Annotated in this window: 44 protein-coding genes and 1 pseudogene; 30 read left to right on the top strand and 15 right to left on the bottom strand. The window is 62.6% G+C overall.

The genetic code is table 11. The features are described 5' to 3' along the window. From E8E95_RS12805 to ligD, 3 genes and pseudogenes are all read left to right on the top strand, one after another. Positions 1-489 carry a DUF4142 domain-containing protein gene (locus E8E95_RS12805; RefSeq protein WP_280350642.1) on the top strand — a complete coding sequence of 163 codons (489 nt, stop codon included), beginning with the start codon at positions 1-3 and terminating at the stop codon, positions 487-489. 30 nt (positions 490-519) lie between these two features. Next, positions 520-1,250: pseudogene (locus tag E8E95_RS12800) on the top strand (cation:proton antiporter). Positions 1,251-1,323: 73 nt separating this feature from the next. Then, positions 1,324-3,876: a DNA ligase D gene (ligD, locus tag E8E95_RS12795; protein WP_280350640.1), complete on the top strand. Its 2,553-nt coding sequence runs from the start codon at positions 1,324-1,326 to the stop codon at positions 3,874-3,876. Positions 3,877-3,972: 96 nt separating this feature from the next. Here the strand turns inward: ligD and E8E95_RS12790 are convergent, their stop codons facing one another. The 5 genes from E8E95_RS12790 to E8E95_RS12770 form a co-directional block, all read right to left on the bottom strand. Then, a complete protein-coding gene (locus tag E8E95_RS12790; RefSeq protein ID WP_280350638.1) occupies positions 3,973-4,524 on the bottom strand; it encodes an ATP-dependent Clp protease proteolytic subunit in 552 nt (183 codons plus the stop codon). A 67-nt stretch (positions 4,525-4,591) separates the two neighbouring features. Beyond that, positions 4,592-4,786, bottom strand: a complete 195-nt coding sequence (locus E8E95_RS12785) for a DUF2795 domain-containing protein (RefSeq protein ID WP_280350636.1) — start codon at positions 4,784-4,786, stop codon at positions 4,592-4,594. Between the two features lie 351 nt (positions 4,787-5,137). Continuing rightward, positions 5,138-5,638 carry a hypothetical protein gene (locus E8E95_RS12780; RefSeq protein WP_280350635.1) on the bottom strand — a complete coding sequence of 167 codons (501 nt, stop codon included), beginning with the start codon at positions 5,636-5,638 and terminating at the stop codon, positions 5,138-5,140. Continuing rightward, positions 5,635-7,614 (bottom strand): alkyl sulfatase dimerization domain-containing protein, encoded by a 1,980-nt coding sequence (locus E8E95_RS12775; RefSeq protein ID WP_280350633.1) that lies wholly within the window; start codon positions 7,612-7,614, stop codon positions 5,635-5,637. The genes E8E95_RS12780 and E8E95_RS12775 overlap by 4 nt, the downstream gene beginning before the upstream one ends. A 20-nt stretch (positions 7,615-7,634) precedes the next feature. Then, positions 7,635-9,221: a choline dehydrogenase gene (locus E8E95_RS12770; protein ID WP_280350631.1), complete on the bottom strand. Its 1,587-nt coding sequence runs from the start codon at positions 9,219-9,221 to the stop codon at positions 7,635-7,637. Positions 9,222-9,316: 95 nt separating this feature from the next. Between E8E95_RS12770 and E8E95_RS12765 the strand changes: the two genes are divergently transcribed. The 13 genes from E8E95_RS12765 to E8E95_RS12705 all read left to right on the top strand — a co-directional run bounded on the left by E8E95_RS12765 (position 9,317) and on the right by E8E95_RS12705 (position 27,106). Next, entirely contained in the window at positions 9,317-10,330 is a 1,014-nt protein-coding gene (locus tag E8E95_RS12765; RefSeq protein WP_280350629.1) for an AraC family transcriptional regulator, read from the top strand. A 588-nt stretch (positions 10,331-10,918) separates the two neighbouring features. Further along, positions 10,919-12,229 (top strand): UDP-glucose/GDP-mannose dehydrogenase family protein, encoded by a 1,311-nt coding sequence (locus E8E95_RS12760; RefSeq protein ID WP_280350627.1) that lies wholly within the window; start codon positions 10,919-10,921, stop codon positions 12,227-12,229. A 206-nt stretch (positions 12,230-12,435) separates the two neighbouring features. Next, a complete protein-coding gene (locus E8E95_RS12755) occupies positions 12,436-13,917 on the top strand; it encodes a glycosyltransferase family 2 protein (protein ID WP_280350625.1) in 1,482 nt (493 codons plus the stop codon). 27 nt (positions 13,918-13,944) lie between these two features. Then, positions 13,945-15,129 (top strand): HlyD family efflux transporter periplasmic adaptor subunit, encoded by a 1,185-nt coding sequence (locus tag E8E95_RS12750; RefSeq protein ID WP_280350623.1) that lies wholly within the window; start codon positions 13,945-13,947, stop codon positions 15,127-15,129. Further along, positions 15,122-16,489, top strand: coding sequence for an alginate biosynthesis TPR repeat lipoprotein AlgK (gene algK, locus E8E95_RS12745; RefSeq protein WP_280350621.1), 1,368 nt, complete (start codon positions 15,122-15,124; stop codon positions 16,487-16,489). Before E8E95_RS12750 ends, algK begins: the two co-directional genes overlap by 8 nt. A 54-nt stretch (positions 16,490-16,543) precedes the next feature. Then, positions 16,544-17,989, top strand: a complete 1,446-nt coding sequence (locus E8E95_RS12740; RefSeq protein WP_280350619.1) for an alginate export family protein — start codon at positions 16,544-16,546, stop codon at positions 17,987-17,989. Between the two features lie 14 nt (positions 17,990-18,003). Continuing rightward, on the top strand, positions 18,004-19,578 hold the full coding sequence (algG, locus tag E8E95_RS12735; protein WP_280350617.1) for a mannuronan 5-epimerase AlgG: 1,575 nt from the start codon (positions 18,004-18,006) through the stop codon (positions 19,576-19,578). 11 nt (positions 19,579-19,589) lie between these two features. Then, a complete protein-coding gene (locus E8E95_RS12730) occupies positions 19,590-21,011 on the top strand; it encodes an alginate O-acetyltransferase (RefSeq protein WP_280350615.1) in 1,422 nt (473 codons plus the stop codon). 10 nt (positions 21,012-21,021) lie between these two features. After that, entirely contained in the window at positions 21,022-22,128 is a 1,107-nt protein-coding gene (locus E8E95_RS12725; protein WP_280350613.1) for a mannuronate-specific alginate lyase, read from the top strand. A gap of 158 nt (positions 22,129-22,286) precedes the next feature. Next, positions 22,287-23,786: an MBOAT family protein gene (locus E8E95_RS12720; protein ID WP_280350611.1), complete on the top strand. Its 1,500-nt coding sequence runs from the start codon at positions 22,287-22,289 to the stop codon at positions 23,784-23,786. Between the two features lie 9 nt (positions 23,787-23,795). Further along, the gene (locus E8E95_RS12715) at positions 23,796-24,968 is read left to right on the top strand and encodes an alginate O-acetyltransferase (protein ID WP_280350609.1); all 1,173 of its coding nucleotides are present in this window, start codon (positions 23,796-23,798) and stop codon (positions 24,966-24,968) included. After that, the gene (locus tag E8E95_RS12710) at positions 24,965-25,612 is read left to right on the top strand and encodes an alginate O-acetyltransferase AlgF (RefSeq protein ID WP_280350607.1); all 648 of its coding nucleotides are present in this window, start codon (positions 24,965-24,967) and stop codon (positions 25,610-25,612) included. The genes E8E95_RS12715 and E8E95_RS12710 overlap by 4 nt, the downstream gene beginning before the upstream one ends. A 51-nt stretch (positions 25,613-25,663) precedes the next feature. Continuing rightward, positions 25,664-27,106, top strand: a complete 1,443-nt coding sequence (locus E8E95_RS12705; protein ID WP_280350605.1) for a mannose-1-phosphate guanylyltransferase/mannose-6-phosphate isomerase — start codon at positions 25,664-25,666, stop codon at positions 27,104-27,106. 127 nt (positions 27,107-27,233) lie between these two features. Here the strand turns inward: E8E95_RS12705 and E8E95_RS12700 are convergent, their stop codons facing one another. After that, a complete protein-coding gene (locus tag E8E95_RS12700; protein ID WP_280350603.1) occupies positions 27,234-27,542 on the bottom strand; it encodes a hypothetical protein in 309 nt (102 codons plus the stop codon). A gap of 511 nt (positions 27,543-28,053) precedes the next feature. On the opposite strand from E8E95_RS12700, the gene E8E95_RS12695 reads away from it, so the two are divergent. From E8E95_RS12695 to E8E95_RS12680, 4 genes are all read left to right on the top strand, one after another. Then, positions 28,054-28,779: an SOS response-associated peptidase gene (locus E8E95_RS12695; RefSeq protein WP_280350601.1), complete on the top strand. Its 726-nt coding sequence runs from the start codon at positions 28,054-28,056 to the stop codon at positions 28,777-28,779. A gap of 369 nt (positions 28,780-29,148) precedes the next feature. Next, positions 29,149-30,507: a glutamine synthetase family protein gene (locus E8E95_RS12690; protein ID WP_179058619.1), complete on the top strand. Its 1,359-nt coding sequence runs from the start codon at positions 29,149-29,151 to the stop codon at positions 30,505-30,507. Between the two features lie 43 nt (positions 30,508-30,550). Further along, positions 30,551-31,636 (top strand): polyamine ABC transporter substrate-binding protein, encoded by a 1,086-nt coding sequence (locus tag E8E95_RS12685; protein WP_280350599.1) that lies wholly within the window; start codon positions 30,551-30,553, stop codon positions 31,634-31,636. Positions 31,637-31,650: 14 nt separating this feature from the next. Continuing rightward, positions 31,651-32,946 (top strand): FAD-binding oxidoreductase, encoded by a 1,296-nt coding sequence (locus E8E95_RS12680; protein WP_280350597.1) that lies wholly within the window; start codon positions 31,651-31,653, stop codon positions 32,944-32,946. 114 nt (positions 32,947-33,060) lie between these two features. On the opposite strand, the gene E8E95_RS12675 is transcribed toward E8E95_RS12680, so the two are convergent. Then, positions 33,061-33,861, bottom strand: coding sequence for a helix-turn-helix domain-containing protein (locus E8E95_RS12675; RefSeq protein ID WP_280350595.1), 801 nt, complete (start codon positions 33,859-33,861; stop codon positions 33,061-33,063). Between the two features lie 251 nt (positions 33,862-34,112). Further along, positions 34,113-34,352: a hypothetical protein gene (locus E8E95_RS12670; RefSeq protein ID WP_280350593.1), complete on the bottom strand. Its 240-nt coding sequence runs from the start codon at positions 34,350-34,352 to the stop codon at positions 34,113-34,115. Between the two features lie 357 nt (positions 34,353-34,709). On the opposite strand from E8E95_RS12670, the gene E8E95_RS12665 reads away from it, so the two are divergent. The 3 genes from E8E95_RS12665 to E8E95_RS12655 all read left to right on the top strand — a co-directional run bounded on the left by E8E95_RS12665 (position 34,710) and on the right by E8E95_RS12655 (position 38,842). Continuing rightward, positions 34,710-36,302: an NAD(P)/FAD-dependent oxidoreductase gene (locus E8E95_RS12665; protein WP_280350591.1), complete on the top strand. Its 1,593-nt coding sequence runs from the start codon at positions 34,710-34,712 to the stop codon at positions 36,300-36,302. Positions 36,303-36,886: 584 nt separating this feature from the next. After that, complete coding sequence (locus E8E95_RS12660) at positions 36,887-37,735, top strand: TauD/TfdA family dioxygenase (protein ID WP_280350589.1); 849 nt, start codon at positions 36,887-36,889, stop codon at positions 37,733-37,735. A gap of 51 nt (positions 37,736-37,786) precedes the next feature. Further along, the gene (locus E8E95_RS12655; RefSeq protein WP_280350587.1) at positions 37,787-38,842 is read left to right on the top strand and encodes a 3-keto-5-aminohexanoate cleavage protein; all 1,056 of its coding nucleotides are present in this window, start codon (positions 37,787-37,789) and stop codon (positions 38,840-38,842) included. A gap of 234 nt (positions 38,843-39,076) precedes the next feature. On the opposite strand, the gene E8E95_RS12650 is transcribed toward E8E95_RS12655, so the two are convergent. From E8E95_RS12650 to E8E95_RS12640, 3 genes are all read right to left on the bottom strand, one after another. Further along, a complete protein-coding gene (locus E8E95_RS12650) occupies positions 39,077-40,300 on the bottom strand; it encodes an outer membrane protein transport protein (RefSeq protein ID WP_280350586.1) in 1,224 nt (407 codons plus the stop codon). Between the two features lie 303 nt (positions 40,301-40,603). Continuing rightward, positions 40,604-41,035 (bottom strand): glycine zipper domain-containing protein, encoded by a 432-nt coding sequence (locus tag E8E95_RS12645; RefSeq protein ID WP_280350583.1) that lies wholly within the window; start codon positions 41,033-41,035, stop codon positions 40,604-40,606. Between the two features lie 263 nt (positions 41,036-41,298). Beyond that, on the bottom strand, positions 41,299-42,129 hold the full coding sequence (locus tag E8E95_RS12640; RefSeq protein WP_280350581.1) for an alpha/beta hydrolase: 831 nt from the start codon (positions 42,127-42,129) through the stop codon (positions 41,299-41,301). Positions 42,130-42,307: 178 nt separating this feature from the next. Between E8E95_RS12640 and E8E95_RS12635 the strand changes: the two genes are divergently transcribed. After that, a complete protein-coding gene (locus E8E95_RS12635) occupies positions 42,308-42,754 on the top strand; it encodes a MerR family transcriptional regulator (RefSeq protein ID WP_280350579.1) in 447 nt (148 codons plus the stop codon). Positions 42,755-42,815: 61 nt separating this feature from the next. Here the strand turns inward: E8E95_RS12635 and E8E95_RS12630 are convergent, their stop codons facing one another. Continuing rightward, positions 42,816-43,823, bottom strand: a complete 1,008-nt coding sequence (locus tag E8E95_RS12630) for an acetoacetate decarboxylase (ADC) (RefSeq protein ID WP_280350764.1) — start codon at positions 43,821-43,823, stop codon at positions 42,816-42,818. Positions 43,824-44,004: 181 nt separating this feature from the next. Here E8E95_RS12630 and dapF point away from each other — a divergent pair, with 181 nt between their 5' ends. Continuing rightward, entirely contained in the window at positions 44,005-44,802 is a 798-nt protein-coding gene (gene dapF, locus E8E95_RS12625; RefSeq protein WP_280350577.1) for a diaminopimelate epimerase, read from the top strand. 21 nt (positions 44,803-44,823) lie between these two features. On the opposite strand, the gene E8E95_RS12620 is transcribed toward dapF, so the two are convergent. The 3 genes from E8E95_RS12620 to E8E95_RS12610 form a co-directional block, all read right to left on the bottom strand. Next, entirely contained in the window at positions 44,824-50,319 is a 5,496-nt protein-coding gene (locus E8E95_RS12620) for a trifunctional serine/threonine-protein kinase/ATP-binding protein/sensor histidine kinase (RefSeq protein WP_280350575.1), read from the bottom strand. Between the two features lie 315 nt (positions 50,320-50,634). Beyond that, a complete protein-coding gene (locus E8E95_RS12615; RefSeq protein WP_280350573.1) occupies positions 50,635-51,096 on the bottom strand; it encodes a RidA family protein in 462 nt (153 codons plus the stop codon). Positions 51,097-51,134: 38 nt separating this feature from the next. Further along, the gene (locus E8E95_RS12610; protein WP_280350571.1) at positions 51,135-52,169 is read right to left on the bottom strand and encodes a zinc-binding dehydrogenase; all 1,035 of its coding nucleotides are present in this window, start codon (positions 52,167-52,169) and stop codon (positions 51,135-51,137) included. Between the two features lie 199 nt (positions 52,170-52,368). On the opposite strand from E8E95_RS12610, the gene E8E95_RS12605 reads away from it, so the two are divergent. The 5 genes from E8E95_RS12605 to E8E95_RS12585 form a co-directional block, all read left to right on the top strand. Beyond that, positions 52,369-52,761, top strand: a complete 393-nt coding sequence (locus E8E95_RS12605; protein ID WP_179058607.1) for a helix-turn-helix domain-containing protein — start codon at positions 52,369-52,371, stop codon at positions 52,759-52,761. A gap of 184 nt (positions 52,762-52,945) precedes the next feature. Then, positions 52,946-53,947 (top strand): helix-turn-helix domain-containing protein, encoded by a 1,002-nt coding sequence (locus E8E95_RS12600; RefSeq protein WP_280350569.1) that lies wholly within the window; start codon positions 52,946-52,948, stop codon positions 53,945-53,947. Between the two features lie 126 nt (positions 53,948-54,073). Beyond that, the gene (locus E8E95_RS12595; protein WP_280350567.1) at positions 54,074-55,324 is read left to right on the top strand and encodes an acyl-CoA dehydrogenase; all 1,251 of its coding nucleotides are present in this window, start codon (positions 54,074-54,076) and stop codon (positions 55,322-55,324) included. Between the two features lie 64 nt (positions 55,325-55,388). Continuing rightward, a complete protein-coding gene (locus E8E95_RS12590; RefSeq protein ID WP_280350565.1) occupies positions 55,389-56,303 on the top strand; it encodes a transporter in 915 nt (304 codons plus the stop codon). Between the two features lie 94 nt (positions 56,304-56,397). Then, positions 56,398-57,671, top strand: a 1,274-nt coding sequence (locus E8E95_RS12585) for an aldehyde dehydrogenase family protein (protein ID WP_280350563.1), incomplete at its 3' end; no start/stop codon positions are given.

The following is a 57,671-nucleotide window of genomic DNA, read 5'->3' as shown; positions in this document are numbered from 1 at the left end:
ATGATTTCCCTACCTGACCTGGACATTGGCGAACCGTCCCCCCGCATCCTTACTGAAGTTGCCCCCGAATCCGGTGCCTTCTGCGCCTTGGCGCTCGCCGCTGGCGAAGTCGGCATGCAAGCCGCGGAAATCGCCTTGCAGAAAAGCCCCTCCGCCGATGTGCGCGCCTTCGCCATGGTCGCCATGGTGGAGCAATGCCGGGTCAGCGGTGCCCTGCAGTCCCTGGCCGGGCGCAAATGCCCGCAATTCCTCTGTGAGTCAGGCGCAGGCGCGGAGCTGGCCGAGTTGCAAAGTATCGAACCCGAACGCTTCGATGCCGCCTTCGCTACCAGCCAGGTCGCCGCCAACGAGGCGGTAGTGGCCTTGCTGGATTCGGCCGAGGATATCGATGACCTGGAACTGCAGGATTTCGCCCGCACCGCGCTGCCGGTCTTCGTGCACCGTCTGCAACAGGCCCAGGCCCTGGTGGCTGCCCACCCGCTTAGCTGACCGTCTCGTGCCAGGTGTAGCACATTCAGCATGACGTTCTTCCTGTGGATGCTGGTACTGGGCGGCATCCTGCTCATCGTGGGTCTCGCTTCCGCCTATGTCCGGCTCCTGCCGATCTTCACCTCCGCCATCTACCTGCTGTTCGGCCTGTTCATAGGCCCGGCGGGCCTCGGTCTGTGGAGGCAGGACCTGCTCACCGTCGGCCCCTGGCTGGAACACCTGGTGGAAGTGACGGTGCTGATCTCGCTGTTCCTCTCCGGACTCAGGCTACGCCTGCCCTTTCGCGCACCCGAATGGCGGCCGGCTGGGTTGCTGGCCGGGCCAGTACTGGTCGCAACCATCCTCGGCCTTGCCGTGTTCCTGCACTTCGCGCTGGATCTCAGTCCCGGACTCTCCCTGCTGCTGGCCGCCATTCTCCCCCCACTGACCCGGTGCTGGTCACCCTGCTCGGTGCCCTGCTCTACGCCCATTGGCGCTGGGAGGTGGTGATCGTCGCCATCGGTCTTTTCCTGGTGGTACGCCCCGCCGCCGTCATGCTGTTTATCCATGCGCCACGGATTCCGACGCCGCAGCGCCTGCTTATCGGCTGGTTCGGCATACGCGGCATAGGCAGTCTCTTCTACCTCTGCTTCGTCCTCAATGAAGGCCCCGCCGGGCTGGAACGGCGCCTGCTCAGCGACATGGTGCTCAGCGTGGTGGCCATGAGCATCCTGATTCACGGGGTGACCGTGCAGCCCCTGCTCCGTTATCACAAGGAATAGCTGCGCCTCGCCATTCGCGAATCAGCCTGAACCTTATGGAGGGCCTTGCCTCTCCTCAATCAGGAGGCCCGCCGTGACTGATGCTCTCGACGACTACAAGCGCAAGCGCGACTTCGATGCCACCCCGGAACCGGCCGGCCAGCCGCGCCGTGCGCGGGGGAAACGCAAAGCGCCCGCCGGTGCGCTGCAGTACTGCATCCAGAAGCATGACGCCACGCGCCTGCACTACGACTTCCGCCTGGAACTGGAAGGCACACTCAAGAGCTGGGCCGTGCCCAAGGGCCCCAGCCTGGACCCGCAGGCGAAGCGCCTCGCGATCCATGTCGAGGACCACCCACTGGATTACGCCGACTTCGAAGGTCATATCCCGGAAGGCCATTACGGTGCCGGCGACGTCATCGTGTGGGACCGGGGCATCTGGATTCCCCAGGACGACCCCGTCGCCAGTTATGCCAAGGGCAAGCTGAAGTTCGAACTGCGTGGCGAAAAACTCAGCGGTAGCTGGAACCTGGTGCGAACCCACATGCCGGGCAAGCAGGAGCAATGGTTCCTCATCAAGCACCGCGACGACGCGGCCCGTCCCGAGAGTGAGCTGGACATCACCGAAGCGCGTCCGGAGAGCGTCCTCAGCGAACGAACCCTGCTACCCAAGGAGAAAGGCAAGAAGGCACCCAGGCAGCCGCGCAAGGCGGCCGCAAGCAAACCGCCACGGGGAAAAGCCCTGGCAGGGAGCGTTGCGGCGTCACTACCCGAAACCATCAAGCCCCAGCTGGCCACCCTCGTAGACGGGCCGCCGGCCGGGGACTGGCGTTATGAAGTCAAGTTCGACGGCTACCGGCTGCTTGCCCGTATCAAGGATGGCGAGGTGCAGTTGCTCACCCGCAATGGCAAGGACTGGACTTCCAAGCTGCCACGCCAGGCCAAGGCCCTGGCGGGTTTGGCGCTGGACAGCGCGTGGCTGGATGGCGAGGCGATCGTCACCGACGAGGACGGCGCGCCGGACTTCCAGGCCTTGCAGAACGCCTTCGAGACGGCACGCAGCGAGGCCATCCTCTACTACGTCTTCGACTTGCTCTACCTCGACGGCAAGGACCTGCGCGGCGTACCCCTGGAACAACGGCGAGCAGTCCTGGAGAAGCTGCTGAAGAACAACGAGGATTCGCCGCTGCGCTATTCGGCCGATCTCGCCGAGGACCCCGAGTCCCTGTTGGAAAGCGCCTGCCGGATGAAACTGGAAGGACTGATCGGCAAGCGCGCGGGGAGCTTGTATGAATCCCGTCGCAGCCCGGACTGGATCAAGCTCAAGTGCAAGCAGCGCCAGGAATTCGTGATCGTCGGCCATACCGAACCCAAGGGCAGCCGCAGCCACTTCGGCGCACTGCTCCTGGCGCTGCACGATGAGGACAGCGGCGAGCTGCACTATGCCGGCAAGGTGGGCACTGGTTTCGATCAGGCAAGCCTTGCGCGGGTGCAGGCCCGGATGAAGCCCCTGGAAGTGAAGAAATCTCCCCTCGCCCATCCACCTACCGGTAGCGAGGTCCGGGGTGTTCACTGGCTGAAACCCGAGCTGCTGGCCGAAGTCGCCTTTGCCGAGATGACCCGCGAGGGGCTCGTGCGCCACGCGGTGTTCCATGGGCTGCGCAGCGACAAACCGGCCAGCGCGATTACCCGCGAGAAAGCCAGCCATATGGAACCCACGAAACCTGGCGGCAAAGCGAGGCCAGCGAAGCAACCCGCCCGAGAGACGGCTGGGAAGTTCCGCATCACCCATCCCGAGCGGATCATCGACGCCAGCATCGGCGCCACCAAGCTCGAACTCGCCGGGTACTACGCGGACATCGCCGAATGGCTGCTGCCCGAACTGCGGGACCGGCCCGTCGCCCTGGTGCGAGCACCCGACGGCATCGCGGGCGAGCACTTCTTCCAGAAGAGCGGTGAAAATCTCGGCATCGACGCCCTGGAAGTGCTGGAGAAATCTCGCGCAGGCCAGCCCGCCATGATCATCAACAGCATCGAGGCGCTGGTCGGCGCAGTGCAGATGGGCACGGTCGAGCTGCATACCTGGAACGCCACCAGTACCGACCTCGCCCATCCGGACCGCTTCATCCTTGATCTCGACCCGGACCCAGCGCTGCCGTGGAAAGCCATGGTCGAGGCGACCCAACTGGTACTTACCGTGCTGGATGAACTGGGACTCCGGGCGTTCCTCAAGACCAGCGGCGGCAAGGGCATGCACCTGGTGGTCCCGCTGAAACCCAAGGAAGATTGGGACCAGGTGAAGGCCTTCAGCCACGCCATTGCCACCCACATGGCTCGACACTTGCCGCAACGGTTCTCGGCCAAGTCCGGCCCGAAGAACCGCGTGGGCAAGATCTTCATCGACTACCTGCGTAACGGTCTGGGCGCGACGACTGTCGCCGCCTATTCGGCGCGGGCGCGCGAAGGGCTACCGGTTTCCGTGCCGGTGTTCTTCGAAGAGCTCGGTGGACTCAAGGGCGCCCATGACTGGACCATCCGCAACCTGCGCAAGCGTCTGGACGAAGCCGGCGAATCGCCCTGGGCGGACTTCGAGGCGAACCGCCAGACCATTACCAAAGCCATGCGCAAGCGGCTGGGGATGGTCTGAGCGGGTCAGGCTGGCCGAACGCCCTTCGGGCCAGCCTTCGGCTGTTCGCGAGCAAGCTCGCTCCTACCTATTCGGCTTCACGAGCGTGCAGAGCCATCAGGAATGCACGCACCAGCTCACTGCTTCCGGCGGCATGCCGATGCAATCGACCGCGTGGATCAGCCCGGCTGCGAGGGCGTCCTCCGCATTGAGAATCTTCGGTGACGCCGTCAGGCATTCCAGCACATTGATCGGAGTGGCGGCCCCACGGGTGCGCTCGTCGACGATGCTGGAGTAGAGCAGCAGGTCATAGTCGAGGCTCATCGCATATTCGGAAATGCGCGCGTGGTCGACCGCACCATTCAAGGTCCAGTGGAAGGGATGCAGGAGAAACTTGCTGTAATGGCAGGCCGTCCGGTACTCGCCGGCGAGGAAGATGATGTTTCCCATGGATTCGACCGTGCCGAGGTTGTGCGTCTTGACCGGCACTGGCAGCCCGATGAGGAAGTTGTACAGGGAGAAGCCATAGCTGCACTCCCCACCCATGGTCGCGATCTTGATGATCAGTTCGTCAGCGCCTTGCTGGATCGCCTGGGTACATTTGTCGATCAACTGGCCACAGGTGTACGAGTTGATCGGTGCCGTGAAATGCACGATATGAGTTTTCACGTCGCTCTCCTTGGCGGACCGCCTCCCGCGACTTCCCACCGCCACCGCGGGGATGGCGCAACGCCGGTCATTCGGCGGCGCAGTATCCTTGCATCACGTCCGCCATGCTCTGGTACTCCTGGTCCGGCAGGCTTTCCAATGCCTCCATCACCTTCGGGGGAACCCCCTGTTGCCGAGCGCACTCGATCATCCGCGCCCGGCCAGCGGGAAAGTGCATGCCCTTGAGAAAGGACGCCAAGTTGGTCGGGGGCTTCCTGGGCATATGCACCTCCTCAGATGGCGAGCAAGCGAAAGCGCGCTCGTTGGCATATGACTCCCCGGCCGTAGCGGCTACCGATCCTGGCAAAACGGGAAAGATGACCATGTGGCTGACACTCTCACTGAGTAACAATCACAGCCGGTGGTTTCATGTTTTTCCCAGTAATGGACGAACGGCCGCGTTATTCAAGCTCCGGGCGGGCGCTGATAGCGCCCTCAATTCGCAGCAACGTAGGATGGGTTGAGCTTGCGAAACCCATGCTGTTCGTTGAAGCCCATGGGTACATCCTGTAGGAGCGAGCTTGCTCGCGAAAAAAAAAGATCCCGCTCGGGCTGTTCGCGAGCAAGCTCGCTCCTACATGTTCGGCGTTGAGCCCGACGGCCAAGCCTGAAGGTCGCCTTCCAGATGCACCAGCCCGCGCTCCAGGGCCTGCGGCCCGTTCAGCTTGCGGTCCAGCAACGCCAGCAGTGCGCCCTCCCCGACTATTACCGCGTTCTCGCCTGGGGCTGGAGCGGACGTGTGCGGGGTAAGCCGCCAATGGCCATCGCGCAGCTCGAACCGTGTCCACAGTCCCGGCTCCACCAGCAACAGGCTGAAGTCTTCGCCGCTCGGCGGCAGCAGGCTGGCAACGCGATCCAGGGCCTTGAGGGCACGACGCATGCCGAAGCCGCCGGGCAGCGGCAAGGGCTTGGCGATCAGCTTGTCCTGATAGGCCTTGTTGACGGCAAGTGCCACCCCCAGCGACGCCGGGTGCGCCAGGCTCAGGTCCATTGCCATACCGTCATAACCGCAGGCCAGGCTGGCCGGGGCGACGCTGCATAGCAGCGCCGCCAGACCGATTGTCGCGAACCTCATGGCGTGACGATGTTGAACCAGAAGTTGAACGTGTCGAGCAGCCCCATGAACTCGCCAAAGGCCTGCTGGCGACCGTCGAACTTCAGTTCACCGGAGGCCACTTTCTGCTCCAGGGTCGCCTTGCCGAGCTGGATGTCTTCCAGGGTGCCCTTGCGCATGGTCAGGCCGACATCAGCCTTGTCGCTGGCCTTGGGCTCGTAGGTGAGTACACCGTTCTCCACGGTCAGGGCGTAGTGCTTGCCGAGGTCGGTGAAGTTGAAATTGAGTACCAGCTTCTTGCCCGCGGCGCGCTCGCCGTTCAGGCGTACGGCCAGGTAGTCGAAGAGCATTTCCGGGGTCATGGCCTGGATCACGTCCGGGCTGGCCGTGACGGTGTTGCCCAGGGTCGGCACGCCGTTGCGCAGTTCGTAGGCTCCCTGCAGGTAGACGGAGCGCCAGGGACCGGACTCGGCCTGGTAGCCCATCTGTTCGAAGGCATCGGCCAGCAAGTTCTTGGCGTCTGTATTGTCCGGTTCGGCGAACACGACCTGCTTCGCCGCCTCAGCCACCCAGCGGTACTCGCCCTTGGCGAAGTCGGCCCTGGCCTTCTTCAGCACCTCGGCCGAGCCGCCCATGTATTCGACGTACTTCTTCGCTGCCGGCTGCGGCGGCAGCTTGTCGAGGTTCACCGGGTTGCCGTCGTACCAGCCCATGTAGCGCTGATAGACCGCCTTGGAGTTGTGCTTGAGGGTGCCGTAGTAGCCACGTCCCGGCCAGAAGGATTCCAATTCCGGCGGCAGCTTGATCGCCTCGGCAATCTCTTCACTGGTCATGCCCTGGTTCATCATGCGCACGGTCTGGTCATGGATGTACTTGTAGATGGCGCGCTGCTTCTTCAGGTAGTCGTCGATCTGCGCGTTGCCCCAGACCGGCCAGTGGTGACTCTGGAACTTCACTTCAGCCTGATCGCCGTAGAGATCGATGGCTTCGCCGATGTATTTGGACCATTGCAGGGCATCGCGAACCTGGGCGCCGCGCAGGGTCACGATGTTGTGCATGGTGTTGGTGGTGTTCTCGGCCATCCACAGCGCCTTGAACTGCGGGAACCAGGTGTGCATTTCCACCGGAGCCTCGGTGCCCGGGGTCATCTGGAACACCATGCGGACGCCGTCGATGGTCACTTCCTGGCCGGTCTTCGAGACGAACTCGGTGGGCTGGATCAGGCTGGTGGTACCGGCCGAAACGGTCTGGCCGAGCCCTGCATTCACGCCGCCCTGAGCATTGCGCGGCAACAGCGCGCCGAACATGTACACCGCACGGCGGGCCATGGCGTTGCCGGCGATGACGTTTTCGCTGACCGCATGTTCAGAAAAACCGTCGGGCGCGACGATCCGCACCTTGCCGGCCTTCACGTCGGCCTCGTCGACTATCCCGCGCACCCCGCCGAAGTGGTCGATGTGGGAATGGCTGTAGACCACCCCGACCACGGGCTTCTTGCCCAGGTGCTCAGTGACCAGGTCGAGGGCGGCTTTCGCGGTTTCCTTGCTCAGCAGCGGGTCGAATACGATCCAGCCGGTGTCGCCCTGGATGAAGGTGATGTTGGAGACGTCATAGCCACGCACCTGGTAGATGCGGTCGGCCACCTTGAACAGGCCGTACTGCACGTTCAACTGGGCATTGCGCCAGAGGCTGGGGTTGACGGTGTCAGGTGCCGGGGTGTCCAGCGCGATGAATTTCTTGTAACTCTCCAGGTCCCAGACCACCTTGCCGCTGGCGTCCTTGATGGTCAGCGTCTCGGGCTTGGCGATGAACCCGCGCTCGGCATTGGCGAAGTCCTCGCGGTCGGCGAAGGGCAACTTGTCCAGCACAGCCTGGTTGACGGCACGCGTCGTTTCGGTGGCCGGTTTGGCGGGTACCGGAGCGGCCTGGGCAATTGCGCTGGCCAGCAGGGTGAAGCAAAGGCCTGCGGCCGCGAGACGTTGCAGGGGTCGGTGCATGAAATGCTTCCTCGTTGTTGTTATTGGGGACACGCGATCCATTCCGCCGCGCGCTCGGCGATCATGATGGTGGGTGCGTTGGTGTTGCCGCCGACCAGGGTCGGCATGATCGAAGCGTCCACGACCCGAAGGCCCTGGATGCCTTGCACACGCAACTGGCTATCCACCACCGCGTGCTCGTCGTTACCCATGCGGCAGGTGCCCACGGGGTGATAAATGGAGTCGGTGCGGCGGCGCAGCAACTCGATCAGTTGCTCGTCGCTGTGCAGGCCGTCGCTGAACTTGTCCCTGAGGCCGAAACGCGCCATGGGCGCCTGGGCAACGATCTCGCGGGCCATGCGATAGCCCTTGAGCAGGGTCTGCACGTCATCGTCGTCGCCGAGAAAATTCGGATCGATGCGCGGCGGGGCTGCCGGGTCGGCCGACTGCAGGCCGACGCTACCGATGCTCTTGGGCCGCAGCACGCAGACATGGCAGCTGAAGCCGTGGCCCCAGTGCATCTTGCGGTTGTGGTCGTCCAGCAGGCTCACCACCGAGTGCAGCTGGATGTCCGGCCGGATCAGGTCCTCGCGCGTCTTGAGGAAGCCACCGCCCTCGGCGAAGTTGCTGGCCAGCGGACCGCGCCTGCGCGCGAGGTACTGGGCCAGGGCCGAACCCATCTTCAGGCTGCCACCCAGGGAATAGCCCATCAGGGAGTTGTCAGTGCTCTGGTAGCCGAGAACCACGTCGGGGTGATCCTGCAGGTTCTGGCCCACGCCCGGCATTTCGTGTTGTACGGCAATGCCCAGGGGCTTGAGTTCGGATTCCGGGCCGATGCCCGAGAGCATCAGCAGCTGCGGACTGCCGAACGCACCGGCGCTGAGCAGCACCTCCCGGCGGGCCTTCAGCGACAGTGGGCTGCCTTTGAGGCGGACCTGTACGCCAGTTGCCTGCTTGCCCTTCAACAGGATGCGCTCGGCATGGGCGCCGGTCAGTACGGTGAGATTGCTGCGCTGGTCGCGGATGGGTTTGAGGAAGGCCGTAGCGGTGCTCCAGCGGCGGCCATCGCGGATGGTCACGTCGTACTGGCCGATGCCTTCCTGCTCGGCGCCATTGAAGTCGGCGTTGTAGCGATGCCCGGCTTTCTGCCCGGATTCGATGAAGGCCCGGGTGGCGGCATGGGCCTCGACCTGGCCGACGTAGAGCTCACCCTCCCCGCCATGGAAATCGCTCGCGCCGCGATGGTGCAGCTGGCTCTTGCGGAAGTACGGCAGCACCTCGGCAAAGGACCAGCCGGCATTGCCGAGGGCGGCCCATTCGTCGTAGTCGCTGTGATGACCACGGATGTAGATCATGCCGTTGATGGAGCTGCTGCCGCCGAGCACCTTGCCCCGTGGCTGGTAGCCACGACGATTGCCCAGGCCCGGCTGCGGCACGGTATCGAATGCCCAGTTGACGTGGCGGGTGGGCAGGATGGCGGCAACGCCGGCCGGCGCATGGATCAGCGGCGACCAGTCACGTGGGCCGGCTTCGAGCAAGCACACGGAAACGCTGGGGTCGGCACTCAGACGATTGGCCAGCACGCAGCCGGCCGAGCCGGCACCGACGATGATGTAGTCGAATTCCATGGTTTGCTCCGAAGTGGGGAGTAGCCATTGGATTTTTCGACGCTTCGGTCAGATAAGGATTGATCTTTCATGACAGTTAATTGATCTTTGGCGACATGGAGCCCTTCATCAGAACCACCTCGTTCGGCGGCTTTCGCGAACTCGTCAGCCAGCTCGGGCATGATCCTGCCCTCCTCCTCTCGCGTTTCCGCATCCGTCCGGAACTGCTCGACGACGAGGATGCCCGGGTGCCCTTCCGATCCCTCATCGACCTGCTGGAGTACTCGGCCGAGACGCTGGACTGCCCTGACTTCGGCCTGCGCATGGCCGAATACCAGAGCCTCGTCGTACTCGGTCCGATTGCGCTGATTGCCCGCAACGCCGTGACGGTTGGCCATGCCCTGGGGGAGATCATTCGTTTCATCGGCTACCACAGCTCCGGAATCCACCTCGACCTGGACCGCAGCGAGCCGGAGCCGCGCCTGGTCATCGAGCTGCGCATGCGCGGCCCGCAGCGGCAAATGGTGGAACTGGCCATGGGCGTTGCGCACAGCACCATGAAGCTGCTTTGCGGACCGACCTTCAGCGCCCGGGCGGTGCAGCTCTCCGGCAGCAGTTCACTGCCGCTGGCACGCTACCGTCGTTACTTCGGTTGCGAGGCCTATCTCGGCCAACCCTGCAATGCACTGGTGGTGACCGAGCGTCAGCTGGCCCAGCGCATCGAGAAGCATGACCCGGCGCTGCACCGCGCCCTCGTGCAGTACCTCAGCCAGGTGCATCTGCTGGGTTCATCGGACCTGCTGGAACACGTCCGCCGACTGGTGCTTCGCTTGCTGCCAACCCAGCAGTGCCGCCTTCCCCTGGTGGCCGAGCAACTCGGCCTGCATGAGCGCACGCTGCAACGGCAACTGGCCGAACTGGATTGCCGCTTCGAGGACCTGGTGGAGGAGATCCGTCGGGAACGCGCCGACTTCTACCTGACGGAGCGCGACATTCCCCTGTCGCAGGTCGCCGGCATGCTCGGTTACAGCGAACAGAGCGTGTTCAACCGTGCCTGCCGCCGCTGGTTCGACGTGACACCCAGCGCTCGTCGACGCGAGCTTTTAGCCCAACGGCGCACAACCGCTTAAAAGATTTCTTGAACTTTTCAGGAGCACTGCAAGTTGTATCAATAAAGATACAGCTAGCAAAAAAGGCTCCTATTCCACGCGTGCCCAACATATAAAACGCAGCTTGATACTGAAGCGACCGGAGAGTCGCTTGAATAATGGCGCCAAAAGAACTTATAACACTTGCTGCCAATAATATTTCCATGGCGCCGCCGCCCCAGCAATCATCCACTAAAACCATGGAATCCCTCGCTTTTTGGGGTGCTCCCGTTCCTTTCTTACGGCACTAGAGCCGATAGCGATTTGTTTTAAGAACAACGACACGCGGCCTGAACTTTGCCGCTCTCACGTCACTCACACATCTATAATTCGACCCGCCCTCACCCTAAGGAGGAAATGCCTTACGCGTTCACCAGAAGAGCGATATCAAGAGCAATGAGTAATATGGCGGAGGCTCGTTTCTCGACCGCTGTTACTTACCTCACTGATTAGCCTGAAAACATTGTGCGCATGAACTTTTAGAGAAGTGCGCCGGCTAGGCTTTGGTTTGAACTTTGTTCGGCGCGAGATGCTTGATTTTAATGACAAGTAGAACAAGGAGAAGAGGAAATGCGACTGAGCATTTTTGGACTCGGGTATGTAGGGGCGGTATGTGCCGGCTGTTTGGCATCACGGGGCCATCAAGTAATAGGTGTAGATGTTTCTTCCGCAAAAGTGGAGCTGATCAACGAGGGAAAGTCACCCATCGTCGAACCGGGGCTGCAAGAGCTTCTGCAACAGGGCACCCAGAACGGTAATTTGCGCGGCACCGTCGACGTATTCGAAGCAATTTCCTCCAGCGACGTCTCCCTCATCTGCGTTGGCACGCCCAGCAAGAAGAATGGCGATCTGTCGCTCAATTACATCGAAGGCGTCTGCCGCGAGATCGGTTTCGCCATCCGCGACAAGGCCGAGTTCCACACGATAGTGGTGCGCAGCACCGTGCTGCCCGGAACGGTCAGGAATGTGGTCATCCCGATCATCGAGGATTGCTCCGGCAAGCAGGCCGGCGTTGATTTCGGTATTGCGGTCAATCCCGAGTTCCTCCGTGAAAGCACTGCGATCCAGGATTACAACTTCCCCCCGATGACGGTGATCGGCGAGCTGGACCGCCATTCCGGCGACGTGCTGGAGTCCCTCTACAAGGAGCTCGACGCGCCCATCGTGCGCAAGAGCATCGATGTCGCGGAGCTGATCAAGTACACCTGCAACGTGTGGCACGCGACCAAGGTCACCTTTGCCAACGAGATCGGCAACATCGCCAAGGCGGTGGGTGTCGACGGCCGTGAAGTGATGGACGTGGTCTGCCGGGACCAGCGACTCAACCTTTCCAGGTACTACATGCGTCCGGGCTTCGCCTTCGGCGGCTCCTGCCTGCCCAAGGACGTGCGCGCCCTCTCCTACCGCGCTGGGCAGCTGGACGTCGAGTCGCCACTCATCGGCGCACTGATGCACAGCAATGGCGTGCAGGTGCGGCATGCCTTCGATCTGATCGCCGCACACGACAAGCGCAAGGTCGCCCTGCTCGGCCTGAGTTTCAAGGCGGGCACCGACGACCTGCGCGAGAGCCCATTGGTGGAGCTCGCCGAAATGTTGATTGGCAAGGGCTTCGACTTGCGCATCTACGACGCCAATGTCGAGTACGCACGGGTCCACGGCGCGAACAAGGACTACATCGAGTCGAAGATTCCCCATGTGTCCTCATTGCTCGACAGCGACCTGGATCGGGTCATCGAGCACGCACAGATCATCGTGCTCGGCAATGGCGACGAACGCTTCCGCAGACTTGCCCAGGACGTTCCCGAGGGCAAGAACATCGTCGATCTGGTGGGCTTCATGGAGCACACCAGCAACGAGAGCAGCGAAGGCATCTGTTGGTGATGACATGACGGGGCGGTGCACGCAGCTGGCCATGCCTGTGCACCGCCCCGTCGAGGAATTCGGATCTGCTGGCAGCGCCGAGGTGGACCGCAACACCCGGTGCCGTGCCTGCAGATCGTAGTCGACCGGTTGAACAGTGCGGAGGCCAGAACCCGTAGGCGACGCGACCGTTCGCCTTGTCTGAACCCGCTCATGGACACGGACAAATGGAGAGGCTTACACAGGGTTTCATCAATACCGCAGGCTGGCTGTTTTACCTCAGCCTTCTAATGGGGCTTGCCCTGGCCGTTCCGCAAACCCTGTTCGACCCCCTTTCCCGGGACTTCGTCCTGCTGCTCGGGGCTGTCGGCATCTGGCGTTACTCCATGGGTTTCGTGCATTTCGTGCGCGGAACCTTGTTCCTCTACGTTTTCTTTCCGCGCTACCGGCACCAGGCGAAACGGCTCATGGCCAACGACAGCCCGCCACATGTGTGCGTGCTGGTCACCAGTTTCCGCATCGATGCCCTTACCACCGCCCAGGTCTACCGCTCCGTCATAGAGGAAGCCATCGCCTATGGCCACCCGACGACGCTGATCTGTTCCATCGTCGAACTGTCGGATGAGATGCTGATTCGCAGCCTCTGGACTCACTACGCGCCGCCGAGCACCGTCAACCTGCACTTCGTGCGTATCGCCGGCACCGGAAAGCGTGATGGCCTGGCCAATGGCTTCCGCGCCATTTCCCGGCACCTGCCGGACGATGAGGCGGTGGTGATGGTGGTGGACGGTGACAGCGTCCTCGAACCCGGCGTATTCGCCAAGACCGTGCCGTACTTCCGCCTGTTCCCCAAGGTCGGTGGGCTCACCACCAATGAATTCTGCGAGGTCCGCGGCGGCTACTTCATGAGCCAGTGGCACAAGCTGCGCTTCGCCCAGCGCCACCTCAACATGTGCTCGATGGCCCTGTCCCGGCGCGTGCTGACCATGACCGGGCGGATGTCGGCGTTCCGCGCTTCCGTGGTGACCAATCCCGAGTTCATCGCCGATGTCGAGAATGATCATCTCGAACACTGGCGCCTGGGACGCTTCCGCTTCCTCACCGGCGACGACAAGTCCAGCTGGTTCAGCCTGATGCGGCTGGGCTACGAGACCTTCTATGTGCCGGATGCCGCCATCAACACGGTTGAGCACCCGCCGGAAAAAAGCTTCTTCAAGTCCACCCGCAAACTGATGTTCCGCTGGTACGGCAACAACCTGCGGCAGAACTCGCGGGCGATGGCGCTCGGCCCACGAAAACTCGGCTGGTTCGCCAGTGTCGTGCTGCTCGATCAGCGCATTTCGATGTGGACCTGCCTGCTCGGCCTGACGGTGGCGATCATCGCCAGCCTCAAGTACAGCATCGTCTACCTGCTGATCTACCTGCTCTGGATCGGCATGACGCGACTCATCCTGGCCGTTCTGCTGTCGGTCACCGGCCATCACATCGGCCCTGCCTACCCCCTGCTCCTTTATTACAACCAGGTGGTCGGCGCGGTCGTGAAGATCTACGTGTTCTTCCACCTCGACCGCCAGTCCTGGACGCGCCAGCAAACCACGCTGAACCGCGATCTGGGGAGCTTCCAGAACTGGTTCAACACCTGGTCATCACGGTCCATGACCTTTTCGGCCGCCAGTCTGTTCGTCGCCACCCTGCTGCTGGTGGTTTGAACCATCCCATGGGATAGGAAGACCTTAATGAACACAGCCCTCAACGTCGTACATGAATCGGAAATCCAGCGACAGCATGCCCGGGTGCGCATACCCGCGAGGATTCGCTTCGCTTTCAGGAATCGCCCGAAGGAAGAGCATGCCCTGCTGGAGCTTTCCGCGGGCGGATTCAGCTTCTTGCCGACGAAACCGACACTGAAGGTCGGTGATCACCAGCACGGAATGCTGGTGTTCAGCATCGACAACCTGGGCCTTACCATGCCGGTGGAGTTCCAGGTGCGCTCCATTGCCGCCGACAGCGGCCGGGTCGGCTGCCAGTTCCACAACCTCGACCCACGGGACATCACTACCCTGCGTCACCTGATCACCGCCCACCTGTCCGGGGAGTTGGTGAGCGTCGGCGAGATATTGACCACCCTGCAGCGCAACAATTTCAGCCCGGCCCGCGGCGACAAGGGCCGCAAGAGCCTGGGCATGCTCGGGCGGACGAAGGCGCTGATCCTCAGCCTGGCCGTGCTAACCATCGGTGTGGCGGCGTTCGGCTTCATCGGCAAGTCCCTTTACGAGCTGTACTTCATCACCCATGCCCTCTCCGCCAAGGTCAGCGTGCCCAGCGTCCAGGTGACCATGCCGCGCGAGGGTGTGGTGCAGAGCCTGATCGGCGAGAACCAGATGGTGAGCAAAGGGGCGCCCATCGCCACCTTCAACACCTCGATGCTGGAACTGCTCAAGGGCCAGTTGAACAACAATGTCCAGCCGGCGCGTATCGAAGAGCTGTTGCGCCAAACGATGAAGGGAACACTGACCAGCCCCTGCAACTGCACCCTCGTACGCCAACTGGTGGCTGACGGGCAGTACGCCAGCAAGGGGGATGTGGTCTTCGAACTCGCGCCGCGCGGCAGTGTCGCCAGCGTCGAGGCGCTCTTCCCCTACGCCAAGCTGAATTCGGTCGCACCCGGCAGCCGCATCAGTTTCACGGTGGCCGGGGAAGCGCAGCCGCGTACCGGCCGAGTGACCAGCAGCAACCTGAACCCTACCCGTGGCAATGACCTCACCGCCGACATCCGTGTACGCATCGAGCCTGACGAGCCGCTGGACAACGGCCTCGTCGGCAGGCCGGTGGAAGTGAGTGCCAGCCGTGGTCCCTCATTCGCCTGGTTGATGGACGAAGTTCGCTCCTCCAGGCTCGTTGGAGAACTCAGCCGTGACTAGTTCACACGCAATCTGGCTGCTACTCGGCGCCCTCAGTCTGGCCGGCTGCACCGGGCTTCCCGACCAACGCCTGGCCCAGGAGGCGATGGCACGGGGAGATACCGGCACTGCCCTGCAGAACTATCAGCAGCTCGCCGATCTCGGCTATGTCGACGCCCAGGTCGGGCTCGCCGACATCCAGCTGCAATCCGGCGACCCGGCGCAACTGCGTGCCGCCGAGGCCACCTATCGGCAGGCCGCCGCCAATTCGCCCCGTGCCGCTGCGCGACTGGGGCGCTTGCTGGCCAGCAAGCCAGGTTCCACGGAAGCCGAACAGCGCGAGGCCGAAACCCTGCTGAAGGACGCCATGGCCGCGGGCGAGCGCAATACCGTGCTGCCGCTGACAGTGCTCTACGTCCAGCATCCGCAGACCTTCCCCGAGGTCAACATGCAGCAGCAGATCAGCCAGTGGCGCGCCGATGGCCAGCCACAGGCGGAAATGGCACAGGTCCTGCTTTACCGGGCACAGGGGACCTACGACCAGCACCTGGATGATATCGAACGTATCTGCGAGGCCAACTTGGCGGTCGAGGATGCCTGCTACGTGGAACTGGCAACGGTTTACCAGAAGCGCGGGCAGCCGGAGAAACAGAAGGCACTGATCGCCAGGCTGCAAGCGGCATACCGCAGCGGCCAGGTTCCGCCCCAACGGCTCGACGCGGTCGCGCGGGTGATGACCGACCCAACGCTCGGCCCGCCGGACATGGAATCGGCCAAGGCCTTGCTCGAACCCATCGCGCCGACCTACCCCGAAGCCTGGGTGAGCCTGGCCCGGTTGATGTACGAGGCTCCGGAAGCCGCCGATGTCGATCAGATGCTGGATTACCTCGAACGCGGTCGCGCAGCGGGCTCGCCGCGCGCCGAACTGCTGCTCGGCAAGCTCTATTACGAGGGCAAGCTGGTGCCGCAGGACGCAGCCAAGGCCGAGCAGCACCTGCTCAAGGCCGCTCCCAGCGAACCCAGCGCCGACTATTACCTTGGCCAGATCTACCGGCGCGGCTTCCTCGGTGAGGTCGAACCGGACAAGGCGCTGGATCACCTGCTTCGCGCCGCCCGCAGCGGGCATGCCAACGCCGATTACGCGCTGGCGCAGATGTTCAGCCAGGGCCGTGGCGTGCAGACCGACCTGGTCAACGCCTATGTCTTCAGCCAGCTCGCGGTGCAGGCCGGCAGGGCCGAGGCGCCAGAATTAGCGGCCCAGGTGGGGCAGCAGCTTTCACCGATCCAGAGAACTGACGCACAGAAGAAACTGCAAGAAGAACAGCAGTTTCGGGGCGCTGGCACTATGCTACGAGCTGCTGCAGATGGGGAGATGTACTGACAGCCAGGCGGCCGTCGGGAGTTTCTCCGACCTTCGTCCCTACTGGAACAGACCATGAAACTAGAAAAATGGATTCGCGTTGGCCTGGCACTTCCGCTGATTCACGGCGCATCAGCGTGGGCGGAAGCACCCGAAAAACCATTTGGAGTCGATATTAAGGTCACCGCCCAGTCGGAAGACGACCGGGATCTGGGAACCCGCAACGGCGGCGATGTCAGCGGCATCGGTATCGACGTTCGACCCTGGCTGTTCTTCCAGCGGGGCGACTGGAGCGCCTACGCCATGGCCCAGGCGGTCGCGGCTACCGACACCATCGAAACGGACACCCTGCAGAGCACCGACCTCGAGGAAGACACCGGTGGCGGCAACAACGACCGCCAGGCCGACGACAGCTACCTGGCCATGCGCGAGTTCTGGATCGGCTATGGCGGCCTTACCGCCTACCCCGGCGAGGAAATGCGTTTCGGCCGCCAGCGCCTGCGCAATGACGACAGCCTCTGGCGCGATACCAACATCGAGGCCCTGAACTGGACCTTCGATACCACCCTGCTCCGCGCGCACCTGGGCCTGGCTGAGCGCTTCTCCGAGTACCGCACCGATATCGACGAGCTGGCGCCGGAAGACGAAGACCGCCTGCACATCTACGGCGACATCGCCACGCAATGGACGCCGGGCCACTGGGTGGGCCTCAACGTCCACCACAGCCGTGACGACGGCGACCTGCCGAGCCCCGGCGAAGTCGTCGACGACCTGGACAAGGACACCACCGGCGACCTGACCTGGGTCGGCCTGCAAGCCAATAGCGATGCCTTCAACTGGCGTAACGAGAATGCGATCAACTACTGGGCCAGCCTGATCTGGCTGGATGGCGACCGCGACCAGTTGCTGACCACCGCCGGTCCCGGCGGCCAGCCCATCGCCAGCGGCAAGCAGAGCGCCGACGTCAGCGCCTGGGGCACCGACCTCGGCGTGCGTTTCCGCCTCGATCCGAACTGGCAGGCCGGCGTTGCCTATGCACTCGGCAGTGGCGGCGGTGATGACGGCGACGAGAACTTCCAGCAGACCGGTCTGGAAAGCAACCGCAACAGCTTCACCGGCACGCGTTCGCGGGTGCACCGCTTCGGCGAGGCGTTCCGTGGTGAGCTGAGCAACCTGCAGGTCGCAACCCTGTTCGGTTCCTGGCAGCTGCGCGACGAGTACGACGCGAGCCTGGTCTACCACCGCTTCTGGCGTGACGATGGCGACCAGCCGGTGGGTGACAGCGGCATCAACGCGGCGCTGACCTCGGACGACAAGGACATCGGCCAGGAGGTCGACCTGGTGCTGACCAAGTACTTCAAGGAAGGCCTGTTGCCGGAATCCATGAGCCAGGCGATCGACGAACCCTCGGCGCTGGTGCGTTTCCGTGGCGGTCTGTTCTTCGCGGGCGATGCCTACGATGGCAGCAACGTCGATTCCAGCATGCACAGGGCCTTCGTGGATGTGATCTGGCGCTTCTGATGGGAGGGTGATGAATGAACAGCCGGTGGCGCGATATCTGCTCCCTGGCCTTACCCCTGCTGGTCGGCTCACTTCTGACCAGCATCGTGATGGCCGCGTCACCGAGCTCTTCCCCCACGAAGAAGACCGCCGCGGCCGCCCCACCGGCCCGAACCTACACCGTCACCAGTTCGCCCGCGGAGCGGCTGACGCTCAGCGCGCCCAAGCTTCCTGACCTTTCCGGTTACACCGCCAGCGCTGTCCAGGACAAGATCAAGCGCGACAAGCCTGGGCGAATTGGCGTGCGCCGCATGCTCCGGCAGCCCGTCCTCAAGCAGTTCGTCGGTGGCAACAACCGCCTCGCCGAATGGGTCCGGCGCCAGGGCGGCATGCCCCAGGCGATCTTCATCGAAGGCGGTTACGTCGACCTGGCGACCCTGGCCAAGAAACTCCCCAAGCAGTATTTCCGCGCCACCGGAGAAGACACCTACCTCGCGCGCCTGCCCATAGTCGTGTCGCGCGGCGCCACCCTGCACATCAACGGTACGACCCTGCGCCTGTCCCAGGACCGCGGCGCATTCCTGGTCAACGACGGCAAACTGTTTGTGACCGACAGCACCCTCATCGGCTGGAATGAAAAGGCCAACGCTGCATCGGTGTTTCGCAAGGACAAGGAGTTCCGCCCGTTCGTGCTGTCCTGGGGCGGTACCGAGACCTACATCGTCAAGAGCCGCTTCAGCAACCTGGGCTACAACGGCGATAAATCCTATGGCCTGAGCATTTCCCAGTACACGCCCTCGATGCGCAAGCGCATGGGCCGCACCGCGCCGAGCGCCTGGCTGCTGGACTCGGAATTCAGCGACATGTGGTACGGCTTCTATTGCTTCGAAGCCGACGACGTCGTGATCAAGGGCAACACCTACCGCGACAACCTGGCCTACGGCATCGACCCGCACGACCGCTCCCATCGCCTGATCATTGCCCACAACAGCATCTCTGGCACTCGCAAGAAACACGGGCTGATCACCTCCCGGGAGGTCAACGACAGCTGGATCTTCAACAACCAGATCTTCGACAACAAGGTCTCCGGCATCGTCCTCGACCGCGACAGCACCAACAACGTCCTGGCGTACAACGAGGTGTTTCAGAATCAGGCTGACGGCATAACCCTCTACGAGAGCTCGAACAACCTCCTGTGGGGCAACAAGGTGGTCGGCAATACGCGCCACGGTATCCGTCTGCGCAACAGCGTGAACATCCGCCTGTACGAGAACCTCGTCCTCGGCAATGGCCTGAGCGGCGTGTACGGGCATATCAGGGATCTCACCGACCAGCACCGCGACCTCAAGCTCGACCCTTACGAAACCAAGGTGTCGTTGGTCGTGGTCGGCGGCCAGCTTGCCGGTAACGGCAGCGGCCCGTTGGCGGTGGATACGCCGCTGTCCCTGGAGCTGTACCGGGTGGACATGTCGATACCGGGCAAGACTTCGGGCATCACCTTCAGCGGCATTCTCGGCGAACGCCAGGAAGAAATCCTCGACCTGCTGGTGCGCCAGCAGAAAGCCGTCCGGATCGACCTGGTAGACAGTGGGACCAAACTTCAACCCTGAGGTTGAGCACCATGAACGCAAGCCAATCGATGCACCTGCCACTGGCGCTTCTGCTGCTCGCCACAGCCGGCACGGTTCAGGCCGAGGGCCCGGTCTACCAAGCAGCGCCCTGCTGCAGCCTCTGCCCGGCGGCGCACGACGCCAGCCGCTACACCACCAACTACCAGAAGAACTTCGTCACCCTGGTGGAAGCCCAGGGCGACTGGCTGTTCCGCACCCGCGAAGACCTGCGTACCGAGTTCCAGACCACATCCACCGGCTACCGGCGCCTGCAGCAGCTGCACGATGCCTTCCAGCGCAAGGGCATCGAACTGGTTCTGGTCTATCAACCGACCCGTGGCCTGATCAATCGCAACAAGCTCGACCCGGCGGAGATGGCCAGCTTCAACTACCAGCGCGCGCTGACCAACTACCGCGCCATGCTCGGCCGCTTCCGAGAAATGGGCTACAACGTCCCCGACCTTTCTGTGCTGGCCAATGAGCAGGAAGAGCATGCCTTCTTCTTCCGCGGCGACCAGCACTGGACGCCCTATGGCGCACAGCGCACCGCCAAGCTGGTGGCCGAGACGGTGAAGCAGATGCCCGCCTACAAGGGCATTCCCAAGCGGGAATTCGCCAGCAAGGTGGTCGGGCGCATGGGCAAGAAAGGCACGCTGCACAACGTCGCCTCCCAGCTCTGCGGGGGCAGTTATGCCATCGAGTACATGGACCAGTTCGCCACTGAACCCAAGGACGCAAGCGACGGTGAAGCGCTGTTCAGCGAGGCCGGCGATCCGCAGATCTACCTGATCGGTACCAGCCAGAGCGCCCAGAACTACAACTTCGGCGGTTTCCTCTCCGAGTACCTGAGCGCCGACATCTACAACGCCGCCGTACCGGGCGGCGGCTTCGAAGGCGCCCTGCTGCAATTGCTGGGCAGCAAGGAGTTCCGCGAAAACCCGCCGAAAATCATCATCTGGGAATTCTCCCCGCTCTACCGTCTCGACCAGGAAAGTACCTATCGGCAACTGTTCGCGATGCTCGACAACGGCTGCGTCGGCAAGCCGGCTGTGCTCTCGGCGAAGACCAAGCTGCGGCCGGGCACCAACGAGGTCCTGGTCAATGGCGGCGGTGGCCTGAAGAACGTGCGCAATGCGCAGTATCAGGTGGATGTGCGCTACGCCGATCCCACGGTGAAAACCATGCAAGCGACGCTCTGGCACCTCAACGGCCGGCGCGAAACCCTCAAGCTCGACAAGCCGAAGACCATCGACACCGATGGCCGCTTCGCCTTCGAGCTGCGCACCGATTCGGACTGGGCCGACATGATCCTGCTGTCCCTGGAGCTGCAGGGCCCGCCGGCAGGCAGCCCGCCCCAGGATGTAGAAGTGAAGGTCTGCCAGCGCAACCGCAATGCCGGTCCGGCCCAACACACCGCCCAGACCGAGCCGTGAGGACCCGATGATGCGCGCAGCCGGCCTGTTCCTTCTCCTTCCGCTCCTGCTTGCACCGGCAGCGACGCTGGGCGCCGGCCTGGTGCCGCCGCCCGGTTACTACGCGGCCATCGAGAAGGAGAGGAAAGTCGAGCCGCGCAAGTGCGATCAGCCCACGCCGCCGCCCTACACCAGCGCCCTGGTGTTCCGCAGCAAGTACGAGGGCTCGAACAAGGCCCGCGCAACCCTTAACCGCGACGCCGAGAAGGATTTCCGCGAGAAGACCAAGGCCATCAACGACCTCGAACGCGGGGTCAACAAGCAGGTGATGCGCTACATGCGCGACGCCAAGCCCGAGAGCCTGCAATGCACCCTGCAGTGGCTCGGTGACTGGTCCCGCGCTGGCGCCCTGCTCTCCACCGACTTCAACCATACCGGCAAGTCCATGCGCAAATGGGCGCTGGGCAGCATGTCCTCGGCCTGGTTGCGGCTGAAATTCTCCCGCTCACGTCCACTGGCGCCTTACACCCGGCAGAGCCAGGAGATCGAGGCCTGGTTCGCCCGACTGGCCGAGCAGACGGTGAAGGACTGGAGCAACCTGCCGCTCAAGGAGATCAACAATCACTCCTACTGGGCCGCCTGGTCGGTCATGGCCAGCGCCGTGGCGACTGACCGCCGCGACCTGTTCGACTGGTCGGTGAAACAGTTCCAGGTTGCCGCCGGCCAGGTCGACGCCGATGGTTTCCTGCCCAACGAACTCCGGCGGCAGAAACGCGCCCTCGCCTACCACAACTACAGCCTGCCGCCGCTGGCGATGGTCGCGGCGTTCGCCCAGGCCAATGGCGTCGATCTGCGCGATGACCACAATGCCGCGCTGCGCCGGCTTGCCGAGCGGGTGATGCAGGGCGTCGAAGACCCCGAGGTGTTTGCGGACAAGACCGGCACCGGCCAGTCCGTTGGCGAGCTCAAGGAGAACGGCAAGTTCACCTGGCTGGAGCCCTACTGCACGCTCTATCGCTGCAGCGACGAAACCCTCAAATGGAAACACTCCATGCAGCCGCTCATGAATTTCCGCCTCGGCGGTGACCTGACGCGGCTGTTCGACCCGAAAGCGGTGGAGAAGTCGAAAAACGGTTGACCGTCACGGGGCTGCGCATGGCGGGCGCGGTGAAGGACGTGGCAGAGACAGGCGGTAACCCGATCGCAACCCAAGAAGCGACGGGCGCGACACCTTGAACCAGGGGAGAAACGGGTGGGCCGCTTGGCCCTGACAGTTCTTCAATGGAGGAAACGCGGATGGTGTTTTCATCCAACGTATTCCTGTTCCTGTTCCTGCCGACCTTCCTCGGCTTGTACTACCTGAGCGGGCCGCGTTTTCACAACCTGCTGCTGCTGATCGCCAGTTATCTCTTCTACGCCTGGTGGCGAGTCGACTTCCTGGCGCTGTTCGCGGCGGTCACGATCTTCAATTACTGGATCGGCCTGCGTATCGGCGCGGCCGGCGTACGCACGAAACCCGCGCGGCACTGGCTGACCCTCGGCGTCGTGGTGGACCTCTGCGTCCTCGGCTACTTCAAGTACGCCAACTTCGGCGTCGACAGCCTCAACGCCATCATCACCTCCCTGGGGATGGCGCCCTTCGTGCTCACCCACATCCTCCTGCCCATCGGCATCTCGTTCTACATCTTCGAATCCATCAGCTACATCATCGACGTGTACCGGGGCGACACGCCGGCCACCCACCGTCTCATCGACTTCGCGGCCTTCGTGGCCATCTTCCCGCACCTGATCGCCGGCCCCGTGCTGCGCTTCCGCGACCTTGCCGGCCAGTTCCACCATCGCACCCACAGCCTCGACAAATTCGCCGAGGGCTGTACGCGCTTCATGCAGGGTTTCATCAAGAAGGTTTTCATCGCCGACACGTTGGCGCCGCTGGTCAGCCACTGCTTCGCCCTGGAAAACCCCAGTGCGGCCGACGCCTGGCTCGGCGCCCTGGCCTACACCGCGCAGCTGTACTTCGACTTCTCCGGCTACAGCGACATGGCCATCGGACTTGGCCTGATGATGGGCTTCCGCTTCCTGGAGAACTTCAAGCAGCCCTATATCAGCCAGTCGATCACCGAGTTCTGGCGGCGCTGGCACATCAGCCTGTCGACCTGGCTTCGCGATTACCTGTACGTCAGCCTGGGCGGCAATCGCGGCACCACCTTCCAGACCTACCGCAACCTGGTCCTGACCATGCTGCTGGGCGGCCTCTGGCACGGCGCGAACTTCACCTTCGTGATCTGGGGCGCCTGGCATGGCACCTGGCTGGCCATCGAGCGCGCCCTGGGCGTCGACGCCGCGCCCCGGCGTTTCAACCCGCTGAAATGGATCTTCACCTTCCTGCTGGTGATCCTCGGCTGGGTCCTGTTCCGTGCCGAGAATCTCCACGTCGCCGGACGCATGTACCAGGCGATGTTCGGTTTCAGTGGCTGGCAGTTGTCGGAGCTCGGCCGGGTCGGCTTCACCGACCTGCAACTGGTGACCCTGCTGATCGCCTACGCAAGCCTGGCGCTGTTCGGGCTGCACGATTTCTATACCCGGCCGCTGGCCCACGGCGCGCCGAAGGTCGCCGCCGAGACCGCCGCGGACGAAGCGCCGCCAGTGCCGCCCATGCCGAGACGCGCCCTGGGTGAACGGGCGCTGGCCTGGGTCGGCGCAGTGCAGCGCCCGCTCCTGCTCCTGCTGTTCTGCGCCTCGGTCCTCAAGCTCTCGGCGCAGAGCTACTCACCCTTCCTTTACTTCCAGTTCTGAGGCAGAGCCATGATCCGTTTGTCCCGCAATGCCTACATCGCCCTCTTCCTCGCCGTCCTCCTGGTCCTGGGCGCCTGGTCGGTGCGCGGGCTGCTGGACCTGCGACTGCCGGCCAACGCCTCCCTGCATGACGGCAAGATGGCCAAGGCGGTAGAGGACCACTACGAAGCCGAATTCCCGCTGAAGCGCCTGGGTACCAACCTGTGGGCGGCCCTGGACTACAGCCTGTTCGGCGAAGGCCGCCCAGGGGTGGTGCTGGGCCGGCACGATTGGTTGTTCAGCGATGAAGAATTCAACCCGCTGCCCCGTGGCGAACAGCAAATCGAGGCCAACCTCAGCCTGATTCGGGGTATCGACCGGCGCCTCGACGAAAGCGGCGTGAAGCTGCTGCTGGTGATAGTGCCGGCGAAAGCCCGCCTGTATCCGGAATACCTCGACGAAGAACAGCCCGCCCAGCAGCAGCTCGGGCTGTATCGCCGACTGCACGCGGCCGCGCAACACGCCGATATCCTCGCCCCCGACCTGCTGGCCAGCCTGCTGCGAGAAAAGGACAAGGGGCTGCTGTTCCTGCGTACCGACACCCACTGGACGCCCCAGGGTGCCGAGCTGGTCGCCCGGGAGGTGGCGCGGGCCGTACAACGCAAGGCACCGCTGACGGGTGATCGTCAGCGGTTCACCACGGAACAGGCCGCGAACAAGTCCTATCTGGGCGATCTGGCGCGTTTCCTGCCGCTCGATCCGCTGTTCACTGCCCTGTTGCCAGCACCCGACCAGTTCAAGCCGCGCACCACCCACGCGCTCGATGCGAATCCAGATGCCTCGGCGGCGCTGTTCGCCGATGTCCAGGTGCCGGTGGCCCTGGTCGGCACCAGCTACAGCGCCAACCCCGAATGGAACTTCCCCGGTGCCCTGCGCCAGGCCCTGGGCAGCGACATCCTCGATTTCGCGGAAAGCGGGCAAGGACCGCTGCCGCCGATGCTCGAGTACCTGCAAACCGACGCGTTCAAGGACGCCCCACCGCAGTGGGTGATCTGGGAGTTCCCGGAGCGCTACCTGCCGATGTCCCCCGACCTGAGCCAGTTCGAAAGGGAATGGATCGCCCAGCTGGTCTCCGCCGGTTCGACCGGCCCCCACCAGACCGTTACCGCCGACTCCATATCCCCCGGGAGAAACCAACCATGAAGCCGCACAACCATCCTCGACTTATCGCCTCCGGTGCCCTGTTGTTCGCCAGCCTCTGCTGCTGGCAGGTACAGGCTGACGACGCCGCCCTCTATGGTCCCGCCGCACCCAAGGGATCGACCTTCGTGCGGCTGTACAACGCCAGCAACCAGGAAGTCAGTGCCCAGGTGGGCACCGCCAGCCTTGAAGACGTCGGCCCCCTGGCCAGCACCGACTTCAGCTTCATGCCCGGCGGCAACTACAGCGCCAAGGTCGGCAGCCAGAATATGTCGCTCCAGCTCGGCGCGGATCGCTATTACACCCTGGTCAACCTGCCCAGCGGCCAGCCCCGCCTGGTGGAGGAAAAACCGTTCCGCAACAAGCAGAAGGCCCTGCTCAGGGTGCAGAACCTCACCGATACGCCACTCAGCGTGAAAACCGCCGACGGCAAGACCGCAGTGGTCGAGAACGTGGCGCCGCAAAGCGCCGGCGACCGCGAAATCAACCCGGTCAAGGTCAACCTCGCGCTGTTCGCCGGGAATCAGAAGGTCAGCGACCTGAAACCGGTCGCGCTCACGCGCGGTGAAGTGGTGTGCCTGTACGTCACCGGCAGCTCCGGAAAGCTCGCCCCCGTGTGGGTCAAGCGACCGCTCTCCAACAACTGAAAGGTCATAGCCCAGCGCGGCATTTTGCAACTCACCAGCAGGAGATGAACCATGATTCCCATTGTGCTTTCCGGTGGTAGCGGCTCAAGGCTCTGGCCGCTGTCCCGCCGACAGTTTCCCAAGCAGTTTCTCGCCCTTACCGGCGAGCACACGCTGTTCCAGCAGACCCTCCTGCGCCTGACATTCGATGGCATGCAAGCGCCCATCCTGGTGTGCAACAAGGACCACCGCTTCATTGTCCAGGAACAGCTCGACGAGATAGAGATCACGCCCCATGCGGTCGTGCTCGAACCCTTCGGCCGCAATACCGCGCCGGCCGTGGCCATGGCCGCCATGCAACTGATCAGCGAGGGGCGCGACGATCTGCTGCTGGTCCTGCCTTCGGACCATGTCCTGGAAGACCTGGAAGCCTTCCGCGAGGCGCTGGTACTCGCCACCAGCGCCGCCGAGCAAGGCGAGCTGGTGCTGTTCGGCGTACCGGCAACCCGGCCGGAAACCGGCTACGGCTACATTCGCTCCGAACAGGACCCGGCACTGCCCGAAGGAATCTGCCGGGTCGCCCAGTTCGTGGAAAAACCCAACGCCGAGCGCGCCCGGGAGTTCGTCGAGTCCGGCGACTACTTCTGGAACAGCGGCATGTTCCTGTTCCGCGCCAGTCGCTACCTGGAAGAGCTGAAGCGACACGAATCCGACATCCACGACACCTGCCGGTTGGCCCTGGAACGCAGCAAATGCCATGAGGACCATATCGACGTCGACGAAGCCACCTTCGCCTGCTGCCCCGACAACTCCATTGACTACGCCGTGATGGAAAAGACCGCACGCGCCTGCGTGGTGCCCCTGGATGCCGGCTGGAGCGATGTCGGCTGCTGGGCATCGATCTGGGACGTCCACGACAAGGACGCCGACGGCAACGTGATCAAGGGTGACGTGGTGGTGCAGGACAGCCACAACTGCCTGGTGCACGGCAACGGCAAGCTGGTCTCGATCATCGGCATGGAGGACGTGGTGGTGGTGGAAACCAAGGACGCCATCATGGTCGCCAACAAGAATCACGTGCAGAAGGTCAAGCAGTTGGTCGAGAAGCTCAAGGCCGAAGGCCGCAGCGAAGTCGAAAACCACTGCCAGGTCTATCGACCCTGGGGCTACTACGACTCGGTGGACACCGGCGGACGCTTCCAGGTGAAGCACATCACCGTGAAACCCGGCGGCCGGCTATCGCTGCAGATGCACCACCACCGCGCCGAGCACTGGATAGTGGTATCCGGCACCGCAGAGGTGACCTGTGACGACAAGGTCTTCCTGCTCACCGAGAACCAGTCCACCGACATTCCCATCACGTCGGTCCACCGCCTCTCCAACCCCGGCAAGATTCCGCTGGTGCTGATCGAGGTGCAGACCGGCAGCTACCTTGGCGAGGACGACATTACGCGCCTGGACGACGTCTACGGCCGCGAAGAGCACGAGACGGTCGGGATCACGCCCCACCGTTGACGAGATTTGTCGGGGCGGGGCCGAACCCGTAGGAGCGAGCTTGCTCGCGAAAGTCCGAGCGCGATCTTTCGCGAGCAAGCTCGCTCCTACACAAGAACCGCCCGAGTATCGCGGGACCAACCACCGTTTACGCCTGCGGCTTGCCTTTGCGATCAGCGCACAGGGCAATGACGAAATTTCGCAGCTCGTCGCGCTCCACGATGCCCAGTTCGCCTCGCTGGTAGGCAGCGTCGATCAGACCAATGCAATAGCCGTCGTACTCTTCGCACTGGTCGGCCGCCGAGAAGGCCAGATTGGCCACGGCCGCATAGAAAGGTTTGATCGCGCCCGAATCCAGGCCATCGATCATTTCCCGCAGAGGAACCGGAATCAGTGCGGCCCCGGCGACGGCCCGGTCTTCTGCAATCTCACGGGTCCAGGAGTAACGATCAGTCATGGGGCCTCCAGGTGCGGTTCGGTGCGCTAAAGGAGATGGTAGACCAGGCCGACAGGCTCAACAGCGTGGTGCAGGATGCGGGCCGAGCGGAGCGCGCCCCTTCCCCCGAAATATTCCCTGAACGCTTTCGCCCTGCCGCTCTCTATTTCATCGGAGCCCCTGGCCCGCTCCTCCAGGGTAGGCGGACTGTGGCGGAGCCTCAGTCTGCGGCTCCGTCGGCCGCCTCACCGACTCGCAGCGGTGAGGCGGCCATTCCTTCCGAATCGAGTCCTTCAGGACGCGCGCATTTCAGCCTTTCCGCCGTCGGTCACCTACAAACATGCAGGTATACATACGGACCTAAGCTTGCGCTTATGCCCTTGCACACCGGGCATTGCCAACAGCCTGGGCGTCGGCCCCGCCAAGGCTGGAGGAATCACCTTGCTGATTACTTTGCCGCGGTGCTGCTCGCAACCGCGGTTTTTTTGTGGCCCTGCGCAGTACCCAGGAGGTTGGTTTCGGAGGGATTGCCATGTGCGAACGCTATGTCACCCCGACGCAACGCGCCATCGAAGACTTCTGGCACGTCAGCCCCCTCGATGCCCGCATCTGGATGCCCAGCTTCAACGCAACCCCGACCACCCAGGTTCCCATGCTCCGTCTGGACGATCAGGCCGGTTTGGAAGTGGTTGCTGCCCGTTGGGGCCTGGTGCCTGAATGGTGGAGCCAGGAGAATCCTCCGCTCATGACCTTCAGCGCGCGCAGCGAAGATGCCTGGATCAAACCCTTCTGGCACGACAGCATACGTAGCTACCGCTGCTTGATGCCGGCGACAGGCTGGTTCGCCTGGAGTGAGCACGAACAGACGCGTTTCCGGGGCTGCCAATGGGTCAAGCAGCCGTACTATCTGCACGCCGCAGAACGCAACCTGCTGGCCATGGCTGGACTCTGGGCAAGCTGGATCGGACCACGCGGTTACGCGGTACTGTCATGCGCCGTGCTGACCAAGGAGTCGTCGGCACCGATCTCCCATATCCATCCCCGGATGCCAATCATCCTCGAGCCTGAGCAATGGCAACTCTGGTTATCGTCCACGGCCACCGTCGAGCAAGTGAACTGTGCAATTGCACACAGTCGCGAGGTCTTTGACTCGTATCCGGTGCCGACGGCGGTGGACAACACCAACAATGACTACCCGGAGCTCATCGTTCCGCTCAGGCGATCAGAGGTTCTGGAACCGCCCATCAGTCAGTCGTGAGTGCCACCCTCCCCTTGCCCTGCGCTCCCTGCTTCTTATCCGGCGGTCACGGTCAATCCCGTGGCCCCCGTCCCCGTAGGTTGGCGCTGAGCGCAGCGAAACCCAACAAGAAGCAGGCGCAGGCGACTGGCTCACGTGTCGGTTCGCACCTTCAGTCTGTGAGCGGGAGCCCATATCGAATATCAGCGCAGGAAAATGAATCTGCCCGTTTTCCCGTGGCAACAAGGGAGCGTTGCCACACGCTCGGTCATGTGTGCGGAAAGTGGATAGAACGAGGGCGCCTGTGCAAACGAAACTGGCGCCGCGGTCTTGCAGCAGCATGCTGCAGGCGCGTCCTCAATCCGAAACCATGAACTTTCCGAGGCTTGTATGACCACCCCTGCCGAGCAACTGGAGCAACGGCTGAAACAACAGAAAATCACCGAAGTCGAATGCGTGGTCAGCGACCTGACCGGCATCGCTCGCGGCAAGATTTCCCCCACCAACAAGTTCCTCGGCGAAGGGGGCATGCGACTCCCGGAAAGCGTCCTGCTGCAGACGGTCACCGGTGATTTCGTTGATGACGACGTCTATTACGACCTACTGGACGAAGCCGACATCGACATGGTCTGCCGCCCCGATCCCGACGCCGTCTTCCTCGTGCCCTGGGCGCTCGAACCGACCGCGATGGTCATCCACGACACCGTCGACAAGTACGGCAACCCGATCGAGTTGTCGCCGCGCAACGTGCTCAAGCGCGTCCTGAAGCTGTATGCCGATAAGGGTTGGAGCCCGGTCGTAGCGCCGGAGATGGAGTTCTATCTGACCAAGCGCAGCAGCGACCCGGATTTCCCCCTCGAGGCTCCCGTGGGCCGATCGGGGCGCCCGGAAAGCGGCCGCCAGAGTTTCTCCATCGATGCCACCAACGAGTTCGACCCGCTGTTCGAGGACGTCTACGACTGGTGCGAAGCACAGGGCCTGGATCTGGATACGCTGATCCATGAAGACGGCCCGGCGCAGATGGAGATCAATTTCCGTCACGGCAACGCGCTGAGCCTGGCTGACCAAATCACCGTGTTCAAGCGCACCATGCGCGAAGCCGCGCTCAAGCATGATGTGAGCGCAACCTTCATGGCGAAGCCAATCACCGATGAACCGGGCAGCGCGATGCACATTCACCAGAGCGTGCTGGATGTCGCCACCGGCAAGAACATCTTCGTCAACGCGGATGGTTCCAAGAGCGAGCTGTTCCTCCACTTTATCGGCGGCCTGCAGAAGTACATTCCGAAGGTGCTGCCCATGTTCGCGCCGAACGTGAACTCCTTCCGCCGCTTCCTGCCGGACACCTCGGCTCCGGTGAATGTCGAGTGGGGCGAAGAAAACCGTACCGTCGGGCTGCGCGTTCCGCCCGCCTCGCCTGAGGCGACGCGGGTCGAGAACCGCCTGCCCGGCGCAGATGCCAACCCCTACCTCGCGCTGGCCGCCAGCTTGCTCTGCGGGTACCTGGGCATGGTCGAGAAGAGTGCGCCCAGCACGCCGGTGCAAGGACGTGGCTATGAGCGCCGCAACCTGCGCCTGCCGATTACCATCGAGGACGCGTTGGCCCAGATGGAAGACTGCGATGTGCTAGTGGAATACCTGGGCCGCAAGTTCGTGCAGGGCTACGTTGCCGTGAAGCGCACCGAACACGAGAACTACAAACGGGTGATCAGCTCCTGGGAGCGCGAGTTCCTGCTGCTGAGCGTCTAGCTCGCCCCCATTCCGTCATCACAACAAAAATACGGGAGTCGATATGAGACTGCTGCGCTACCTTGCGCCCTTTGCCCTGGCCACGATGGCCCAGGTCGCCCACGCTGAGCCGACGATCAGCGTCTACAACTGGACTGATTACATAGCCCCCGACACCCTGGGCGAGTTCCAGAAAACCACCGGCATCAAGCCGATCTATGACGTCTTCGACTCCAATGAAACGCTAGAAGGCAAACTGCTGGCGGGCCGTTCGGGTTACGACGTGGTGGTGCCGTCCAATCACTTTCTCACCCGCCAGGTGCAGGCCGGGGTCTTCCTCGAACTCGACCGCAGCAAGCTGCCGAACTGGAAGCACCTGGACCCGAAGCTGCTCAAGCTGCTGGAACAGAACGATCCGGGTAACCGCCATTCGGTGCCGTACCTCTGGGGCACCAACGGCATCGGCTACAACGTCGAGAAGGTCAAGCAGGTGCTGGGCGTCGACCACATCGACTCCTGGTCGGTGTTGTTCGAGCCAGAGAACCTGAAGAAGCTGCACGCGTGCGGCGTCGCCTTCATGGACTCCCCCGACGAGATGATCCCCTCGGTGCTCAACTACCTGGGCCTGGACCCCAACAGCACCAACCCGGCCGATTACCCGAAAGCCGAGGCCAAGCTCGCGGCGGTGCGCCCCTACGTCACCTACTTCCACTCGTCCAAGTACATCTCGGATCTGGCCAATGGCGACATCTGCGTGGCCTTCGGCTACTCCGGCGACGTGTTCCAGGCGGCGGCGCGGGCGAAGGAAGCCAAGAACGGCATCGAGATCGCCTACAGCATTCCCAAGGAAGGCGCGAACCTCTGGTTCGACCTGATGGCCATTCCGTCGGACGCGAAGAACCCGGATCAGGCGCTGGCGTTCATCAACTACATCCTGGAGCCCAAGGTGATCGCCGGCATCAGCGAGTACGTCGGCTACCCCAGCGCCAACGCTGACGCCAAGGCGCTGCTCGACCCGGAGATGCAGAACAACCCCGAGGTCTATCCGAGCCAGGCCGTGCTCGACAAGCTGTACATCGCCAAGGCGCCGCCGCCCAAGATCATGCGCCTGATGACTCGCAGCTGGAGCAAGATCAAGTTCAACCAATGAATCGAGAACGAGCCATGACTCACATCGCGGAGCATGCTGCGTCCTATTACGCCGCAACCGCCCGAGACAAACAGCTGTATCCCACGCTCGCGGGGGACGTTCGCGCGGACGTTTGCGTAGTCGGCGGTGGGCTCACAGGCGTCAATACTGCACTGGAGCTGGTCCAGCGTGGCCACTCTGTCGTGCTGCTGGAAGCCCGGCGCATCGGCTGGGGCGCAAGTGGGCGCAACGGCGGCCAACTGATACGTGGAATCGGCCACGACGTCAGTGGCTTCGCCAAGTACGTGGGCGAGGAAGGGGTCCGCTACCTGGAGCGTGCGGGCCTCGACTCGGTGACCCTGGTGGCGGAGCGCATCCGCGACCTGAACATCGAGTGCGACCTGCGCTGGGGCTTCTGCGAGCTGGCCAACACCCCCGCCCAGTTCGCCGCCATGGCCGAGGAGCAAGAGGAACTGAATGCGCTGGGCTATCCGCATCAGACCCGGCTTGTGAGCCCAGGCCAGATGCGGGAGGTGGTGGCAAGCGATTGCTACGCTGGCGGCCTGGTCGACATGGGCTCAGGTCACCTGCATCCGCTGGACCTGGTGAAGGGGGAAGCGCGCGCGGCCGAGGCCTTCGGCGCACAGATCTTCGAGCAGAGCCCGGTGCTGCGCATCGAGCACGGCAAGACCGCGATCGTCCACTGCGCGCAGGGACGCGTGCTGGCGGACAACCTGGTGCTCGGCTGCAATGCGCACCTGGACGATCTGGAACCCAGGCTGACCGGCAAGGTACTGCCCGCTGGCAGCTACGTGGTCGCCACTGAGCCATTGTCGGAGGAACTGGCGGCACAGCTGATCCCGCAGAACATGGCGCTGTGCGACCAGAAGGTGGGGCTGGACTACTACCGTCTGACGGCCGATCGGCGCCTGCTCTTCGGAGGGGCCTGCCACTACTCGGGTCGTGACCCGAAGGACATCGGCGCCTACATGCGGCCGAAGGTGCTCAAGGTGTTCCCGCAGCTTGCGCAGGTGCGGATCGACTACCAGTGGGGCGGCATGATCGGGATCACCGCCAATCGCTTCCCTCAGGTAGGACGGCTCAAGGCGCATCCGAACGTGTTCTTCGCCCAGGGCTATTCCGGTCACGGACTGAACGTGACGCACTGGTCGGCCAAGCTCTTGGCGGAGGCCATCCATGCCGGTCAAAGCAAGGGCCTGGACCTGTTCAGTGCGGTGCCGCATCTCACCTTCCCCGGAGGCAAGCTGCTGCGTTCCCCGCTGCTGGCGCTGGGCATGGCTTGGTACCGGATACGGGAGTTACTGGGCTGATAGATCGGCTTTGTAGGATGGGTGGAGCCTGGGCGATACCCCTGCTTCGGCGATCGCGATTGATGGGTATCGCTTCGCTCCATGCCATCCTACGGTTCTACGCCAAGGCCACGATCAGGCGCGGTAGCCCTGCTTGACGGTGGTCTTGGGGTACTCGCCGAAGAGGGCGTGGTAGGACTGGGAGAAGCGGCCCAGGTGCCAGAATGACCATTTCATGGCCACCTCGGCCACGGTGACGCCCGATTCGGCGGCCCCCAGCAGATCGCGGCGAGCAGCGTTCAGTCGTCGATTTCTAAGCCACACGATGGGTGGGATGCCGGCATAACGCAGGAAGGATTGCTGAAGGCTGCGCGGCGACACGCCCGCTCTCGCGGCCAACTCGGTCATTCCGAAGTTCTCTTCTGGACAATCGTCGACCACTTCCTTGACCCGTTGAACGACTCGCTTGGCCTGGACGGTAGAGCGCGACCGGCGCCCGTCACCGATCGGTGCTTCGCAGAGCAGGTAGAAACAGTCGGAGACGATGGTCTGCGCAACACCTGGGGCATCCATATGGCGTTGGCCGTCGAATGCGCCAGTGAGCATATCGCTGAGCGACGCTGCGACTGACCTGCAGTTATCGGATCGAAGAGGCGTGAGCACCAGGTCGGCGAACGCATCAAGCGGCTGGCCCCATTGCGCCGCCTGCTTGATCACCACCGCCACCTCGCGGTAGTTCTCCGGCGTGACCCAGGCGTTGCGAGTCTCGCCATCGAGCAGGTAGAGCGTGTTCTCCGACATGTCGAAGCTGAAGACCAGGGCGTCTGGCGGAGCGTGGAACTCCTGCTCCACACGAAGGTTCATCTGCTCCTCGTAAAGCTCGATCCCCTCGACCTCGGCATGCAGAATCCGGCCCGAGAATCGCCCGGCAGACATCTGCGTGTACTGCTGCTCCCAACCAGGAATGGCTATCCGCTGCTGATCTACTTCTTGTGCTTCGACAACCCTGATTACCATACCCAGGCCTGCTGGTTTTTTAGGCCCGGAAGGCTATCAATCGCCATGAGCCCCGTGCAAGTCGGGAAACGCACGGCCGCCGCTGTCCCCTACAAGTGCTCGGCCGGGTGGTGCAGTTCGCCAATGACCACTCGGGGGCCGTCATGGTTCTTTCCTCTCCGTGACAGCCCTCACATCTCTTGGAGACCTTCCCGAATTCCCCAGATGATTTTGCTGGCGGCCTCATCGAGCAAATCTGGCGTGGTGAGGTCATTAGCGTTAAAGCCTGTGATCACCCAGCCTTCATCATTCCCAAACGGTTTCGCAACAACCGTCAGGTCGCCTGTAGCCTCCACAGAACATTGAATCAGGCAAAAAGGGAGCACTTTGCAAAGCTTCGCTTGCAACATGTGTGCTATGCCCTGGTGCATACGCAGCTCCTCAGGTGGCGCCGCTCGCAGTCGACAACCCATACGGCATACCGGTATAGACACCTGCCCCGGATGTGCTTCCCCCGCTCATCGACAAGTGGCCTTTATCTACGAACGCTGCAACCCGCCGACGTTCGTCTATCTATTTAATCGAACGCAGCCTTCTCTATTTAGAATTTGCCCGCCTTTTTGGGCTCATCTAGCCTTCGGGCTCCTTAGCGCCGCGCGTTATCGAATAAGACTGACCGTCCGGCGTGGCCTGGCTGAAGTCACGCCGATACTCGCGAAGTGTTACGGCCCCGCCCCAACGTAGTTGTTCTATGCAGTCCGAATACCAATAACAACGGAGATTCATAGATGGCTCGTACACCTTTGCTCAGCCGCTTGCAGGCGCTTAGTCACCTTGCCGGCAGCACCCCTGACACCACGGATTTCCACCAGGCACTAGCGTTGCAGCGTTCGCGCCGTGAGGTGCTGAAGGCCGCCGGAATTGCTGGCGTGGTACTGGCCGGCGCCGGCCTTCCGAATTTCTCCAAGGCAGCACCGAGCGGCGGCTCGGGCAGTATCAATGTGGCGGTGATCGGCGCCGGGTTGGCCGGCCTGAGCTGCGCTTATGAGCTGAAGAAAAGCGGTGTCAGCGCGACCGTCTTCGAGGCGTCCACCCGGCTGGGCGGGCGTTGCTTCAGCAACCGCAGCACCTTCCCCGGGCAAATCGCCGAGAACGGCGGCGAGCTGATCGATGGCTACCACGTGGAAACCCTGAAGCTGGCCAAGGAGCTGGGCCTGCCGGTGGATGACCTGCTGGCCTACGACAAGGCCCAAGGCGGCGAGGATATCTACTTCTTCGAGGGCCAGCGGTACAGCGTAGAAGAGGCCTTTGCCGACTTCCAAACGATCCAGGCGCAGCTCGCCAGCGAGGTCAAGGCCGCACCTTTCCCGACCTTGTGGAACAGCTATACCGCGCGCGGCCTGGTGCTGGACAAGATGAGCATCACCGAGTGGATCAATCACTACGTGCCCGGCGGCATCACCTCGCGCCTCGGCCGCTTGCTGGATGTCGCCTACGAGATCGAATACGGCGCGGCGTGCAGAGAGCAAAGCGCGCTCAACCTGATTTATCTGCTTGGCTACTCCAGCAAACGGAAATTGGAAATGTTCGGCGAGTCCGATGAGCGCTACCACATCCGTGGCGGCAACGACCAATTGGTCAGTGGCATGGCCAGCCGCCTCAGCGATGGCCAGATCAACCTCGGCCATGAGCTGACGCGTATCAGCCTCAATCCCGACGCTACCTACAGCCTCGACTTCAACACCAGCAAGGGCCCGCGACAAGTGATCGCCCAGCGGGTTGTGATGGCCATTCCCTTCAGCATCCTGCGCAGCAGCGTGGACTACTCCGCGGCCGGCTTCGACGCGCGCAAACGCCTGGCCATTGGCAGCATGCCAATGGGCAACAGCAGCAAGTTCCAGCTGCAGTTCCGCCAGCGCATCTGGCGCCAGCAGAACAGCAATGGCTCCAGCTACTCGGACACCGGATATCAGGACACCTGGGAGGTCACCCGTGGCCAGGCGGGCAGCGAAGGCGTACTGAACAACTTCACCGGCGGCGCGACTGCGGTCGCAATGAACAATGCTTCGCTGGACATCAAGGCGGCGCAATTCCTCGGCCAGTTGGAGCGAGTGCTGCCGGGCATCACCAACGAATGGAATGGCCGGGCGATCCTCAATTACTGGCCAGGCTACCGTTGGACGAAGGGTGCATACGGCTACTACGCGCCAGGTAACTACACGGCCTTTGTCGGCTATGAAGGCACTCGACAAGGTAACTGCCACTTCTGCGGCGAGCACACCTCGATTGAATCCCAGGGCTACCTCAACGGCGCGGTGGAAACCGGCCAACGCTGCGCCACAGAGATCCTGGCGGACATCAAGGCCATGCAGGTCGCCTGAGTTGATCGCCCGTTTGGTGAAGGAGGCCTGCCGACGATTGCGTCCCTGATGACTGTGCCGGAAGCGAGATGAGACTCCACCCATGAGCCTTTCAATCTGTTCAGGTGGCTTGGCGTCTCGCTTCCGCCATGTCTGGCCCTCCGCCCACCCGTGTCGGCTTCTGCACCGTTCTCTATTCTTCCGTGGCGGCCTCTCACAGCTCCCGGAGTCCTTCCCGAACCTCCCAAAAGATTAGCCAGACGGCCTGGTTGAGCGCGTTATTGGTGAGGACCGTTTGTGCGAAAGCCAGTGATCACCAAGCCGTCATTTCGCTCAAACGGTTTCGCGACAACTGACAGCTCCCCCGCCGAGCTGGCCAAAGGCGACCGTCTCCCTCCCCCCGCAAAAACTGACCCAGATCAATGGCACTCAAGATCCTGCATCGGCGGCAGGGGACCTGACATGAACTGCGAAGAACCTGTCGCCAAATGAATGGTCGCCTTCCCCCCCTCCATCCCTAGATTCCTCCTCGCGGTCTGAGTTAAGGGCCCCGCTTCCCAGTAGCTCGCCCGACCGAACAAAAATCGCCAGAGGAGAACAACAAGATGCGCGTAGAACAACTTACTTGCAGTATCGGGGCCGAGCTTATCGGCGTGAACCTAGCGGATGCGGCCTACGATGACGGTCTTTTCGCCGAAATCCGCCAGCTTCTGCTCCAGCACAAGGTGCTGTTCCTGCGTGATCAGGACATCAGCCGTGCCGAGCACGTGGCCTTCGCCCGCCGCTTCGGCGAGCTGGAAGATCACCCAGTGGCTGGCAGCGATCCGGCGAATCCTGGCCTGGTCCGTATCTACAAGGACCCGGACCAGCCCAACGACCGCTACGAGAACGCCTGGCACACCGACGCCACCTGGCGCGATGCGCCGCCCATGGGCTGCGTGCTGCGCTGCGTGGAAGGTCCGTCGGTAGGCGGTGACACCATGTGGGCGAACATGGCACTGGCCTACGAGAAGCTGCCCCAGGACGTGAAGCGGCGCATCGAGGGTCTGCGCGCCCGCCACAGCATCGAGGCGAGCTTCGGTGCGGCCATGCCCATGGAGAAGCGCCTGGCGCTGAAGGCGATGTACCCGGACCCCGAGCACCCGGTGGTGCGCACCCACCCGGAAACCGGCGAGAAGGTGCTGTTCGTGAATGCCTTCGCCACCCACTTCACCAACTTCCACACGCCTGAGCGCGTGCGCTACGGCCAGGACTACAGCATGGGTGGCAGCGACCTGATGCGCTATCTGGTCAGCCAGGCCTACAACCCGGAATACCAGGTCCGCTGGCGCTGGAAGAAGAACAGCATGGCCATCTGGGACAACCGCTCCACCCAACATTACGCCGTGATGGATTACCCGCCCTGCGTTCGCAAGATGGAACGCGCCGGAATCATCGGCGACAAGCCCTTCTGATCCTCCCGAACCGCACAACAACCACTAGATCGCCGATCTCAGGAGTCGCTCATGAACTTCATCGATGGTTCCCTGTTTGTCGAAAACATGGAAAAACTGGTCATCACCGCCGCCCCCTATGGCCCGGAGTGGATGCCGTCCGACTTCCTGGAAGACATCCCGGTGAGCATGGAGGCGCAGATCCAGAAAGCCGTGGACTGCTACAACGCCGGCGCCACCGTGCTGCACGTCCACGTACGAGAGGAAGACGGCAAGGGCTCCAAGCGCCTGTCCAAGTTCAACGAGCTGCTGGCGGGCATCCGCGAAGCCTGCCCGGGGATCATTCTTCAGGTCGGCGGCTCGATTTCCTTTGCCCCCGAAAACGACGGCGACGTTGCCAAGTGGCTGTCCGACGACACTCGCCACATGCTGGCCGAGCTGACCCCGACCCCGGATCAGGTGACCATCGCGATCAATACCAACCAGATGAACGTCTGCGAGCAGATGACCGCCGCCGACATTCGCGGCACTTCGCTGGAAGACCCGGTGATGCTCAAGGCCTACCAGGAAATGACCATCCCCGCCGGTCCTGCCTGGGTCGAGGAACACATTCGCCGCCTTTCCGCCAATGGCATACAGACTCACTTCCAGCTGGCCAATATCACCCAACTCAATACCGTCGAGCGCATGATGCGCCGTGGCGCGTGCAACGTTCCGCTAATCCTCACCTGGGTGGCCATCGGCGGCGGCTTCGACTCGCCAAACCCGTACGACCTGGCCAACTTCGTGCGTGCCTGCCCGGATGGCTCGGTGCTGACGCTGGAGACCAGCATGCGCAATGTGCTGCCACTGAACATGATGGCCATCGCTCTCGGCCTCCATGTGCGCTGCGGCATCGAGGACAACATCTGGAACCAGCGCCAGACCGCCAAGATGACGACCGTGGAGCAGATCGAACAGCTGGTGCGCATTTCCCGCGAGTTCGGTCGTGAAGTGGCCAATGGTGAGGAAGCCCGCAAGATCTACAAGATCGGGACCTTCTACAAGGACGCCGACGAGACCCTGGCGAGGAACGGCTTCGCGCCCAACCGCAAACCAGGTCAGGTCGGCTTCACGCAGCACACCTGATGCGCCGGTCGGTCAGCAACGCAACTGGCCGACCATTTCTCGCGGCGCGCTGCCATAAATGGCAGCGCGCGTTGGATGCGATGCCTCGGTCGCCGCTCCGCTTCCCACCTATCTCCGCAGCGTAGGATGGGTTGAGCCTGCGATACCCATGCTGTTCACCCGGATTGGCACTGAGTCAAGCGAAGCCAACGAATCGTTCTTCAGATTGCTGTCTGTAAGGCCCGGGGCCATTCCTTAGAAGTGGTACGCCCCGGAAATGATGACGGCGTATGGATGCTCGGTCTCCCCCACGACACGCCCACGCACGGCAGACGGCCCGGTATCCACAGGCGACTCGCCAAAGTCCACCAGATGCAGGTTGAACTCCACCGCCTTGCCATTGCCATGATCGACCTGGACCCCAGCGCCTATTCCCCACATGCGGTCCAGCGGCATGGCCAGTGTTCGTTTGCTGTCATCGACTGGCGCCTGCACGTAGAAGGTGTCGAGGGTGTAACGCAGGCCGCCGTTGGCGGGAAAACCGTAGCCCAGGGTACCGGCCCAGAAGTTGTTGAAGCCACTGTCTTCCACGTCGATCGTTTCGCCATCCAGCGACACCGAGTTGGTACCGAACCGGGAGAACTCCACCCAGGCGAGGTCCGCAACGATGAACGCCCCGGAGTCCAGTTCGTGATAGATGCCGCCGATGATGCGCTGAGGCATGACCTGCTCGACCTCGATCTTGTCGCCCAGGACGCCCCGTTCGAGTAATCCGCCAATCACTGGACCCGTGTTGCGGAACTTGAGGTCGCCATCGATATCCGTCTTGGATTCGCTTGTGTACACCAGGCCGAATCGGGTTTTCGCCGTCATTTCCCACAACAGCGAGAGACTGAAGTTGGTCCCGACGCCATCGAGGTTGGCCTCGAGCTTTCCATCGGCAGCGCCGGGTACGAGCGTGTTGATGGCAACCTCAGACTGCGACGAGATGTAGTTGATACCCACGGAAGCACCGATCGACCATTGCTCGTTGATTCGCCAGGACAACGCAGGCGTCACGGCGACATAGACCAGCGAGTAACTGTCGGTGTAGTAGCGGCCAGCCCAGTCGGAACCGTACTCGGAGCCAAATCCGGACGGAATGGTCAACGAGATGCCTCCATGGAGGGACTCGGTGAACGGCCGAACGTAATAGGCCTGCGGAATCATCACCGGGTTGAGGTCGTTATCGGGATCTCCCCCGTTGGTAGTGGTCTGCCCCTCGTCCACCTCGAACGTGCCCAAACCGGTGGCCTGCATCAGGCTGATCGATGCAGAAGGCTTGTGCAGCCTGGACATGCCGGCCGGGTTGTCGCTGGCGGTTTCAGCGCTGTCGGCACTGGCGGCGATGCCCGCAAATCCCGCCGAGCCGGCAAAGACGGACGACGTGCACAGGGAAACCAGTACGCCGGCCAACACCCGGAACGATGCACTTTCCATGGAGCCCCCTTGGTCAGTCTGAAGTTGGTGCGCAAAGCTGCGCCTGCCTCACTGCCGATGTTTATGAGTACATCTCGTGACAGAGATAAATCGGACGCAGTGCGATGGTTGATTCTCCTGCCGCCTGCAGATGGCCTTTGCCAGTTCGGAATTACATGCCGAAGCCTAGTCAGAGGAGTTGGAGACGCAACTTGAAGGGAGGAAAATCTGCGGATCAGGGGCGTTTTCCGCTTCTGACAAGGCAATCCCGTGAAATGCAAAAGCCCGCCAAAGAGGCGGGCTTTCGTGCAACGACGCCAAGGATCAGTCGTTGTGTTTGTGTTTGTGCTTGTGTTTATGTTTGTGGCTGGCCTTGTGATTATCGTGGTGATCATCGTCGTCGTCGGCCAGGTTGTTGCCGATAGCACTGCCAGCAGCCCCGCCCAGACCGGCGCCGATTGCGCCACCGGTGGAGCCCCCTACCTTATTGCCGATCACCTGGCCGCCGGCCGCACCGAGACCACCGCCGATCGCTGCTTCGGTCTTCTTGCCATCCTTCGCACTCACCGCCCCGCCTGCTGCGCCGCCCAGACCGGCACCGATCGCAGCGCCAGTGCTTCCGCCGACGGCCTGGCCAACGACACTCCCCACGGCCCCGCCGATGCCGCCGCCCACCGCGGTATTGGTCGTTTCATCGGCGGCTACGTACTGCGAAGCCAGAATGCTGAGGGCAAGTGCCGAGAGTGATTTACGCATCTTTCGAACCTCGAGTTGGAAACGGGATCAGACAATTCTGTCGGAAGGGAAACAGGCAGACAATGCAAGTTCGGCCATTCATGGACCTGAGTCAAAAATCCATTTACTAACGCTACCGGCTATCGAGCAAAGTCGAGCCACATCGAGCGGTAGAAAAAGGTTTCGCTTGGGCGTTCATGTCCAAATTGATAGTGGCTCCCCGCGACAACAACCTTCGGAACCCGTTGGAAGCCAGGAAGTGAACTCCCTGGCTCCCGTGAAACTCAGCTTCGGATGAAGGCGAGCAGATCGGCGTTGATGGTGTCGGCGTTGATGGTGGGCATGCCGTGTGAGAACCCCGGATAGATCTTCAGGGTGCTGTTCTTGAGCAGCTTCGCCGACAACACGCCGGTGTTCTCATAAGGCACGATCTGGTCGTCGTCGCCATGCAGCACCAGGACGGGGATGGTGATGCTCTTGAGGTCTTCGGTGAAGTCGGTCTGGGAGAAGGCGACGATGCCATCGTAATGCGCCTTGGCGCTGCCCATCATGCCCTGCCGCCACCAGTTCTGGATGATGCCCTCCGACGGCGTGGCACCTGGTCGGTTGTAGCCATAGAAGGGACCGGCCGGGACATCCCGAAAGAACTGCGCGCGGTTGGCGGCCAACTGGGCCTGCAGGCCGTCGAAGACATCCTTGGGAAGACCATCGGGATTGCTCGCACTCTTCACCATCAGCGGCGGCACCGCACTGATGAGGGCGGCTTTGGCAACGGGGTCTTCACGATGCCGTGCAATGTAGCGAACGACCTCGCCACCGCCTGTAGAGTGGCCGGCATGGACGGCGCCCTGCACGCCGAGGTGGTTCACGACCGCTGCCGTGTCATCGGCGTAATGATCCATGTCGTGGCCATCCCAGACCTGGCTGGAGCGGCCATGACCGCGTCGATCGTGGGCCACTACGCGAAAGCCCTGGGCCAGGAAGAACAGCATCTGCGCATCCCAGTCGTCCGAGCTGAGCGGCCAGCCGTGATGGAAGTAGATCACCTGCGCATCGCGCGGTCCCCAGTCCTTGTAGAAGATCTCGACTCCATCCTTCGTTGTGACGTATCCCATGTTCGCTTCTCCTGTCTGATGTGGAGGTCTGCAATTGGAGATGCGCTCGCCAATCGGTACCGCGCATGGCGGGCGATGCCTGGAAAATGCGGCTGGCGTTGCCGTTGAGTCGCTTGGCCGCTATTGGACTCTAGGATTAAAGTAAGCTTTAAGGTCAATGATTCTGCCGAGGTGCAGCGTGAGAATTGGTGAACTGGCGAAACTCAGCGGCCTGGCGGCCTCTCGCATCCGCTTCTACGAGTCCAGTGGACTGATCACTTCGGTTGATCGCAAGGCCAACGGCTATCGCGATTACGGGCAGGACGCGGTGCTCATCCTGGAGATCATTACCGGGGCCCAGGCCGCAGGCTTTTCGCTGGAGGAAATCCGCAATCTCCTGCCAATCGGACAGAACAATTGGCAGCATGGGGAACTGCTGGACAGTCTCAAGCGCAAGGTGGCCGAGATCGAGGCCATGCAAGCGCGTCTGGAGCAGAACAAGGCGCAGTTGCTGGTCACCATCGAAGTCATCGAGAGCAAGCCGGAAGGCATGCAGTGCGGGGAGAATACGCAGCGGGTACTGAATCGCCTCCGTAAGGAAGCGAATGGGCCAGCGGGTTCCCGTCAGCCGGTTCGAGAAGACTGAGGCAGTGTTTCCGAACAAGGTGAGTCAGGCCGCGAGGGCCTGACTTTGAAGGCCGTAGCGACTACTCGCTGTCCAGCATCGATTGCAGGGGTTCGGGTGCATAGAGCGCGCTTTGGAACTGCGGCACGTACTCGTACTTCATCATCTTCCCCAGATCCAGGGACTTCATGAAGGTGGAAAGGCTGCCGCCATTCAGCGTGAGATTGACCGACTCGGCGCTCGTGCTGGAAGCGTGGCTCAATTGCCGGGATACCGCATAGCCGTAGGTCAACCCGCCCTTCTTATCGATGTTCGTGAAGCTGTTGGTCACCAACTCCACTTCAGATGAAGGCGCATCCAGCTTCTCTCCCTCGAAGACCACGTCAACCTTGCCTGTTTCGTTATCGACGATCTCGAAGGTCACGGACTTGTCACTCTCCCGGCGGTTGATACCCGTCAGCCACTTCGGCAAGTTGTAGCCGACCACGCCTCGTACCCGTGCAAGTTCGGTATTCACCGGAAGTTTCAGCACGTACCCCCAGAAATCCCCGGACAGCGACTGACCGACCAGCGAGACCGGGCCGAGGTTCGATGATCCTGGCTTGCTGGTGACGATGGACAGGGCGATTTCGTTGTAGCTGTCGTTGTCGCAGTACTCGTAGGAGTAAGCGGTAAGGGCGACAAGCCCCCTGCCCGGCCAGACCTGCAGCGGCTGGACCTTCTCCAGGACTTCAGCAGGCATCAACGCTCTGAGCTTGCCGATGTCCGCCGTGTAGACCGCGGTGATCCGGTTGTTCTGGTAATAGAAATTGGGTGAGTAGGATTCGAATCCCATGTCGACCTTGGTTTTCGTGAGCCCCCTGAACCAGCTCAGGTCGACGCCAGGGGCTTCTGATTCGATGGTGGCGAGCGGAGGATTGGAGCGGAAGCGGTCATACAGACCACCGGCGACGACAGGAACTTCATGGCCCCCGACGTTGATCATCACGCTTCTCGCTTCCTTGGCGTCGGGCGAACTTCCCGCCAGTGCGAAGGCCGAAACGGTACCCATGAATATCCCCGCCACTGCCGCAAAACTGCCTCGTTTCATCTGCTGACTCTCCGCTAAGTACGTTATGCCGTTGTTCCCTGTGGAACCCGCAAAGAGAACGCTAACGTTTAACTTAACTTTAAGGTCAAGCATTTCCATGGGGACATCGAGTTCCCTTGCAGGCTTGTTCGCACCTCCGGCCTTGCCTAATCTCGCTGCACCTTGCGAACAGAAGATCACCATGGATTTCTTCAAGTACCACGCTGCCAGTAACGATTACCTGGTTCATGCAGGCGAGCTCCCTTTCGCTCTTTCGCCGGCGGAAATCTCGCGGACCTGTGATCGACACAGGGGACTCGGATCGGACGGCATTCTTGTCCCGGTGCTCACACAGGGCGAAATGCCCAGCGTGATCATCTACAACACCGACGGTTCCCAAGCGGAGAAAAGCGGCAATGGACTGCGAATTTTCTGCCGCTACCTCTGGGATTGCGGCCACGTTGCGGCAGGCGAATTCCAGGTTCATACGGCCGGGGGAGTGGTGTCGTGCCAGGTCCTGGATGAAGGCCGCAACGTTGCCATTCGCATGGGGCGGGCGCAGTTCCCGGACAGGAACGCCCTGGAGGTGAATGTGCAGGGACGCGAGCTGCGGCTGAATCCGGTCTCCATGGGCAATCCGCATTGTGTGATTTTCATGGATCAACCCGATGAACAAACCGCGCGCTCCTTGGGGCCGGTCATCGAGCATCTCGAGCCCTTCCCCAATCGCACCAATGTGCAGTTCGTGAAAGTGATCGACCGCCACAACCTGGAAGTCCGCATCTGGGAGCGAGGCGTTGGCTATACGCTGTCCTCGGGTACCAGCAGCTGTGCTGCAGCAGCGGTCAGCCGGCGGCTGGGACTCGTGGAGCCGCAGGTGAATGTCCATATGCCCGGTGGACTGATCCAGATCGTGCTGGATGAGAACTTCGAGGTCCTGATGCGAGGGCCGGTGCGCCGCGTAGGCCGCTACAGCCTGGACGAAGAGTCTTTCAGCTGAGCCTTGCCCTTCCCGTGCTCGTCAGGAAGCAGCGCCATGAACAGGAACCGTGAACTGGACGGTCGCACCGCGGGGCTCGTTTGCGCTCGCCCACAATTGGCCGCCATGGGCGTCGATGATCGAGCGGCAAATCGACAAGCCCATGCCCAGCCCAGCGGACTTCGTGGTGTAGAACGGTGCGAAGATCTGCTCTGGCTCCGAGGCGAATCCCGGACCTGAATCGCTCACCGCCACCCGCACGTAACCGCCATCGTCCTCGACCGTGCTGATGACGAGCTGCCGCCCTCCATCCCCGACGTCGCTCATCGCTTCCAGTGCATTGATGATCAGATTGAGGAGTACCTGTTGCAGTTCGACACGGTCGCCCTCGATGCGCGGCAGGCCCTCTGCCAGTTGCAGCTTCACCAGGGCCTTGCCCTTGGTGGCCTGGCCGCGGGTGAATTCCACCATTTCGAGGATCGCCTCGTTGAGGTCCATCGGTAGCTTCTGGGAAGGCGCCTTCCGCAACAGCTCACGGATGCGCCCGATGACATCCGCCGCCCGGTTGCCATCCTTGATGATTCGCCCAATCGTGTTTCCGACTTCGCCGAGGTCGGGTGATGGGGCACCGAGTAGCCGCTGGGCGACCTGGGCATTGAGGATGGTCGCTGCGATGGGTTGATTGACTTCGTGGGCGATGGTGGCCGTCAGCTGACCCATGGTGGCGACGCGGTTGGCGTGTGCCAGTTCCGTCTGCACTTCGCGGTAGCGCCGCTCGCTCCCACGAACCTGTTCTTCGGCCTGCTTGCGTTCGGTCAGGTCCAGCACGAACGCGACCCCTTCCTTCCGGCTCCCTTCGAAGGAAGCCAGGCCGACGACCACTGGCACACGGCTGCCATCTTTCCTGATGTATTCCTTTTCATAGGGTTGCGCCCTCCCCGTCTGCAACGCACTCGCCAGGGAGCGTTCACTGATCGCCATGAACTCCGGCGGCGTCAGGTCCCGCCAGCGCAGGAGGCCCGCCAACAGATCCTCGCGCGCATAGCCGATGATGCGGAGAAAGGCATCATTGGCATCGATCAGGCCGCCACTGGCGTTCCAGACCACGATGCCGATGATGTTGGCATCCACCAGGCGCCGGATCTTCGCTTCGCGCTCCGCCACTTCGCGGTACAGGCGAGCGTTCTCCAGGGAAATCGCGGCTTGCGAGGCAACCAGCTTCAGCACGGCGATGCGCGTCGGGCTGAATACGCGGGCCGTGAGGTTGTTTTCCAGGTAAAGGGCACCGATGAGCTTCGCCTGGTTCATCAGCGGCAGGCAGAGAATCGAGCGGCAGTGGCGCGTGCGGATGTAGGTGTCCGCAGCAACGCCGGGGTCGGCAGAGGCATCATCCAGCACGATGCTCTCGTGGGCGCGCAGGACATGGAAAAGGATCGACTCCGGCAGCATCTCCGCGCTCACCGGTATGTCGCGAAGTTGCAGCTCGGCGGCCTCGCCTCCCATGGTCGCTTCTGCCGCTATGCGTGCCTCGCCGGCGTCCGACAGCACCAGTAACCCACGTTCCGCGCCGGCCTGTTCAATGGCCGTCCGCATGACCATGTCGATCAATCTTTCCAGGACGATTTCACTGGAAGCCGCCTGCGACACCTTGATCACGGTCGCGAGGTCCAGGTGCTCCACCGACGTGGCAATGGTGCTCGTCGGGCCAGGGGCCGGGTCGTCCGCCTTCAGGAACGGATGCGCCTGCTCGAGCTGCTGTACCTTGCCCATCGCCCCCCAGCGCAGGTAGGCATAGCGGGCATCCTGCAGGTACAGGCGGGCGATCTTGTGGAAGCCAGCCGATGCGTAGAACTGCGCCGCGAGCTCATTGGCCAACGCTTCGATCTGGTCGAAACCGCTTTCCTGCGCCGACTGGATGGCCTGTTCATAGAGCAGCTCGGCGTCCACGCGGCGGCCTTCTATGCGGGCGATTTCAGCGCTCACCAGCAGGGCGCGGCTGGCGAAGTTCTCGGCACAGAGCGCTACCCAGCTTTGCAGCTGTTGCTGGTGCGCGATCAGCTCATGCAGATGCTGTTGGCGATCACCAACCGGGATGCTGTCGCACAGCGCTGCTCTGGCCAGCGCGGCGTAGAAGAAGTGCTCGGCTTCCTCGATGAAGGAATGAGACGCCCAGAGCACCTCTTGCGCCTTCGACGCCGCTTCCATGGCGGCCTCGATGTCTCCTGCCAGGTAGCGCGCTTGCAGTTTCCGCACCCAATGCCAGCACGCGAGCACCCGCGAGACGTCCGCTATGCGCTCCTCGGCCAGGCGCTCATTGAAGTGCTCATCATCCAGGCAACCAAAGATGGGAGTGAGGCCCCTCAGCGAGCGGATCAGCGCAAGCTGGTTTTCAATGAAGCCGATGGCGAGTCCGAAACGGATCTTGCGGGCATAGGCCAGCCCCCGCTCGGCCTCCTCTTGAAGTTCGGGTAATCGCTCACCGGCGAACAGCAGGTTCGAGACAAGACAGTTGCGCGAGAAGGCGCCAAACGGCAGGTCACCAATTCGGTTAGCCGTGGCAAACACTCGCTGCAACTGCTCCGAACAGCTCCGTATGGGCTGCGCCCAGCGCGCCACGAAGACCGAGAAGCAGAAGTAGGTGCGCGCCTCGTAGCGCTGGAGACCCAGGCGCTCGACGAGCTTGCAGGCGAGTTCGCCGAATCGATAGCCGGCCTCATAGTCGCCGAAGCGCCGCCCGGTAATCCTGGGTACGGTGGCGTAGGCCACACACGAGGCATCGCAGTTGCCATGCTCGATGCTGAGCGTGATCGCCTTGCAGATCGTCAGGGAAGCCAGGTTCGAATTCGCATGCAAGGCGGGTGACGTCAGCTTGACCAGCGCCTCGACGGTCGCAAGAGCAATAGCGTCCTCCATCAGTGGCAGGTCGATGAGCTCTTCGATCGGGCGGCCGGCGAGACTGGTCCAGATGCGCTCATACTCACCGCGCACCACCTCATCCGCAGGCGTGGGTGACCATTCGATGCCCACATGCCGCAGGTAATCGAGGCACACCGAGACCGCGCGACTGCTCTGGTTCAGCAGCAGGCACACATCCATTCGCACGCACGCCACCCTGGCCCATTCGACCGGACCGGCGACACGGTGGGTCAGGGCCGCCAGGCGTTCGTCGGCAATGATCAATTGGCCGGTGAGGAACTCGCATTCGGCGCGATTCAGTTCCAGTGCGAAAGCCAGCTCATGTCGGCGCTCCCAGGACACTTCATCCAGTAGCTCGGCACCGGCCGCGAGATAAGTGAGCGCCGAAGCGAATGTCGTCGCGGCCTTGGCCCGCCGCCCGGCCAGAAGGTTGATCTCGGCGAGTTGCTCCCGCTCTTCGCGGTCCGTGATCAACCCGGCACCACGATTGAGTTGGCCGGCGATCTCGAAAATCGCCTCCTCCCAATCTTCTTCCGGCGTCTGCTTGACGAGCATTCGGCCTATGCGCAGATGGGCTTCGGCTCGGGAAGTTTCGGCGATCAGCGAGTACGCGGCTTCGTGGATGCGGTCGTGCACGAAGGCATAGGCGCCATCCAGCCGCTCGACCAGTTCCTGGCGAATCGCCTCCCACAGCAAAGCCTGGAGCTGGGAGCGCCTGACACCGAGCACGGAAGCCAGCGTGTGGGTCTTCGCGACATTGCCCAGACAGGCCAGCTGCTGCAGTGCCTGCTGAGTTTCGGCAGGCAAGCGGCTCAGCTTTTCCACCATCAGGTCAACGACGTTATCCGTGTAGCCCTTGGTGTGGATTCGCCCGGCGTCCCAAAGCCACTGCTCCCTCTCGTGATCGAAGGTCAGCAGCTCTCCGTCGACCAGGGCGTGGAGGAACTGGATGACGAAGAAGGGATTGCCGGCGGTCTTGTCGTGCATCAGCCGGGCCAGCGGTTCGACATGCTCCGGGCTGCAATGGAGCGATTCGGAAATCAACTGAGTGATGTGCGCCGTTGACAGGGGGGACAGGCTGATCTGCTCGATCCGGCCGCCAGCATTCCTGATGGCCTGGAGCTTGCCCGTCAGCGGGTGCAGCGCATCCACTTCGTTATCGCGATACGCGCCAATGAGCATCAGATGGCGGAGGTCCGAACTGGTCAGCAGTTCCTCCAGAAGATCGAGCGTCGCCGTATCGAGCCATTGCAGGTCATCGAGAAACAGCGCCAGGGGATGCTCGGCCTGGGCAAATACACCGATGAAACGCTGGAACACCAGCAGGAACCGGCGTTTTGCCTGGGGCGCGTCCAGCTCCGGCACGGGCGGTGGCTCGCCAATGATCAGTTTCAGTTCGGGGAGCAGATCGGTCATCAGCCGCGCATTGGGTTCCAGCGCGTCAGACAAGGCCGTGCGCCAGCGCGCCAGCTCGCTGTCGCGCTTGCCCAGGAGCGGACTCAGCAGGCTCTGGAACGCCTGAACCAGCGTCGAGTAAGGGATGTCGCGCTGGTACTGGTCGAACTTGCCCGACGCGAAGAGCCCGTGCTGCGCCAACAGCACCTTGTGCAGTTCGTTGACGACCGAGGACTTACCGATGCCGGAATAGCCGGAGAGCAGCACCAGTTCCGGCGAGTTGCTGTTGACGATGCGATCGAAGGCCGCAACCAGTGCCTCCACTTCGTGCTCCCGTCCGTACAGCTTCTCGGGGATCAGCAGCCGGTCAGGCGTGCCACGTTCATCCAGGGGAAACTCATCGATGCGACGCTGGCGCTGCCAGTCGGCCAGGCATTGGTGCAAGTCATGCTCCAGGCTGGCGGCAGTCTGGTAACGGTCTTCCGCGGTCTTCGCGAGGAGCTTCATCACGATGCGGGAAACCATGGCCGGAACGGTTGCCACCCGTTCATGGGGCGGAACAGCCTTGCGGGCGATGTGGCAATGAACCCATTCCATGGCATCGGCGGCCTGGAACGGCAAGGTTCCGGTCAGCATCTGGTAAAGCGTGACGCCAAGCGCATACAGGTCGCTGCGTGAATCGATCGAGCGGTTCATCCGGCCGGTCTGCTCCGGCGCCATGTAGGCCAGCGAGCCGGCGATGGTTTCCGGCGGTTCAGGCGCCTGCCGCTCCCGAGGCAGCCGCGAGGCCAGGCCGAATCCGCTGAGCCGGGCCTGGCCGTCGGTGCAGTTCACCAGGATATGCGCGGGCTTGAGGTCCTTATGGACAAGGCCGCGCTGGTGGAATCGGGACAATGCCCCGGCGATGTTCACGGCAAGATGCAGGAAATCCCCGGTCTCCATGGGGGCGGCGAGCAGTTCGGACAGCAGCTCGCCACCCGGGTCCGCGCACACCAGGCAAGGCCGGCCAGCTTCGCGCACCAGTTCCAGTGGGCGCACCGCCCAGGCGGCGTCCAGCTCGTCCTTCAGGCTGAATTCGTGGGTGAGGCGATCTAGGGCGGCAGGCGAAGGGTGTTCGGCGACCAGGCGGGCGATCAGAACGCTCTGTCCGCCCTCCTCGCCCAGGCGGAATTCCCGGCAGTAGGTGCGTTCACCATCGTCCCACAAGATCGACGAACGCTTGCCCATCGCCTATGTCATCGCCTGGAGGTTGTATGTCTGCCGCCGGCGCAAGGGCCAACCGCCCTTTCATGAGCCGGTCACTCATGTCCATATGGCTCGAGGGGAGGCTCGAGGGGAGGCTCGATTGACTGCGGGGCGTGCGGTGCAACCCGGTGCGGGATTTACTGCCCCGGGTGCCCTGATTGGCGGGCCGTCTGCTTCTTCTGTGCTGCAAAAAGGCTAGGTCAGAAATTAACCATCCAAGGTGAAATCTGATGAACAGGCCCGGCTGAGCGAGCGGAGAAATGCTTCTGGAAATTTCAGTGCAACGCTTTACCGCTGCTAGTGCTCCGCACCTGCCAGTTCAAAGCTAAGGGCAATGGCCACGGGCAGGTTAGCTGGCAGGTTGCGAACCCCGCATACCGAGCGCACATGGCCGGCCCGCTGCTCGAAGATGCTGGCCAGGAGTTCGGACGCGCCGTCCACCACCTGCGGGTGTGCCACGAAACCTTCGTCGCAGGCCACGTATGCCTCCAGGCGAATTACCTGTCGGATGCGTTCGAAGCTGCCCAGGTGCTGGTGCAACTGGGCGAGCGAATTGAGCACGGAAAGCCGGGCCGCGATGCGGCCCTCTTCAATCGAAAGTTCTCGCCCGAGCAATCCGGTCAGCATCGGTCGTCCATCAATCACCGGCCCTTGCATGGAAACGTGCAGCGTCGTTCCAGCCTCGACAACCGCCAGGTAGGCACCTAGCGGTTGTGGTGGTTTGGGCAGGCCGATGCCGAGCGCGACCAGGCGCTGCATCGCCGGATCAGCGATGCGCCCTTCCCCAGGCCGGATCATCATTCCGCCCAGGGCAGGAGGATGATGCTCCCGCGCGCCCGGTTGCTGGCGATGCGTTCGTGAGCATCCGCCGCACGGGACAACGGCAGGACGCTGTCGATCACCGGTTTGACCTTGCCTTCCTTGATGGGGTCGAGCCAGGCAGCGAAGTCTTCGATATCGCCGACCAGCGTTCCGCGCAGCTGCTTCTGGGTGAAGAAAAAGTTCCTGATGTCGAAGGTGACTTCGCTGCCCGCCATGAACCCCATGGCCACGATGATACCCATCGGCCGGACCGCCTCGATGGTCCGGGCCAGTACATCGCCACCCAGATTGTCGATCGCAACGTCGACGCCCTTCCCCTCCGTCCACTTGCCGAGTGCCTCGACGAAATCTTCTTCGTTGCTGTTGATGACCAGTTCGGCGCCCAGGCTGGCCGCAAGCGCGGCCGACGACTCGCTCTGAACGGTGACCGCCACGCGCGCTCCCAGCGCACGGGCTACCTGGATACTCATGATGCCGGTGCTGGAGGCCCCCGCATGGATGAGCACCCGATCACCCGCCTTCACTTCGCCGACGATCTGTACGGAGCGGATCGCGATGAGCAGGGCAACCGGCAGCGCAGCGATCTGCTCGACCGGCAGCCCGGTGGTGTCCCGAAGCAGCCAGCGCTCATTCACAACGATGTACTGCGCATAGGTCCCTGGCACGTGGATACCCGGAATGGCATAGCTGGCCGCGTTGGTGACGGGGCGAACCTGCGCTTCCGCCGCATCCAGCGGATAGCCCGGCATCGAGATTACCCGCTCGCCAACGCTGAAGCCGGTCACACCAGCGCCCAATTCCGCCACTTCGCCCACCGCATCAGAACCGAGGATGTGCGGGAAAGCCAGCTGGGGCGCAATCTGGCCAAGACGCACGTAGTGATCCAGACGGTTGATGCCGACAGCCAGCACCTTCACCAGGACCTCACCTGGACCGGGAACCGGCGTGGGTACGTCTTCGAGTCGGAGTTGTTCGGGGCCTCCAAAGGCATGGATGACAGCTGCTTTCATGGTGGTATCTCGCAATCAGGTTGAACGTGTTGGCAAGGCCGCTTCGGTAGGGAGTCTTGCGCTGACCGCTTGGCGGCTTTCAGTCGAAGTCACCAATCGGGTGATACCATCCTAATCACCGTATGATCCTTTATGTAAGTAGGCACTTTTCAGTGCCGTAGATACCAAACAGTTTCATAGACACCTTTTGGTAACCACAATGAACGCCACTACTGAACACGCCGAATCCGCATTCGTACTCAGGGAAAACTGCCCGCAGAGACGCATCCACTACATCCTCAATGGCAAGTGGACCTCCATGGTCATCTACGCGTTGAGCCACGGCGCGCTGCGGACCGGACAACTGGAGCGAACCCTCCCTGGCATTTCCAAGAAGATGCTCACGCAGACCTTGCGGGACGTGGAAAACAGCGGTCTGGTGCATCGCGAAGTGTTCAACGTCGTTCCTCCCCGGGTCGAGTATTCGCTGACCCCGCTGGGGGAAACCTTCGTCGAGCCACTGCGCGAGCTCTATGACTGGGCAGCGCGAAATTCCGCCGCACTGGATGAACTCGAGCGGAATCTGCAGAAAGCGGAATCGTCAGTTTCATAGCGCCGGCACGGCAATCTTATGCGCTGGCGGAAAGCTCACTTTGCTGACGGTGAACGACTTGCTTGACTCTCAATGCACAGCATTGACAAGCGCCTCTCGCCCGAGTGGAAACTCGCGGAGTACGACCGAACGCGGAGCAACGGCAATGCCCCATAGTCGAGATACGGTGTGAGGAAATATGCAGATGAGCGAAGTACTCCCGGCCAGTTCAAGCCAGCGGCCCTCCTCCGCCCTCGATGAGTTCTTCTTCGACGAGGTGGATGCCTGGGAGGCGGCCGTCGAGCGCAGTTGTGCGCCGTTGCGCATCACCTTGCAGCCCGAGCACAGGCTTAAGGCCACGCTGATCGAGCAGATGTTCGGTGAGCTGTACCTCAGTCGCGTGACATCGGTCAGCTGCCACTGCGCACACGACCGCGCGCACATCCGCCAGGGGACGGACGATGCCTTTCTCTACAGCCTGCAACTGCAGGGCGAAGGGCGTCTGATCCAGAGCGACCGCAGCGTAGTACTCAAACCCGGAGACGGTGCGCTTTACGATTGCACCCAGCCGTTTCGCTGGGAGTTCAGTGGCGACCTGCAACAGCTGGTCGTGCGCCTGCCCCGAGACCTGTTCCAGCGCTATGTGAAAGGCGCCGAAAGAATCACGGCCCTGCGTGTGGACGGTGGCCGTGGGGTAGGTCGCTTGCTGACGGGGCACTTGCGATCACTGCTCGATGAGCGCCATGCAATCCAGCCCGCGACCTTCCGTTTCATGGCCGGCAGCACCCTCGACCTGCTCGGCGGTGCCCTGAGCGAGTTGAGCGACCGAGCCCCCATCGCCGCGAGCAATCTGCAGACCTACCACCTCAACCGGGCCTATGCGTACATCGCCGAACATATCCGCCAGCCCGAGCTCTGCCCCGAGGCCATTGCCAGGGCGCTGGGCATCTCGGTGCGTTACCTCCACCAACTGTTCCAGGGCAGCGGTGCAACCGTTGCCCGGCATATCCAGGAAATGCGCCTGGACGGCTGTGCGCGCGACCTCGCAAACCTGCCCGCCGACACCTACTCCATCAGTTACCTGGCTTATTCCTGGGGCTTCGAAAACGCCGCCCACTTCAGCCGCACCTTCCGCAATCGCTTCCAACTAACTGCACGGGACTATCGAGCCCTGCACGCAAAGCAGCCCGCTCCCGCACTGCGCTGACAGTCAACAAAGCCGTTCCTCCACGGCGAAGAGCCCACTCCCGACCTTCCGTAGCATCCGGTTTGAGGGGAAGCCGCATATCCAGCGGCTTTCCCCGGTTCCAGTGCCCTTTCGGAGAGTCGTCTCATGTCGATCGATTTCACCCTGACAGATGCCCAGGCGGAGCTGAAAGCCGCCGCGCGCCGGTTCGCCCGGGAAACCCTGAGCCAGGTCAGGGAAGCCATCCACTACTTGCCCACCCCGGAAAGCCGCTTCCTGGCGACCCGCCCGTTCTATGAGGAATTGGTTCGCGAAGGATTCTTGCGCCGGTTGATCCCGCAACCCTTCGGCGGAGAAGGTGGCGGCATGGTCGACATGGCCATAGTCGCTGAAGAGTTCTACGCCGAAGACGCCAATGTCCCGCTGACGGCTTTCGCCAACCTACTGGGCCTGATGCCGATCTTCCTGGCCGGCACCCCGGAGCAGCAAAAGGCCTTCGTCGCGCCCTTCCTCGAATGCCGTGGTGCACCGCTGGCGGCGCTTGCATCCAGTGAGCCGGGCGGCAGCGCGAACTACCACTCCGATGCAGTGGGCGGCGGTGTTCGCACCCGTGCTCGCCTGGACGGCCAGCAGTGGGTTATCGACGGAGCCAAGCAATGGATCTCTGGCGCTTCGGGGTGGGACGGCAAGGGGGCTGACCTGCTTTGCGTCGTGTGCCGCACTGATGCCGGTGTAGCGCCGCAGAACGGCGTTTCCGTTCTCCTCGTACCGGGACCGGCCGCAGGTTTCCGGGTCAACCGCTATCACGAATCCCCAGGGCACCGAGGCCACCTGACATCCAACTTCACCCTGGATCAGGTGCGGGTTCCCGAAGGCAACATCGTCGGCGGCGTCGGCCAGGGACTTCAGGTGGTGGACGCCAGTTTCTCGGCTACCGCGGCCCTGGTCGGCGTCATGTCGCTTGGTGTCCTGCGCGCGGCGTTCGACTTCACCTTGCACTTCGCCAGGACCCAACGACGGGGTGGCCCTGTTCCCGTCATCGAACATCAGGCCGTGGGCTATGCATTGGCAGATGCCAAGGCATCCATCGAGGCCGTGCGCAGCCTCAGCTACCGGGCCTGCTTCGCACTCGACCAGCAAGCCCCCGAAGCCCTGGAACTCGCCCTGCACGCCAAGGTGTTCGGCTCGGAAACCGCCGTGCGGGTCATCACCGAGTTGATGCGCGTCGTCGGCATCGACAGCTACGACCACGCCACGTCGCCCCTTGCCTCGCTACTCCAGGATGCCCTCGCCTTTCCCCTGTTCGACGGCGGCAACATGGGCGTGCGTCGTCGCCAGCTTCACGAACTGATGAAGCAGGACGACTACGACTCCCTTTCCACGGTGTTCCACCTGTAGCACGCGCCACCAGCAGTCATTGACGTCGCCACTCAAAACAAATCCAAGAAAGGGAGTCGCAACAATGAAATCCAGCAACGCCCCCGCTCCAACCCCGCCTGCAAAACGGGTGAAACGCCTGATTCGCACCCTCCTGCTGCTGAGTGCCCTGTACGGTGCCAGTGCCAGCGCAGGTGTTATCCCCACCGACCCCGGCGATTACGTCGCCTTTCCCGCCGGCACCAACCTGGCCGTCCTCTACTACAACCATGCCGAACGCAACGACGTTTACCTGAACGGCCACAAGCAAGACACGCAAGGGTTCGGGCTGGACAACGACATCGCGGCATTTCGTGCCGTGCATTACGTCGAACTCGGACCGCTCCTGGCCGCACCGCAGGTCATAGTCCCGTTCGGCAGCCTGCGAATGAAAGGTGCTGCGGACGCAAGCGCCAGCGGCGTGGGCGATCCCCTCATCGGCAGCGCGTTCTGGCTCATCAATGATCCTGCGCGCAGACGCTACCTGTCGTTCGGCGCCTGGATCGCCCCTCCCCTCGGCAACTACGACGCTGACGATGGTCCGGTCAACATCGGTGAGAACCGCTGGAAAGGCGTTCTCCACACGTCTTACACCCAGCCGCTGTTCGGCAACCTCGCCGGGGAGGTCACCGCAGAGTGGGATTTCTTCGGCGAGAACGACGACTTCGCCGGAATGACCCGCAAACAGTCCCACATCTTCGAGCTGCAAACCCACCTTCGCTACGACTTCTCGCCAGGCAGCTTCGTCGGTGTGAGCTACTTCCACACGACAGGCGGCGAGAATCGTTTGAACGGCGTCGACCTCGACGACTCGCTCAATACCAAACGCTATCTGCTGTCGGTTGCCCATATGGTCGCTCCAACCGTGCAGCTGATGGGCCAGGTGGGCCAGGACCTGGAAGTTCGCAACGGCCCGAAGGAAGACTTTCGCGTCAATTTGCGCCTGGTCAAGATCTTCTGATTCCCCACTGTCCAGACAACCCGGCACTTCTGCCGATGGCGTTGCCTTGCCCGGAAAACGAGGCAACGTCCCTTCAACATCAAGAGGACCGAACATGAGCAAGGTTGAGATCCTGCCGCAGGTGGCGGCATTCCTGGAGCGCCGCCATGGCTGCTTCATCGATGGCCAGTGGGTGCTGCCGGAAGGCCCGACCACGAAGGTTGTGAATCCGGCCACGGGCGAGCCTATCGCCACCGTGCCGGATGTGTCGCTCGACTATGTCGACCAGGCCGTGCAGTCCGCTTTCCACGCCTTTGAATCAGGCGCGTGGTCCGGCCTGCGTCCGGCTGACCGCGAGCGCATCCTGCTGCGTTTCGCCGCCCTGGTGGAAGAGAACGCGGAAGAACTGGCCCAGTTGGAAACCCTGAGCCAGGGCAAGTCGATCAACATGTCGCGCATGCTGGACGTCGGCGCCACTGTCGAGTTCATGCGCTACATGGCCGGCTGGGCGACCAAGATCGAAGGCCAGACCATGGACGTGTCCATCCCGATCCCGCCGGGCTCGCGCTTCACCGCCTTCGCTCGTCGTGAGCCGGTGGGCGTGGTCGCTGGCATCGTGCCGTGGAACTTCCCGCTGATGATCACCACCTGGAAGGCCATGCCGGCGCTGGCCACCGGCTGCACCGTGGTCATCAAGCCCGCCAGCGAAACCCCGCTGACCGCCCTGCGCCTGGCCGAACTGGCCTTCGAAGCGGGCATCCCGGCCGGCGTGTTCAACGTCGTCACCGGCGGTGGCAGCACCGTGGGTAACGCCCTGGCGTCGCACCCGCTGATCAGCAAGGTGTCCTTCACCGGCTCCACCGCCGTGGGCAAGAGCGTCGGCGTGGCCTGCATGGAGAACATGACCCGCTTCGCCCTGGAGCTGGGTGGCAAGAACCCGATGATCCTGCTGGCCGATGCCGACGTGGAGAAGGCGGTGCAGGGCGCGCTGCTCGGCGGCCTGCTGAACAACGGTCAGGTCTGCGCCGCGGCCTCGCGCTTCTACGTGCACCAGTCCATCTACGAGCCCTTCGTCGAAGGCCTGGCCGCTGCGGTGAAGGGCCTGTCCATCGGTCCGGGCATGGACCAGGACGCGGCGATCAACCCGCTGGTCTCGCGCAAGCAGCAGCTGAATGTGCTCAAGCACATTGACCTGGCCCGCCAGGAAGGCGCCCGCGTGGTCGCCGGTGGCGAGCGCCTGGAAGGCGACGGCTTCTTCGTTCAGCCCACCGTGCTGGCCGACGTGAACCACGAGATGACCGTGTCGCGCGAGGAAGTCTTCGGCCCGGTGCTGTCGGTGATCCCCTTCACCGACGAGGACGCCATGATCGAACTGGCCAACGACAGCGT

This window comes from Pseudomonas sp. BN414 (assembly GCF_029871275.1).
GTDB lineage: Bacteria > Pseudomonadota > Gammaproteobacteria > Pseudomonadales > Pseudomonadaceae > Metapseudomonas > Metapseudomonas resinovorans_C.
This window is presented reverse-complemented; position numbering and strand designations above follow the sequence as displayed.

What these genes read in the sequence shown, in the direction of transcription:
- E8E95_RS12650 (WP_280350586.1), bottom strand. Translation starts at nt 40,300, where the DNA reads ATGGAAAGTGCATCGTTCCGGGTGTTGGCCGGCGTACTGGTTTCCCTG.
- E8E95_RS12600 (WP_280350569.1), top strand. Translation starts at nt 52,946, where the DNA reads ATGAGCGAAGTACTCCCGGCCAGTTCAAGCCAGCGGCCCTCCTCCGCC.
- E8E95_RS12665 (WP_280350591.1), top strand. Translation starts at nt 34,710, where the DNA reads ATGGCTCGTACACCTTTGCTCAGCCGCTTGCAGGCGCTTAGTCACCTT.
- E8E95_RS12670 (WP_280350593.1), bottom strand. Translation starts at nt 34,352, where the DNA reads ATGCACCAGGGCATAGCACACATGTTGCAAGCGAAGCTTTGCAAAGTG.
- E8E95_RS12655 (WP_280350587.1), top strand. Translation starts at nt 37,787, where the DNA reads ATGAACTTCATCGATGGTTCCCTGTTTGTCGAAAACATGGAAAAACTG.
- E8E95_RS12775 (WP_280350633.1), bottom strand. Translation starts at nt 7,614, where the DNA reads ATGCACCGACCCCTGCAACGTCTCGCGGCCGCAGGCCTTTGCTTCACC.
- E8E95_RS12780 (WP_280350635.1), bottom strand. Translation starts at nt 5,638, where the DNA reads ATGAGGTTCGCGACAATCGGTCTGGCGGCGCTGCTATGCAGCGTCGCC.
- E8E95_RS12675 (WP_280350595.1), bottom strand. Translation starts at nt 33,861, where the DNA reads ATGTCTGCCGGGCGATTCTCGGGCCGGATTCTGCATGCCGAGGTCGAG.
- E8E95_RS12595 (WP_280350567.1), top strand. Translation starts at nt 54,074, where the DNA reads ATGTCGATCGATTTCACCCTGACAGATGCCCAGGCGGAGCTGAAAGCC.
- E8E95_RS12690 (WP_179058619.1), top strand. Translation starts at nt 29,149, where the DNA reads ATGACCACCCCTGCCGAGCAACTGGAGCAACGGCTGAAACAACAGAAA.
- E8E95_RS12750 (WP_280350623.1), top strand. Translation starts at nt 13,945, where the DNA reads ATGAACACAGCCCTCAACGTCGTACATGAATCGGAAATCCAGCGACAG.
- E8E95_RS12740 (WP_280350619.1), top strand. Translation starts at nt 16,544, where the DNA reads ATGAAACTAGAAAAATGGATTCGCGTTGGCCTGGCACTTCCGCTGATT.
- E8E95_RS12630 (WP_280350764.1), bottom strand. Translation starts at nt 43,823, where the DNA reads ATGAAACGAGGCAGTTTTGCGGCAGTGGCGGGGATATTCATGGGTACC.
- E8E95_RS12755 (WP_280350625.1), top strand. Translation starts at nt 12,436, where the DNA reads ATGGAGAGGCTTACACAGGGTTTCATCAATACCGCAGGCTGGCTGTTT.
- E8E95_RS12590 (WP_280350565.1), top strand. Translation starts at nt 55,389, where the DNA reads ATGAAATCCAGCAACGCCCCCGCTCCAACCCCGCCTGCAAAACGGGTG.
- E8E95_RS12760 (WP_280350627.1), top strand. Translation starts at nt 10,919, where the DNA reads ATGCGACTGAGCATTTTTGGACTCGGGTATGTAGGGGCGGTATGTGCC.
- E8E95_RS12765 (WP_280350629.1), top strand. Translation starts at nt 9,317, where the DNA reads ATGGAGCCCTTCATCAGAACCACCTCGTTCGGCGGCTTTCGCGAACTC.
- E8E95_RS12610 (WP_280350571.1), bottom strand. Translation starts at nt 52,169, where the DNA reads ATGAAAGCAGCTGTCATCCATGCCTTTGGAGGCCCCGAACAACTCCGA.
- E8E95_RS12710 (WP_280350607.1), top strand. Translation starts at nt 24,965, where the DNA reads ATGAAGCCGCACAACCATCCTCGACTTATCGCCTCCGGTGCCCTGTTG.
- E8E95_RS12615 (WP_280350573.1), bottom strand. Translation starts at nt 51,096, where the DNA reads ATGCAGCGCCTGGTCGCGCTCGGCATCGGCCTGCCCAAACCACCACAA.
- E8E95_RS12660 (WP_280350589.1), top strand. Translation starts at nt 36,887, where the DNA reads ATGCGCGTAGAACAACTTACTTGCAGTATCGGGGCCGAGCTTATCGGC.
- E8E95_RS12770 (WP_280350631.1), bottom strand. Translation starts at nt 9,221, where the DNA reads ATGGAATTCGACTACATCATCGTCGGTGCCGGCTCGGCCGGCTGCGTG.
- E8E95_RS12695 (WP_280350601.1), top strand. Translation starts at nt 28,054, where the DNA reads ATGTGCGAACGCTATGTCACCCCGACGCAACGCGCCATCGAAGACTTC.
- E8E95_RS12620 (WP_280350575.1), bottom strand. Translation starts at nt 50,319, where the DNA reads ATGGGCAAGCGTTCGTCGATCTTGTGGGACGATGGTGAACGCACCTAC.
- E8E95_RS12725 (WP_280350613.1), top strand. Translation starts at nt 21,022, where the DNA reads ATGCGCGCAGCCGGCCTGTTCCTTCTCCTTCCGCTCCTGCTTGCACCG.
- E8E95_RS12680 (WP_280350597.1), top strand. Translation starts at nt 31,651, where the DNA reads ATGACTCACATCGCGGAGCATGCTGCGTCCTATTACGCCGCAACCGCC.
- E8E95_RS12640 (WP_280350581.1), bottom strand. Translation starts at nt 42,129, where the DNA reads ATGGGATACGTCACAACGAAGGATGGAGTCGAGATCTTCTACAAGGAC.
- E8E95_RS12700 (WP_280350603.1), bottom strand. Translation starts at nt 27,542, where the DNA reads ATGACTGATCGTTACTCCTGGACCCGTGAGATTGCAGAAGACCGGGCC.
- E8E95_RS12705 (WP_280350605.1), top strand. Translation starts at nt 25,664, where the DNA reads ATGATTCCCATTGTGCTTTCCGGTGGTAGCGGCTCAAGGCTCTGGCCG.
- E8E95_RS12715 (WP_280350609.1), top strand. Translation starts at nt 23,796, where the DNA reads ATGATCCGTTTGTCCCGCAATGCCTACATCGCCCTCTTCCTCGCCGTC.
- E8E95_RS12645 (WP_280350583.1), bottom strand. Translation starts at nt 41,035, where the DNA reads ATGCGTAAATCACTCTCGGCACTTGCCCTCAGCATTCTGGCTTCGCAG.
- E8E95_RS12805 (WP_280350642.1), top strand. Translation starts at nt 1, where the DNA reads ATGATTTCCCTACCTGACCTGGACATTGGCGAACCGTCCCCCCGCATC.
- E8E95_RS12605 (WP_179058607.1), top strand. Translation starts at nt 52,369, where the DNA reads ATGAACGCCACTACTGAACACGCCGAATCCGCATTCGTACTCAGGGAA.
- E8E95_RS12720 (WP_280350611.1), top strand. Translation starts at nt 22,287, where the DNA reads ATGGTGTTTTCATCCAACGTATTCCTGTTCCTGTTCCTGCCGACCTTC.
- E8E95_RS12685 (WP_280350599.1), top strand. Translation starts at nt 30,551, where the DNA reads ATGAGACTGCTGCGCTACCTTGCGCCCTTTGCCCTGGCCACGATGGCC.
- E8E95_RS12785 (WP_280350636.1), bottom strand. Translation starts at nt 4,786, where the DNA reads ATGCCCAGGAAGCCCCCGACCAACTTGGCGTCCTTTCTCAAGGGCATG.
- algG (WP_280350617.1), top strand. Translation starts at nt 18,004, where the DNA reads ATGAACAGCCGGTGGCGCGATATCTGCTCCCTGGCCTTACCCCTGCTG.
- dapF (WP_280350577.1), top strand. Translation starts at nt 44,005, where the DNA reads ATGGATTTCTTCAAGTACCACGCTGCCAGTAACGATTACCTGGTTCAT.
- E8E95_RS12730 (WP_280350615.1), top strand. Translation starts at nt 19,590, where the DNA reads ATGAACGCAAGCCAATCGATGCACCTGCCACTGGCGCTTCTGCTGCTC.